General features: G+C 70.7%; 48 protein-coding genes and 1 pseudogene. 24 read left to right on the top strand and 25 right to left on the bottom strand.

The features are described from left to right. Positions 1-124: 124 nt before the first annotated feature. Complete coding sequence (locus I3F58_RS20185) at positions 125-358, bottom strand: hypothetical protein (protein ID WP_240110055.1); 234 nt, start codon at positions 356-358, stop codon at positions 125-127. Continuing rightward, positions 351-1232 carry a mycothiol conjugate amidase Mca gene (gene mca / locus I3F58_RS20180; RefSeq protein ID WP_240110054.1) on the bottom strand — a complete coding sequence of 294 codons (882 nt, stop codon included), beginning with the start codon at positions 1230-1232 and terminating at the stop codon, positions 351-353. The genes I3F58_RS20185 and mca overlap by 8 nt, the downstream gene beginning before the upstream one ends. A gap of 94 nt (positions 1233-1326) precedes the next feature. Here mca and I3F58_RS20175 point away from each other — a divergent pair, with 94 nt between their 5' ends. Continuing rightward, positions 1327-1725 (top strand): DUF4307 domain-containing protein, encoded by a 399-nt coding sequence (locus tag I3F58_RS20175; RefSeq protein ID WP_240110053.1) that lies wholly within the window; start codon positions 1327-1329, stop codon positions 1723-1725. A 236-nt stretch (positions 1726-1961) separates the two neighbouring features. Then, positions 1962-2459: a transcription elongation factor GreA gene (gene greA / locus I3F58_RS20170; RefSeq protein WP_240110052.1), complete on the top strand. Its 498-nt coding sequence runs from the start codon at positions 1962-1964 to the stop codon at positions 2457-2459. 125 nt (positions 2460-2584) lie between these two features. Here the strand turns inward: greA and I3F58_RS20165 are convergent, their stop codons facing one another. From I3F58_RS20165 to ilvA, 3 genes are all read right to left on the bottom strand, one after another. Beyond that, positions 2585-3436: an ABC transporter permease gene (locus tag I3F58_RS20165; protein ID WP_240110051.1), complete on the bottom strand. Its 852-nt coding sequence runs from the start codon at positions 3434-3436 to the stop codon at positions 2585-2587. Then, on the bottom strand, positions 3433-4467 hold the full coding sequence (locus I3F58_RS20160) for an ATP-binding cassette domain-containing protein (protein ID WP_240110050.1): 1035 nt from the start codon (positions 4465-4467) through the stop codon (positions 3433-3435). Before I3F58_RS20160 ends, I3F58_RS20165 begins: the two co-directional genes overlap by 4 nt. Positions 4468-4611: 144 nt before the next feature. Then, positions 4612-5853, bottom strand: a complete 1242-nt coding sequence (gene ilvA / locus I3F58_RS20155; protein ID WP_240110049.1) for a threonine ammonia-lyase — start codon at positions 5851-5853, stop codon at positions 4612-4614. A 324-nt stretch (positions 5854-6177) separates the two neighbouring features. Between ilvA and I3F58_RS20150 the strand changes: the two genes are divergently transcribed. Next, positions 6178-6699 carry a MarR family winged helix-turn-helix transcriptional regulator gene (locus tag I3F58_RS20150; RefSeq protein WP_240110048.1) on the top strand — a complete coding sequence of 174 codons (522 nt, stop codon included), beginning with the start codon at positions 6178-6180 and terminating at the stop codon, positions 6697-6699. Between the two features lie 87 nt (positions 6700-6786). On the opposite strand, the gene I3F58_RS20145 is transcribed toward I3F58_RS20150, so the two are convergent. Beyond that, positions 6787-7941 carry a cystathionine gamma-synthase gene (locus I3F58_RS20145; protein WP_240110047.1) on the bottom strand — a complete coding sequence of 385 codons (1155 nt, stop codon included), beginning with the start codon at positions 7939-7941 and terminating at the stop codon, positions 6787-6789. A 58-nt stretch (positions 7942-7999) separates the two neighbouring features. Here I3F58_RS20145 and I3F58_RS20140 point away from each other — a divergent pair, with 58 nt between their 5' ends. The 5 genes from I3F58_RS20140 to msrA all read left to right on the top strand — a co-directional run bounded on the left by I3F58_RS20140 (position 8000) and on the right by msrA (position 14002). Beyond that, entirely contained in the window at positions 8000-9112 is a 1113-nt protein-coding gene (locus I3F58_RS20140; protein ID WP_240110057.1) for a hypothetical protein, read from the top strand. A 267-nt stretch (positions 9113-9379) separates the two neighbouring features. Then, positions 9380-10969, top strand: coding sequence for a M48 family metalloprotease (locus I3F58_RS20135; protein WP_240110046.1), 1590 nt, complete (start codon positions 9380-9382; stop codon positions 10967-10969). A gap of 33 nt (positions 10970-11002) precedes the next feature. Beyond that, positions 11003-12160: a hypothetical protein gene (locus I3F58_RS20130; protein WP_240110045.1), complete on the top strand. Its 1158-nt coding sequence runs from the start codon at positions 11003-11005 to the stop codon at positions 12158-12160. Between the two features lie 2 nt (positions 12161-12162). Next, on the top strand, positions 12163-13263 hold the full coding sequence (locus I3F58_RS20125; RefSeq protein WP_240110044.1) for a hypothetical protein: 1101 nt from the start codon (positions 12163-12165) through the stop codon (positions 13261-13263). Between the two features lie 73 nt (positions 13264-13336). Continuing rightward, complete coding sequence (gene msrA / locus I3F58_RS20120; RefSeq protein ID WP_240110043.1) at positions 13337-14002, top strand: peptide-methionine (S)-S-oxide reductase MsrA; 666 nt, start codon at positions 13337-13339, stop codon at positions 14000-14002. Positions 14003-14015: 13 nt separating this feature from the next. On the opposite strand, the gene I3F58_RS20115 is transcribed toward msrA, so the two are convergent. After that, the gene (locus tag I3F58_RS20115; protein ID WP_240110042.1) at positions 14016-14543 is read right to left on the bottom strand and encodes a hypothetical protein; all 528 of its coding nucleotides are present in this window, start codon (positions 14541-14543) and stop codon (positions 14016-14018) included. A 227-nt stretch (positions 14544-14770) separates the two neighbouring features. On the opposite strand from I3F58_RS20115, the gene I3F58_RS20110 reads away from it, so the two are divergent. Next, positions 14771-15559, top strand: coding sequence for a DUF4328 domain-containing protein (locus I3F58_RS20110; RefSeq protein ID WP_240110041.1), 789 nt, complete (start codon positions 14771-14773; stop codon positions 15557-15559). A 9-nt stretch (positions 15560-15568) separates the two neighbouring features. Here the strand turns inward: I3F58_RS20110 and I3F58_RS20105 are convergent, their stop codons facing one another. From I3F58_RS20105 to I3F58_RS20095, 3 genes are all read right to left on the bottom strand, one after another. Further along, positions 15569-16360 carry a DUF2785 domain-containing protein gene (locus I3F58_RS20105; RefSeq protein WP_240110040.1) on the bottom strand — a complete coding sequence of 264 codons (792 nt, stop codon included), beginning with the start codon at positions 16358-16360 and terminating at the stop codon, positions 15569-15571. A 117-nt stretch (positions 16361-16477) separates the two neighbouring features. Then, a complete protein-coding gene (locus I3F58_RS20100; RefSeq protein ID WP_240110039.1) occupies positions 16478-16687 on the bottom strand; it encodes a DUF397 domain-containing protein in 210 nt (69 codons plus the stop codon). A 10-nt stretch (positions 16688-16697) separates the two neighbouring features. Beyond that, positions 16698-17549 carry a helix-turn-helix transcriptional regulator gene (locus I3F58_RS20095; RefSeq protein ID WP_240110038.1) on the bottom strand — a complete coding sequence of 284 codons (852 nt, stop codon included), beginning with the start codon at positions 17547-17549 and terminating at the stop codon, positions 16698-16700. 238 nt (positions 17550-17787) lie between these two features. Here I3F58_RS20095 and I3F58_RS20090 point away from each other — a divergent pair, with 238 nt between their 5' ends. Continuing rightward, positions 17788-18297 carry an ATP-binding protein gene (locus I3F58_RS20090; protein ID WP_240110037.1) on the top strand — a complete coding sequence of 170 codons (510 nt, stop codon included), beginning with the start codon at positions 17788-17790 and terminating at the stop codon, positions 18295-18297. Between the two features lie 5 nt (positions 18298-18302). Continuing rightward, positions 18303-18514 (top strand): annotated as a pseudogene (locus I3F58_RS20085) (tyrosine-type recombinase/integrase); the annotation flags it as partial. A gap of 112 nt (positions 18515-18626) precedes the next feature. Here the strand turns inward: I3F58_RS20085 and I3F58_RS20080 are convergent. From I3F58_RS20080 to I3F58_RS20065, 4 genes are all read right to left on the bottom strand, one after another. Next, entirely contained in the window at positions 18627-19112 is a 486-nt protein-coding gene (locus tag I3F58_RS20080; protein WP_240110036.1) for a hypothetical protein, read from the bottom strand. A 610-nt stretch (positions 19113-19722) separates the two neighbouring features. Beyond that, positions 19723-20010, bottom strand: coding sequence for a hypothetical protein (locus I3F58_RS20075; RefSeq protein ID WP_240110035.1), 288 nt, complete (start codon positions 20008-20010; stop codon positions 19723-19725). Further along, on the bottom strand, positions 20003-20341 hold the full coding sequence (locus I3F58_RS20070; protein WP_240110034.1) for a hypothetical protein: 339 nt from the start codon (positions 20339-20341) through the stop codon (positions 20003-20005). The genes I3F58_RS20075 and I3F58_RS20070 overlap by 8 nt, the downstream gene beginning before the upstream one ends. Positions 20342-20498: 157 nt before the next feature. Continuing rightward, positions 20499-21191, bottom strand: a complete 693-nt coding sequence (locus I3F58_RS20065) for a hypothetical protein (protein WP_240110033.1) — start codon at positions 21189-21191, stop codon at positions 20499-20501. A gap of 90 nt (positions 21192-21281) precedes the next feature. Between I3F58_RS20065 and I3F58_RS20060 the strand changes: the two genes are divergently transcribed. Further along, positions 21282-22589 carry a site-specific integrase gene (locus I3F58_RS20060; RefSeq protein ID WP_240110032.1) on the top strand — a complete coding sequence of 436 codons (1308 nt, stop codon included), beginning with the start codon at positions 21282-21284 and terminating at the stop codon, positions 22587-22589. Between the two features lie 358 nt (positions 22590-22947). Here the strand turns inward: I3F58_RS20060 and I3F58_RS20055 are convergent, their stop codons facing one another. Then, positions 22948-30780, bottom strand: a complete 7833-nt coding sequence (locus tag I3F58_RS20055; RefSeq protein ID WP_240110031.1) for a ricin-type beta-trefoil lectin domain protein — start codon at positions 30778-30780, stop codon at positions 22948-22950. Positions 30781-31285: 505 nt separating this feature from the next. Between I3F58_RS20055 and I3F58_RS20050 the strand changes: the two genes are divergently transcribed. Further along, entirely contained in the window at positions 31286-34459 is a 3174-nt protein-coding gene (locus tag I3F58_RS20050) for an FG-GAP-like repeat-containing protein (RefSeq protein ID WP_240110030.1), read from the top strand. A gap of 74 nt (positions 34460-34533) precedes the next feature. Here I3F58_RS20050 and I3F58_RS20045 read toward each other — a convergent pair whose 3' ends face one another. After that, positions 34534-35589, bottom strand: a complete 1056-nt coding sequence (locus I3F58_RS20045) for an NAD(P)-dependent alcohol dehydrogenase (RefSeq protein WP_240110029.1) — start codon at positions 35587-35589, stop codon at positions 34534-34536. 127 nt (positions 35590-35716) lie between these two features. Between I3F58_RS20045 and I3F58_RS20040 the strand changes: the two genes are divergently transcribed. The 5 genes from I3F58_RS20040 (at position 35717) to I3F58_RS20020 (ending at position 39937) form a co-directional block, all read left to right on the top strand. Then, positions 35717-36622, top strand: coding sequence for a helix-turn-helix domain-containing protein (locus tag I3F58_RS20040; protein ID WP_240110028.1), 906 nt, complete (start codon positions 35717-35719; stop codon positions 36620-36622). 380 nt (positions 36623-37002) lie between these two features. Further along, positions 37003-37782, top strand: coding sequence for a response regulator transcription factor (locus tag I3F58_RS20035; protein WP_240110027.1), 780 nt, complete (start codon positions 37003-37005; stop codon positions 37780-37782). A 278-nt stretch (positions 37783-38060) separates the two neighbouring features. Then, complete coding sequence (locus tag I3F58_RS20030) at positions 38061-38648, top strand: nucleotide disphospho-sugar-binding domain-containing protein (protein ID WP_240110026.1); 588 nt, start codon at positions 38061-38063, stop codon at positions 38646-38648. 102 nt (positions 38649-38750) lie between these two features. Further along, the gene (locus I3F58_RS20025; RefSeq protein ID WP_240110025.1) at positions 38751-39428 is read left to right on the top strand and encodes a monooxygenase; all 678 of its coding nucleotides are present in this window, start codon (positions 38751-38753) and stop codon (positions 39426-39428) included. 113 nt (positions 39429-39541) lie between these two features. Then, positions 39542-39937, top strand: a complete 396-nt coding sequence (locus I3F58_RS20020) for a hypothetical protein (protein WP_240110024.1) — start codon at positions 39542-39544, stop codon at positions 39935-39937. A gap of 67 nt (positions 39938-40004) precedes the next feature. On the opposite strand, the gene I3F58_RS20015 is transcribed toward I3F58_RS20020, so the two are convergent. Both I3F58_RS20015 and I3F58_RS20010 read right to left on the bottom strand, forming a co-directional pair. Then, on the bottom strand, positions 40005-41291 hold the full coding sequence (locus I3F58_RS20015) for an Ig-like domain-containing protein (RefSeq protein ID WP_240110023.1): 1287 nt from the start codon (positions 41289-41291) through the stop codon (positions 40005-40007). Positions 41292-41540: 249 nt separating this feature from the next. Next, the gene (locus I3F58_RS20010) at positions 41541-41906 is read right to left on the bottom strand and encodes a hypothetical protein (protein ID WP_240110022.1); all 366 of its coding nucleotides are present in this window, start codon (positions 41904-41906) and stop codon (positions 41541-41543) included. A gap of 106 nt (positions 41907-42012) precedes the next feature. Between I3F58_RS20010 and I3F58_RS20005 the strand changes: the two genes are divergently transcribed. Next, positions 42013-42312 carry a hypothetical protein gene (locus tag I3F58_RS20005; protein WP_240110021.1) on the top strand — a complete coding sequence of 100 codons (300 nt, stop codon included), beginning with the start codon at positions 42013-42015 and terminating at the stop codon, positions 42310-42312. A 68-nt stretch (positions 42313-42380) separates the two neighbouring features. On the opposite strand, the gene hutH is transcribed toward I3F58_RS20005, so the two are convergent. The 5 genes from hutH to I3F58_RS19980 all read right to left on the bottom strand — a co-directional run bounded on the left by hutH (position 42381) and on the right by I3F58_RS19980 (position 48421). Next, on the bottom strand, positions 42381-43922 hold the full coding sequence (gene hutH / locus I3F58_RS20000) for a histidine ammonia-lyase (RefSeq protein WP_240110056.1): 1542 nt from the start codon (positions 43920-43922) through the stop codon (positions 42381-42383). A gap of 96 nt (positions 43923-44018) precedes the next feature. Beyond that, positions 44019-45170: a GGDEF domain-containing protein gene (locus I3F58_RS19995; RefSeq protein WP_240110020.1), complete on the bottom strand. Its 1152-nt coding sequence runs from the start codon at positions 45168-45170 to the stop codon at positions 44019-44021. A gap of 102 nt (positions 45171-45272) precedes the next feature. Further along, positions 45273-46082, bottom strand: a complete 810-nt coding sequence (locus I3F58_RS19990) for an enoyl-CoA hydratase/isomerase family protein (RefSeq protein ID WP_240110019.1) — start codon at positions 46080-46082, stop codon at positions 45273-45275. Between the two features lie 136 nt (positions 46083-46218). Next, the gene (locus I3F58_RS19985; RefSeq protein WP_240110018.1) at positions 46219-47364 is read right to left on the bottom strand and encodes an adenylate/guanylate cyclase domain-containing protein; all 1146 of its coding nucleotides are present in this window, start codon (positions 47362-47364) and stop codon (positions 46219-46221) included. 145 nt (positions 47365-47509) lie between these two features. Then, positions 47510-48421, bottom strand: coding sequence for a biotin--[acetyl-CoA-carboxylase] ligase (locus I3F58_RS19980; RefSeq protein ID WP_240110017.1), 912 nt, complete (start codon positions 48419-48421; stop codon positions 47510-47512). A gap of 120 nt (positions 48422-48541) precedes the next feature. Between I3F58_RS19980 and I3F58_RS19975 the strand changes: the two genes are divergently transcribed. Further along, positions 48542-50131, top strand: coding sequence for an acyl-CoA carboxylase subunit beta (locus tag I3F58_RS19975; RefSeq protein WP_240110016.1), 1590 nt, complete (start codon positions 48542-48544; stop codon positions 50129-50131). 19 nt (positions 50132-50150) lie between these two features. Continuing rightward, positions 50151-50357 carry an acyl-CoA carboxylase epsilon subunit gene (locus tag I3F58_RS19970; protein WP_240110015.1) on the top strand — a complete coding sequence of 69 codons (207 nt, stop codon included), beginning with the start codon at positions 50151-50153 and terminating at the stop codon, positions 50355-50357. 56 nt (positions 50358-50413) lie between these two features. Here the strand turns inward: I3F58_RS19970 and I3F58_RS19965 are convergent, their stop codons facing one another. Then, on the bottom strand, positions 50414-50812 hold the full coding sequence (locus I3F58_RS19965) for a hypothetical protein (protein WP_240110014.1): 399 nt from the start codon (positions 50810-50812) through the stop codon (positions 50414-50416). A gap of 96 nt (positions 50813-50908) precedes the next feature. On the opposite strand from I3F58_RS19965, the gene mmpB reads away from it, so the two are divergent. Together mmpB and I3F58_RS19960 are read left to right on the top strand one after the other, a co-directional pair. Beyond that, the gene (gene mmpB / locus I3F58_RS29440) at positions 50909-51043 is read left to right on the top strand and encodes a morphogenic membrane protein MmpB (RefSeq protein WP_275678726.1); all 135 of its coding nucleotides are present in this window, start codon (positions 50909-50911) and stop codon (positions 51041-51043) included. Between the two features lie 64 nt (positions 51044-51107). Further along, positions 51108-51710, top strand: a complete 603-nt coding sequence (locus I3F58_RS19960; RefSeq protein ID WP_240110013.1) for a nucleoside triphosphate pyrophosphatase — start codon at positions 51108-51110, stop codon at positions 51708-51710. A gap of 27 nt (positions 51711-51737) precedes the next feature. Here the strand turns inward: I3F58_RS19960 and I3F58_RS19955 are convergent, their stop codons facing one another. Then, positions 51738-52166, bottom strand: a complete 429-nt coding sequence (locus I3F58_RS19955) for a hypothetical protein (RefSeq protein WP_240110012.1) — start codon at positions 52164-52166, stop codon at positions 51738-51740. A 339-nt stretch (positions 52167-52505) separates the two neighbouring features. Between I3F58_RS19955 and I3F58_RS29855 the strand changes: the two genes are divergently transcribed. Continuing rightward, the coding region (locus I3F58_RS29855; protein WP_344069737.1) for a biotin carboxylase N-terminal domain-containing protein at positions 52506-52570 on the top strand (65 nt) is incomplete at its 3' end.

Genomic DNA, 52570 nt, shown 5'->3' with positions numbered 1-52570 from the left:
GGCCGGGGCCGGCGGCGCGAAGCACGTCCTCGCCCTGCACGGCGGGGAACCGCACGCCCCGCACGCCGGGTCGGGCGACGAGGCGGCGGCATGCCCGGTGGGGGCGCGTCGCCGCCCCGTCGGGTCACTTCCGGGCGGCGGGCTCCCCGGCGGCGCCGACGGCGGCCTCGGTCGGGGCCTCCTCGAAGTCGACCTTGTTCATGTGCCGGTTCATCGACTTCATCAGTGCCCACACGGCCAAGGCCATGACGGCGAAGACGACGAAGCCCAGGACGCCGGGCGTCACCTTGTTCTCGTCCAGCTCCTCGGCCAGGGGGACGAGCTGGATCAGTGCCTGGTGTGCGCTCATGTCAGGCATTGTCGCGGATGCCCGCGAAGAGGTCGTCCTCGGGGAGGGCGGTGTCGACGAGGGACTTCGCCAGCTCGTACTCCTCCGTCGGCCAGACCTCCCTCTGGATCTCCATCGGCACCCGGAACCACCCGCCGTCCGGGTCGATCTGGGTACGGTGCGCGATCAGGGCCCGGTCCCGGGTCTCGAAGAAGTCGGCGCACGGGACGTGCGTGGTGAGCGTGCGCTCCTTGCGCTCGAACTCGTCCCAGCGCTTGAGCCAGTCCCCGTACGGCGACTCCATGTCCCGGTCCAGGAGAGCCTGGTGCAGGGCCTCGGTGCGGGGCCGGTTGAAGCCCTGGTTGTAGTAGACCTTCAGCGGCTGCCAGACCGGGCCGAACTCGGACTCCGGGTACTTCTCCGGGTCGGTCGCGCCCTCGAAGGCCACCATCGTGATCCTGTGGGTCATGATGTGGTCGGGGTGGGGGTACCCGCCGTTCTCGTCGTACGTGGTGATCACCTGGGGCCGGAACGCGCGGATGGACTTCACGAGGCGGCCGGCCGCCTTGTCCACGTCCTCCAGGGCGAAGCACCCCTGGGGCAGCGGCGGCAGCGGGTCGCCCTCCGGAAGCCCGGAGTCCACGAAGCCCAGCCACTCCTGCCGGACCCCCAGGATCTCCCGCGCCTCGTCCATCTCCTTGCGGCGCACCTCGTGGATGTTCTCCTCGATGTACGCGTCGCCCTGGAGCTTCGGGTTGAGGATGGAGCCCCGCTCGCCGCCCGTGCACGTCACGACGAGCACGTCCACCCCCTCCGACACGTACTTGGCCATCGTGGCCGCACCCTTGCTCGACTCGTCGTCGGGGTGGGCGTGGACTGCCATCAGTCGCAGCTGCTCAGTCAAAGCTGGATCCTCAGTGATTGGTCGCATGGCTCGGCTTCTATAGTGACGGAATCGGCGGGTTGACTATTCCGAATAAGGGCCGAGAGGAACGATCATGAGCGTCGCGGGCGAGAAGCTCCCCGAGGGCCGGTACGGCCGTGCGGCAGGTGAGCGCTCGGACCGCGGCCTGAAGACCGTCGGTGCTGTGCTGGGCGTGGGGCTGGTCGCCATGGTCGGCTGGTTCGGTTACGACTACGTCGGCGGGCAGCGGATCAGTGCCGAGGTGATCAAGTTCGATCTGGCCGCGGACCGGGTGGACGTCCATCTGGAGGTGCGCAAGCACGACGGCGCACGCGGGTACTGCACCGTCCGTGCGCTGGCCGAGAGCGGCGCGGAGGTGGGCCGCAAGGAGTTCCGCTTCGACGAGCCGGAGACCCGGGTGGACCGGGTCGTCAGCGTCCGTACCACGGAGCGGGCCACCGCCGCCGAACTGCTCGGGTGCGAGGCCGACTGAGCCCGGGGCCGGACGCGGGCCCGCGGACCTGTGGTCCAGTGGCCGCCGACGCCTGTCGAGCCGCCCGTTCGGGGGGCTTGACACCCGTGCTGACCTGCGGAGTATCAGATTCCGTGAGATTCCTCCTCCCTCTTTGAGCCCGCAATTGTTAGGCTCGTGGTTTCGCCCTCCCGGGAAGGCTGCATCCTTACTGGTAGGGCGTTTGCTTGTATTCCCAGCACCGACGAGGAGCACCTGTGACCCAGACCAGCGAGAACGTCACCTGGCTCACCCAGGAGGCGTACAACCAGCTCAAGGCCGAGCTGGAGTACCTGTCTGGTCCCGCGCGAACCGAGATCTCTGCCAAGATCGCGGCGGCGCGCGAGGAGGGCGACCTGCGCGAGAACGGCGGGTACCACGCGGCCAAGGAAGAACAGGGCAAGATGGAGCTCCGCGTGCGCCAGCTGACTCAGCTCCTGGAGCACGCGAAGGTGGGCGAGGCTCCGTCGACGGAGGGTGTGGTCGCCCCCGGCATGGTCGTGACGATCGCCTTCGACGGCGACGAGGACGACACACTGACCTTCCTCCTGGCCTCCCGCGAGTACGCCAGCTCGGACATCGACACGTACTCGCCGCAGTCCCCGCTCGGCGGAGGCGTGAACGGCAAGAAGGTGGGCGAGGACGCCGGGTACGAGCTGCCGAACGGCAAGATGGCGTCCGTGAAGATCCTGGACGTGAAGCCGTACCAGGGCTGACACCGTGCCCGGCCTGAGGCCGTGGCAGCGCTGACGCCCCGCCGCGCACGACACGGAGGGCCGGCTCCCGGAAACGGGGGCCGGCCCTTCGGCGTGCAGGCCCTCGGGCCCGCGAAGGGGCGTGCCTACGACGCGGCCGAACGGTACTTCCGCACCGCCAGTGTGCGGAACACCGTGACGATCACCAGCGACCACAGGATCGAGGCCCATACCGGGTGCTGCATCGGCCAGGCGTCGGACTGGGTGACACCGGGGTTGCCGAACAGCTCGCGGGAGGCCTGGACCGTCGTGCTGAACGGGTTCCACTCCGCGACGTGCCGCAGCCAGGGGGTCATCTGGCCGGGGTCCACGAAGGCGTTCGAGACGAAGGTGACCGGGAACAGCCAGATCAGCCCGCCGGAGGTGGCCGCCTCCGGGGTCCGTACGGTCAGGCCGATCAGCGCGCCGATCCACGAGAAGGCATAGCCCAGGAGCAGCAGCAGCGCGTAGGCGCCGAGCGCCTTCAGGACGCCGTTCTCGATCCGCCAGCCGACCAGCAGCGCGACACCGGTGAGCACGACCAGGGTCAGCGTGGTCTGGACGAGGTCCGCGATGGTCCGGCCGGTGAGCACCGCGCCCCGGGCCATGGGCAGCGACCGGAACCGGTCGATGAGCCCCTTGTGCATGTCGTCCGCGATGCCCGCGCCGGCTCCGGCGGTGGCGAAGGTGACCGTCTGGGCGAAGATGCCGGCCATGAGGAAGTTGCGGTAGACGTCTGGGTCGGTGGTCCCGCCGATGTTCATGGAGCCGCCGAACACATAGCTGAACAGCACCACGAACATGATCGGCTGGACCAGGCCGAAGATCACGATCTCCGGGATCCGGAGCATCCGGATCAGGTTCCGGCGGGCCACCACCAGGGAGTCGTTGACCGACTGGACGATCCCGCCGCGCGGCCGGGGCGCCGCGATCCGTTCGGTGTCGGTGACGGCGGTCACTGGACGGTCTCCTTGCTGCTCGAAGCGCTGGTACGGGACGGGGCGGCGGCGGTGCCCCCGCCCTCACCGTTCTCGGGCGGGGACTCGGCGGCGTGGCCGGTGAGGGAGATGAACACGTCGTCGAGGGTGGGGCGGCGCAGCCCGATGTCGTCGATCTCGACGCCCCGGGCGTCGAGTTCCCGGATCACCTCCGCGAGCAGCTTGGCACCGCCGGCGACCGGGACGGTCAGCTTGCGGGTGTGCTCCTCGACGGCGACGGAGCCGCTTCCCTCCTGCCGGAAGCGGGTGAGGACCTCGCGGCCGGTGGCGATCTGGCCGGGGGTGTGGACGACGACCTCGACGCGCTCGCCGCCGGTGCGGGCCTTCAGCTGGTCGGCGGTGCCGCGGGCGATGACCCGGCCGTGGTCGACGACGCAGATCTCGTGCGCGAGGTGGTCGGCCTCCTCCAGGTACTGGGTGGTCAGGAGCAGGGTCGTACCGCCCGCGACCAGTTCCTGGATGACGTCCCACAGCTCCTGGCGGTTGCGGGGGTCGAGGCCGGTGGTGGGCTCGTCCATGAACATCACGGGCGGCGACACGACCAGTGCGGCGGCCAGGTCGAGGCGGCGGCGCATTCCGCCGGAGTAGGTCTTGGCGGGGCGGTCGGCTGCGTCGGAGAGGTGGAAACGCTCCAGCAGCTCGACGGCCCGGGCCTTCGCGGCCTTGCCGGACATCTGATACAGCTGCCCGACCATCTGGAGGTTCTCGCGGCCGGTGAGGTACTCGTCGACGGCGGCGAACTGGCCGGACAGACCGATGGCACGGCGGACCTCGTTGGGCTGCTTGAGCACGTCGAGACCGGCGACGACGGCACGGCCGCTGTCCGGCTTGAGCAGCGTGGTGAGGACGCGCACGGTCGTGGTCTTCCCGGCACCGTTCGGTCCGAGAAGCCCCAGGACGGTGCCTTCGGGGACGTCGAGATCCACGCCGTCCAGTGCTCGTACGTCGCCGAAGGTCTTCACCAGACCTTCGGCATGAATGGCGCCTGGCATATCCGCTCCGTTGTGGGTGACTCTGCGGGGGTCGCGTACGACCTTTTCCAATGAGCTGTGCCTATGAGCTAGGCCACAGGCTATCGCGATATATCGCGATCAACAAGGGACGTGTGCCGCTCCGGACGCGGCACCACGGCGGGCTCAGCTCATGACCGTGTAGCCCGCCTCGTGAAGCGCCGACCCGACCTCCCGGCAGTGGTCCGGCCCCTTGGTCTCCAGGTGCAGTTCCACCTCCACCTCCGTCAGGCCGAGCCGCGGGTCCGTACGGACATGGCTCACGTCCAGGACGTTCGCGTCCACCACCGTCAGCACGCCCAGCAGGTTCGCCAGCGCGCCCGGCCGGTCCGGCAGGCGCAGCCGCAGCGTCAGATACCGCCCGGCCGCCGCCATGCCGTGCCGCAGCACCCGCTGGAGCACCAGGGGGTCGATGTTGCCGCCGGACAGCACGGCCACCACCGGCCCCTCGAACGCCTCGGGCTCGCTGAGCAGCGCGGCGACCGGGCTGGCCCCCGCGGGCTCCACCACCAGCTTGGCCCGCTCCAGGCACAGCAGCAGCGCCGAGGACAGCGCGTCCTCCGACACCGTCCGCACCTCGTCCACCAGATCCCGGACGAGGGAGAACGGCACGTCGCCGGGGCGGCCCACCTTGATCCCGTCGGCCATCGTGGGCCCGCAGTCCACGCCGACCGGATGCCCGGCCGCCAGCGACCTCGGGTAGGCGGCCGCCGCCTCGGCCTGGACGCCGACGATCCGCACATCCGGCCGGAGCGCCTTCACCGCGACGCCGATGCCAGCCGCGAGCCCGCCGCCCCCGATGCCGACGACGAGGGTCCGCAGCTCCGGGCACTGCTCCAGGATCTCCAGGCCGACCGTGCCCTGACCGGCGATGATGTCCGGGTGGTCGAAGGGGTGGATGAACACCGCGCCCGTGCTGCGGGCGTAGTCCTGCGCGGCGGCCAGCGTCTCGTCCACGACATGACCGTGCAGCCGCACCTCGGCGCCGTAGTCGCGCGTCGCGGCGACCTTCGGCAGCGGTGCGCCGACCGGCATGAAGACGGTGGACCGCACGCCCAGCAGCGAGGAGGCCAGGGCGACGCCCTGCGCGTGGTTGCCGGCCGACGCGGCGACCACCCCGGCCGCCCGCTCCTCCGGCCGCAGCCCGGAGATCCGTACGTACGCGCCGCGCAGCTTGAACGACCCGGTCCGCTGGAGGTTCTCGCACTTGAGATGCACCGGTCCGCCGACCAGACCGGACAGATACCGGCTGCCCTCCATCGGCGTCGTCCGCGCGACCCCCGCGAGCATCTTCTGGGCCCCCTTGACGTCGTCCAGCATGACGGCGGGCTGAGCGAGGCGGGGGGTGCGGGAGGTGCGGAAGTTCATGCGGCCAGTCTCGCAGTCCGGGCCCGCGTCCGGCGGCTTCTCCCCCGCCCTGCCCCTTGCCCCGACCGGGACCGCGCCCGGTGGACCCGCGCACGGCGCCGCCGCGTGCCGCCACGGTCACGCCCGGGGCAGCGCTCGCTCTCCGGCTCCCCCACGCCGTCCGGGCAGCCGGCCCCCGGGGGGACGGAAGCCCCGGAACTCGCAGCGGCGCCCCGATCGGGGAACCGGTTCATCTCGATTCCGCAGCGCGGGTACGCCGCGGGGGGTCTGCGCGTACTCTGTCCCCCACCGAAACCGACCGCCGCACGAGAGAGCCCTCCAGCCATGCCCACTTCCCAGGACATGACGTCTGATCTCGACACCGGTCTCCTCGATGCCCTCCAGCACCAGGTGGCCGTCTTCGCACGGCGGGCCGAGCAGACCCGCCTCGCGGGGACCGGCCAGCTCCGCAACTCGATGGACCGCGCCGCCTATCTGCTGCTCAACCGGCTCGACCAGGAAGGCCCGATGGGCGTCAAGGCGCTGGCCGCCGGGATGGGCATCGACTCGTCCACGGTGACCCGGCAGGTGGCGCCGCTCGTCGACACCGGCCTGGTGAAGCGGACCTCGCACCCGGAGGACGGCCGCGCGGTCGTTCTCCAGCTGTCCCCGCGCGGCCAGGCCCGCCTGGAGGAGGTACGGCTCTCGCGGCGCGATCTGATGGCGCGGGTGACGGACGGCTGGTCGGAGGCGGAGCGGGAGGCGTTCTGCGCACTGCTGACCCGCTTCAACTCCGCTCTTTCGAACAAACAGTTGGGCCTGCCGTCGCCGCACGCCGAGCCGGACGTGCCGGCGCCGCGCTCCTGACGCACAAGCCACGGACGTACCCGCGGCGGACGCACGCGCGGCGCCGCCCGGCGGTAAGGACGGCGCCGCACAGGGTGGCCTGAGGGATCAGCCGAGGGCCTGGCGCAGGTCCTCCACCAGGTCGTCGGCGTTCTCGATGCCGACCGAGAGCCGTACGAGGTCGGCGGGCACCTCCAGCGCGGACCCGACGACGCTCGCGTGCGTCATCCGCCCCGGGTGCTCGATCAGCGACTCGACACCGCCCAGCGACTCACCGAGCGTGAACAGCTTGGCGCGGTTGCACACCTCGACCGCCGCCTCCTCGCCGCCTGCGACCCGGAACGACACCATGCCGCCGAAGCCGCGCATCTGCTTGGCCGCGATCTCGTGGCCCGGGTGCTCCGGGAGGCCCGGGTAGAGCACCTGCGTGACCTTCGGGTGCTGGGTCAGCATCTCCGCGACCCGCGCCGCGTTCTCGCCGTGCCGGTCCATCCGTACGGCCAGGGTCTTGATGCCGCGCAGCACGATCCACGAGTCGAAGGGCCCGGCGACCGCGCCCATCGCGTTCTGGTGGTAGGCCAGCTCCTCCCCCAGCGCCTCGTCGGCGGCGACGAGGGCACCGCCGACGACGTCGGAGTGGCCGCCCATGTACTTGGTGAGCGAGTGCACGACGACGTCCGCGCCGAGGGCCAGCGGCTGCTGGAGGTACGGCGAGGCGAAGGTGTTGTCGACGACCAGCTTCACCCCGGCGGTGCGGGCGATGTCCGCGAGCGCGGCGATGTCGCTGATGCCGAGCAGCGGGTTGGACGGCGTCTCGACCCAGATGGCCTTCGTACGGTCCGTGAGCGCGGCCCGCACGGCCGCCGGATCGGAGGTGTCCGCGACGGAGAAGTCGACACCCCAGCGCTGGACGACCTTGGCGAAGAGCCGGAACGTGCCGCCGTACGCGTCGTCCGGGATGACCACGTGGTCGCCGGGCACCAGCAGGGTCCGCAGCAGGCAGTCCTCGGCGGCGAGCCCGGACGCGAAGGCGAGACCGCGGCGCCCGCCCTCCAGCGCGGCGAGGTTCTCCTCCAGCGCGGTACGGGTCGGGTTGGCGCTCCGGCTGTACTCGTAACCGCCGCGCAGGCCGCCCACGCCGTCCTGCTTGTAGGTGGACACCTGGTAGATGGGCGGGACGACCGCGCCGGTCAGCGGGTCGGCGGTGTTGCCCGCGTGGATGGCGCGGGTCTCGAAGTTCTGGTGCGTGTGCGCGTCGCTCATGCTGCGAGGGTAGTCCGCCGCCGGGAAGCGCGGCGGGTCCGGGACAATGAACCTCATGGTGGAGTTTCTCTGGTTCCTGTTCGCCCTGGGTCTGATCTTCGCGGCCCTCGGCCCCTGGCTGTGGCGCCGCCGCGGCGGCAGCGGCGGTATCCGGCTGGCCGAGCCCGGAACGCCCGACGCGGCGGACCCGCTCGCGTACGGCTTCGTACGCCAGGAGCTCCTCGACGTCCGGATGCCGGGCCCGGACCAGGACCTGGTCGACGTCCTGGACGTGGTGCAGCGCACCCGGGACTGGCGGGCCGCGTCGCAGCTGCTGGCGGGCACGCCCAAGGAGGGTGAGCTGCGCTGGCAGCGGGTGCAGGCGTTCGCGGGCGCGGCGTCGCTGGAGCTGGCGCAGCAGCCGGGCGTCGGAGGCGCGTGGCTGCGGGCGTGGCGGGCGGAGGCCCCGAAGGACGCGGGCGGCGCGGCCGTGCACGCGGAGTTCCTGGTGCAGCAGGCGTGGCGGTCGGCGGCGGTCGGCACGGACGAGTTCCGCATCATCCTGGAGGAGGCGCGCAAGGTCTGCGGCGAGGCGGCACTGCTGGCCCCCGGCGACCCGGTCCCGTACATCGTGCAGCTGGCGGTGGCGCGCGGCCTGGGCTACGGCCACGAGGAGTTCGACCAGGTCTGGGCGAAGGTCATCGACCGGGACGCCCGGCACATGGGGGCCCATCTCGCGGCGCTGCACTACTGGTGCGAGAAGTGGCACGGGTCGCGGGAGGAGGCGAACCGGTTCGCGACCGCGGCGGCGGCCCGCGCCCCGCAGGGCTCGCTGCTGGCGGCGCTGCCGCTGTTCGCGGTGTGGGAGCACATGGAGGACCTGACGCTGGTCCAGAGCTTCTACGAGACGCAGGTCGTGTCGACGGCCATGGAGGGCGCGCTGTACGCGGTGAACGCGGCGGCCCCGGACGACCCCATGCTCGCCCATGTCCGCCACCTCCTGCTGCACTTCCTGGTCGGCGCCCACCGCTGGGCGGAGGCGATGGACCAGATCGTCCATGTGGACGGCCACGTCGGGGCGCTGCCCTGGACCCTGCAGGAGGACCCGGCCGCGCAGTACGCGGTCTACCGCGCGCTGGCGGTGGCGGGCTACGAGGCCAACGGCGGCAGCCCGGCGACACTGCCGCGCTGAGTCTCAGCCCGTCCGGCGTCCGAGGACGAGCGCCGTTCAGGCGCGACGGGGGCGCCCCGGGGCAGCGCCCCCGGTTGCGGCAGGGAGCCGCCGGCCCTCACCGGCACGGCGCCGCGCCCCAGGTCAGACGCGGGGTGCGGGGCCGGTCCCGCGAGGGAAACCCGGTTGCCACGGAACCTACCGGTGAGTCATACTCCGCTTCCCCCCACAGCTTTGCCATGTCCATTTTCGGACACCCGTTCCGTTTCCCTGGGGGGACTCTGCCCAATGGGCGCCTCGCTCCGCGCCGCCCGCGCGCTCGTGCTGCTCGCCGGCTTCTACCTGCTCGGCCTCGTCCTGCTCGCCGTCCTCGGCGCCATGGGCTGGGCCGCCCACACCTGGGCGCCCGCCAGCCTGGCGCTGAAGCTCTACATCGTCGCCGCCGTCCTGGCCGTCCCCGTCGTCCGCGGCATGCTCATGCTCCGCACGCCGAAGGACGACAGCCCGCAGGGCGTGCCGGTCACCGAGCAGCAGGAACCCCGCCTCTGGCGAACGGTCCGCGACCTCGCGGACCAGGTCGGCACCCGCGCCCCGGACGAGATCCGCCTCACCGCCGACATGAACGCCGCGGTCAGCGAGGACGCCCGCCTCCTAGGCCTGCTCGGCGGCACCCGCCGCCTCTACCTCGGCCTGCCGCTGATGACCGGCCTGACCGAGGCCCAGCTCCGCTCGGTGCTCGCCCACGAGATGGGCCACTACGGCAACTCCGACACCCGCCTGTCCGCGATCACCGTCCGCGGCCGTGTCCAGGTCGCCCGCACCATCGCGGACTTCGAGGAGCGGGCCGGCAAGAAGGCCGACAAGGAGCGGGCCCAGCAGGAGAAGAAGAACGACAAGCGGATGGCCAAGGGCAAGGAGGCCAAGGAGGTCGACACGACCGGCGCGGGCTTCACGTACCGGATGATGGCCAAGGTCTACCGGGCCTACGGCCACTTCTACCTGCGCGCCACCCTGTCCTCCTCCCGCCGCCAGGAGCTGGCCGCCGACCTGGCCGCCGCGCGCATCGCGGGCCGGGACGCCACGGCCTCGGCACTGCGCGAGATCCCGGCGCTGGCCTCGGCTCACGACTTCTACATGCGGTGCTACGCCACGATCGGCGTCGGCGTGGGACTGCTGCCGCTGCCGGGCGAGGTGCTCGGCGGCTTCCGCCACCTGCTGGCCGGGCGGGAGCACGAGCTGCAGGAGATGCGGCAGGACCTGCCGACGGAACCCACGTCGCCGTACGACTCCCACCCGGCGATCGCGGAACGCGTCGCCCGCCTGGAGTCGCTGCCCGACGACGGGCGGCGCGAGGAGGCGACCGGCCCGGCGCTGGCCCTCCTCGCGGACACGCACACGGCCCTGGTGGCCGTCGAGAACGCCTCGCTCACCCCGGAGGCGCTCGGGCTGCGCCGCGTGGACTGGGCGGAGCTGGTCCACGAGTCGATGGCCGCGACGGCAGCGCGGGAGACCGAGCCGCTGCGCCGCGCCATCGCCGAGGTGACAGGCTCCGAGCCCTCGCTCGTGTCCCTGCTCAACGCGCTGGACATGGGCGTCGGCTGGGAGATCGCGGACCGGCTGCCCAAGTCGGAGGAGGCCGCGGCGGCGACCGGCCGCGCGGCCCGCGAGTTCGCCCGGCCCGTTCTGAGCCGGGGCCTGTCCCGGCTGGCCCTCGTCGAACTGGCGGCCAGGGGCCGGGCCCGCTGGGAGCTGTCCTGGTCGGCCCCGGCGCAGCTGCGCCTGGCGCCCGGGTACGACGAGGAGCTGCCGACCGCGCTGGACGCGGCGGTGGACGACCGCCCGGACACGGCGCCGCTGCGCACACTGCTGGCCGCCTAACCCCGCACATCACCCCCACCAAGAGGCATCCCCGTGAAAATCCTCCTCTGGGTCGTTCTGACCCCCATCGTGCTGCTGGTCCTGGCCGTCGGCATCTACTTCCTGAAGGTGATCATCGGCGGCCTGATCGAGGGCTGGCGCGAAGGCTCGGACTACGACCCCGAGGCCGAGGAGGCCGAGCAGGAGGCGCAGCGGCGGGCCGAGCAGTCCGCCGCGCTGGGGCTGCTGCCGCCGGAGCGGCAGCACACGAAGCTGGCGCTGCCGGACGCGCCCGCGGTCACGGTGGCCATCGCCGCCGCGCGGGCGGGCGACTGGAAGCCCGTGGCGGCCCTGTTCGACGAGACGGCGGCGGCCCGCGACTGGGAGCTGCGCACGCGCCACATCGAGCGGCTGGCCGACGTGGCCGCCGAGGAGGACGCCTGGCTGACGGCCTGGGAGACAGCACGTCCGGACGACCCGGGGGCGGCGCTGCTGCGGGCCCGCAGTTCGGTGTTCCTGGGGTGGAAGGTCCGTGGCTCGCAGCGCGCCAAGCACACATCGCGCGAGCAGTTCGAGGGCTTCCACCGCACCCTCGGCCGCACCCGGCACGAGCACGCGCGGGCGGCCGAGCTGGCCGTGCCGGGTGACCCGTCCCCGTACGTGGGCGAGATCTGGACGGCGATCGGCCTCGGCTACCCGCACGAGGAGATGCACCGTATCTGGAAGGAGATCACGGTCCGGGCCCCGCACCACTACGAGGCACACTTCTCGGCGCTCCAGTACTGGTGCGGCAAGTGGTGCGGCTCGGAGGAGCTGGCGAAGGCGTTCACGGTCAAGGCGGCAACGGAGGCCCCTCCGGGCAGCCTCATGAAGATCTTCCCGCTGATCGCACACTTCGAGCACGACGAGTCGGACTCGACGGACGTGGACCGTACGCCGGAGATGTACGCGGCGGTCGACGCGGCCCTCGCGGACGCGGCTGCCGCCGACCCGGATCACCCGCGTCTGCCGGAGGTCCGGCACCTGCTGGGCTACTTCCTGAACCTCCAGGGCCGCTGGGCGGCGTCGGCGGAGCAGTTCCGCCTGGTGGACGGCTATGTGGGCGCGCTGCCGTGGCGTTACCGGGGCGACCCGGCGGGCGAGTTCTGCCGGGTGCGCGACGAGAGCGTGTCGAGGGCGGCGGAGGAGGCAGCGGGGCGGGAGGACGTCTGACCATGGGGTTCGAGCAGCTCGTCGTCCTTGCCGGGTGCCTGGGCGTGAGTGTGATGGTGTACCGCCGCCTCGCGGGCCCGTCGCCGTCCGGGGCCTCGTGGCGCGGCCCGGCGAAGGCGGCGCGTGAGGCGGAGGCGCTGGGCCTCCTCCCGGCGTCGCGCCAGAAGACCCTGTTCGCGGGCCCGGCACCGGAACTGGAGGCCGCGCTGCAGGCCGCGGCCCGGGGTGACTGGGGGCCCGCGGCCCGGCTGATGGCCGCCACGCGCGAGCGGCGGGACTGGCAGCGCCGTCACCGGTACGCCGTCGAGCTGGGCGAGCTGGCCGGCGAGGGCGACGGGGCGTGGCTGGACGCCTGGGAGGCGGCGGGGCCCGACGACCCGGACGTGGCGGTGGTGCGGGTGGAGGCCACGATCACGCTGGCGTGGCTGCTGCGGGGCACGGCCTGGGCGAAGGACACCACGGACGCGCAGATCGAGGGCTTCCTGCGCGTACTGCCGCAGGCGAGGCCGCAGATCGAGCGGGCCGCGGAGCTGAATCCGCAGGACCCGACGCCGTACATCAGCGAGACGAAGGTCGCCCTCGGCCTCAACTACCCCCACGAGGCGATGCACCGCGTCTGGAAGGACATCACGACCCGGGCCCCGCACCACTACGGGGCGCACCTGGCGGCGCTGCTGTACTGGGCCCGGAAGTGGCACGGCTCGGAGGAACGGGCCGCGTCCTTCGCCCGGGACGCGGCGGCGTCGGCTCCCCCGGGCGCCCTGCTGCGGATGCTGCCCCTGGTCACGTGGTGGGAGCACCACGACGGCTCGGGCGAGAAGGGCTCGTACCGCACCCCGGAGCTGGTCGCGCAGGTCGACGCGGCGCTCGCGGACGTGGCGGCGGCCCGGCCGGACGACCCGGACCTGCCCGGGGCGCGGCACCTGCTGGCGTACTTCCTGACCCGGCAGGGCCGGTACGAGGCGGCGCTGGAACAGTTCCGCCTGGTGGACGGCCATGTGGGCGCCGCCCCGTGGGCCTGCTACGGGGACCCGGCGGGGATGTACTGCCGCTGGCGCGACAAGGCGGTGCGGGGGGCGCGCGGGAGGGGCCGCGGGGCCTGAGGAATCCGCGGGGGTCCTCGTACGTTCTTCCGGAGCGAGGACCCCGCACGCCTGAGGCCCGAGGAGAGCCCCCATGTTCCTGTACCGCCGCACACCGGAGATGCCGACCCCCGAGGAGGCCCTGAAGGGCCGCGCGGAGCCGGGCTTCCCGCTGCAGGAGAGGCACACGGTCCTGGGCACGCCGCTCGCGCCCCCGTACCCGTCCGGCCTGGAGGTCGCGGACTTCGGCCTGGGCTGCTTCTGGGGCGCGGAGCGCACGTTCTGGCAGGCGGACGGCGTCTGGACGACCCTGGTCGGCTACCAGGGCGGCCACACCCCGAACCCCACGTACGACGAGGTGTGCGGCGGCCTGACGGGCCACACGGAGGCGGTCCGCGTGGTGTACGACCCGCGGAAGGTCTCGTACGACTCCCTCCTCAGGCTCTTCTGGGAGTCCCACGACCCGACCCAGGGGTTCAAGCAGGGCAACGACTTGGGCACCCAGTACCGCTCGGCGATCTACACCCACACCCCCGCCCAGGCAGCGGAGGCGGACGCCTCCCGCGAGCGGTACCAGCGCGTCCTGGAGTCCTCCGGCTACGGCACGATCACCACGGAGATCCTCCCGTCGGAGGGCCGCCCCTTCTACTACGCGGAGCCCTACCACCAGCAGTACCTGGACAAGAACCCGGGCGGCTACTGCGGCATCGGCGGCACGGGCGTGTCGTGCCCGGTGGGGGTGGCCCGGGCGGACGGCTGAGCGGCCAGGGACTTCACGCTGCGTGGGCCACGATCTGGGAGATGGCCCACACGGCCCAGGCCAACGGAATGAGCGCCACATAGGCGACCGGCCGCCGGAGCACCGGCGCGCCCGCGTCGAGGTGGGCGAGCCCTGGGGCGGGCGCCGAGGCGGGCAGCTTGCCGAGCTTCCGGTGGACGAACAGGTTCCACACGAGCGTGAACGGCGTGAAAATCACCAGGGAGAGCGGCGACCACCAGCCCAGGCACAGCGTTCTGGTGGTCATCTGCCGGACGACGGCTATGCCGCAGTCCCGGCAGAACGGCCCCTTCAGGTGCTCGAACTTCATCACGACGAGAATCCCCATGTGCGCCCGCACCTTGAGATCCGCGGCGGCCTGCCCACCGCACACCCGGCAGCAGACCGGCTGCTGCCCGTACCCCACGGGCGCGGGCGCGGGGTAACCGCCGGGCGCGGGGTGACCGCCGGGTGCGGGCGGGTAGTTGTACGGGGCACCGGTCGCGGGGGCACCGTAGTTGGCCGGGGGCTGGGGTGTTGCCATGATGAACGCGTTCTCCAAGTCTCCGTCTCCAGTCCGGCGCTTACGTCAGTCAGCCGGACGAGTACGCAGACCGAGACGAACCGGCCGGAGCCCACGGTTCCCATTCCCCTGGACGAGCCCTCCGCCCCTACGTATGGTCTTCGGGCGGCTGTGCGGTGGTCCTTGGGGGAGGACGCCGCCCTTCCCATGAGCCGCATCACTCAACGCCCGTGGGGGGCCGCTCAGCCATGCTCTGCTCCAGATGCGCCACACATGCGACGACCGACCGGTCCGGTCACTGCGCGGAATGCGCGGCTGCACCCACCGGTGGTCCGCCGACCGCCTGGGCTCCGCCCCCACCCGTCAGGCCGGTCCGCTCCGTCGTCGGCCTGTCGTACGCCGTGGTGTCACTCCTCGCCGCCGTCGCCGTCATCGACGTCTTCGCCGTCTACGCGGCGCTGGGCGTCCGTGCCGCGACGGGGACCATGAACGTGGAGGCCGTGGAGGACCACGACCGATACGCACAGGCCCTGGACCAGGCCGAGTGGTTGCTGTACCTCTCCAGCTCCCTCGGCATGATGGGCGTGCTCGCGACCGGCATCGTCTTCATCATCTGGTTCCACCGCACCCGCACCAACGCCGAGGTCTTCGCCCCCGGTACACTCCGCCGAGGCCCCGGCTGGGCGATCGCCTCCTGGTTCATCCCCTTCGCGAACCTCTGGATCCCGCGCTGGATCGCGGGCGACATCTGGACGGCGAGCGAACTCGACCGACGAGTACCGCGAACGGTCCTCAACGCCTGGTGGATCCTGTGGGTCCTCATGCTCCCCGTCTCCCAGATCGCCGGCAGGATGTGGGAACGCGCCGAGGAGGCCGAGGCCATCCGCCAGGCGACCCTGGCCCTGGCGGCCAGCAGCGCACTCGACATCGCGGCAGCCGTCCTGGCCATCCTGTTCGTCCACCGCCTGACGGCCATGCAGGAGACCAAGACCCTGGCGGGCCCCCAGCCGGCACCGGTCATGGCGCCGTCCTTCTGAAGGTCGCGCTCACCGCTTGACGATCAGATCGAGGACCGCGGCAAGGCGGAGCTTGACCGCCTTGCGGTGATGAAGAGACTCCGGCGCCGACTCGGCGTCCGGCCGTACGCCCCGGTCCGCGAGAACGTAGAGCATGCGCAGCGTGCGCAGGCAGTTGGTGAGGTGCGCGGGAACGGGAGTCGTGATCCGGTCGGCTCCGAAGCAGGCGGCGACAGGGTCCAGCCACCCGGTCGCCTCACGTTCGCTCATGTCGGACCGGGTGAGGATACGGGCGATGGCTCGCCCCAGCCGGTCGTCCTCCAGCTGGTCGAGCACGTGAGTGGTGGGCGCCGTGAGCCGCGCGGCGGCGAGGTCCAGCATCCGTACCGGCGCCACCTCGGGGTGACGCCCGAACCGGCCCAGCAGATCGGCGCCGTGCGCGACCGCGTGGAGCCAGCCGAGTTCCCCGTCGTGGCCGCGCAGGTCGTCCTCCGCCGGATACCAGCGCTCGAACGCCTCGACCCAGTCGGCCTTGAAGTCCCCTCCCTCCACGAGCATGTCGAGCACGAGGGGCGCGAACGTACGAGCCTGGACCTCCCGGTCGGAGAACCGGGCGGCCATCTCGTCCCCGAGCGCCAGCCGCCGGGGGGTGTCGATCACCCGTCGGGCTATCCAGGTCGACAGGACGGAGTAGGCCGCTCCGTCCCTGATGAGCGGATCCGGATCCGCCAAGGCCCGGGAGAGGCCCCGCACCAGTTCTTCCATGGGCCGGTCGGCGGGCACGGCGCAGCCGACGGCTTCGATCTTGTTCCAGTCGATCACGGCGCGCAGAATAGACGCACACCCTTCTGCCGCACCGCGAATCAAACGCACCCGGCCACCGGGATGCCCCACAGTCGGGGCCAGGACCGGGGTGTTCGGCAGCCTCAGCGCGACAAGTCAGCTCCCCACCCGGTCCACCCCGCACTCGAACTGCCCATCGACAAGGGCCCCCAGAAACCGCCCGAACGCCACGGGGCTGCACGCGGTGACCGTCCCGGGCACCTTGCTGTCCCGCAGGCGGACAGTGCCGTCGGCTGCGACGGCGAGACAGACACAGTTAGATCCGTCTCCGCTGTACGACGACTTGCGCCACTGGTACACAGGCATAGCCCGCTCCTTAGATCTCCCGCATCAGCTTGTCGATGAAGTCACGTGATTCGGCCGGGTCAAGGGAAATGGCCTCCAGCTCATCGAGTGTGTGCCGGAACTTGGCGAGCTGCGCCTCGGCATCATGGAACTGGCACCCGAAATGGGTGTCGACCTGCACGGTGTCGAGCTTCCGTACGGGTCCATAGACGTAGTCGATGGGCTGTCCGGTGCTGGGGAACGCCCCGCAGCCGAAGGGCATGACGCGGACCGTGACGTTGTCCCGCTCGCTCATGTCGATGATGTGCCGAAGCTGCGCTCGGGCCACCTCGCGACCGCCGCAGTCCACTCGTAGCGCAGCCTCATGGATCAGCGCCGAGTACGGGATGGGGTGACTCCCGTACAGGATCTCTTGTCGCTTGATGCGGTGGGAGATGCGGTGCTCGATCTCGTACGGCAGGAGGGCCGGCGCCACCCCTTTGAAGAGAGCCCTGGCATGCTCGGCGGTCTGGAGCAGAGCCGGGATGTGTATGACGAGGGCCACCTGCAGGCGGGTAGCGTGGTGCTCCAGTTCGGCCAGGTCATTGAGCGCTGCGGGAAGGTAATCGCAGTACTCGTCCCACCAGCCCCGCGTCCGGCCCCCGGTCATGGCGCAGAGCGCATCGATCAGCGCCAGATCGGAGCAGTCGTACGAGCGGGCGAAGGCCCGCACCCGCTCGGCGCTCACCGCGTAGCGGCCAGATTCAATGCTGCTGACGCGAGCCTGATTGATACCGAGCCGCTGCGCAGCGCCCGTTGAAGTGAGACCGGCCTGCTCTCTCAACTTTCGCAACTCAACGCCCAGACGCCGCTGACGCAAGGTGGGGATGGGGGTTTGACGCACGGCTCTCCGTTCTCCGTACAGGTGCACTGCGGGGCGTCACTCACACGAGGGGACTTGCGATAGCTATCCAGCAAAAGCTGATAGCTATATCAACACGCCCGCTACGGTGTGAGCCAAGCCACTCAACTGGCCGACCCGGTAAACCGGAAGCGCACCGCTGCCCCCAGGCACGGCACTGCCACCGCACGGTTCGGCACACAGCCAGTGATCCAACTCCACCTCCCGTCAGGAGACTTCCGTGGACACCGTATCGCCGGACCCGGCCTGGTCGTACCTGCTTCAGCTCCCCCACAACCCCCTCGCCCCACGCGTCGCACGCGTGACCCTCCGCGCGGTACTCGCCGGGCACGGCATGAGCGATCGCGTCGAGGTGGCCGAGCTGCTCGCCAGCGAACTGGTCACCAACGCCTACCGCTACTCCGGCGGCCCCGCGACGATGAGGCTGCGCCGCATGGAGGACGACTGGCTGCGCATCAGCGTGTGGGACACCAACCCGTCGATCCCGGCCCCCTTCGACCGCCCGGCCACTCACCTCCACGCGGTACCCACCCCGACCGCGACCGACGACCTCGGCGGCAGGGGCCTCCTCCTCGTACGCGGCTACGCCGACGACTGGGGCGCCCACCCCCTGGGCGACGACCTCTTCGGCCGCGGCGGCAAACTCCTCTGGTGCGAACTGGCCCCCCAAGACCAGCCGCCCACCATCAACACCACCGAACCGACCCCACTCCGAAGTAGGACCGCATAGCGCACGGACTCCGCCGTATCCGGTTTCACGACCTCCGGCACTCGACCGCCACTCTGCTCCTGGAGCAGGGCGTGGACCTCGTCGTCATCAAGGAACTCCTCGGCCACGCCCATATTGGCGTCACCGCTGGCACACACACGTCCGCCTCCGCCTCCAGCGTCAAGCCATCGACACCTTGGGGGAGGCTCTCGGCACCGGGGATGACAACCCTGACGACCCCACCCGCCGCAGTCGTAGTCTGTTGATGTTGCCGTCACCGTTGCCGTCAAGGCGCCCGAAAGCCCCACCGGCGCCACCGCCAGTGGGGCTTTCGAATTCACACTTCCAGGCTATGTCCGTGGCATCAGAAGAACGTTCTGAGCACTGTGTTCAGAGAGCCACTCCTCAGATTCGTGAAACTCCACAAGTTCGCGAATCGAGACCTGGACATCCGGATCAACGGCCTGAATAGCCTCATTGAAGGCACTCACTGCCATAGGGCCAGCCTGTGTCAGGATTAGCAAGATATTCCCACTCCTATCCCGGGGGATGGAAAGAAGTTCCTTGGCCGCACCAGCCACCCCCTGGCCGAAGTCCGAATGAGGGAAACGACCCAAAGCCGCATGCGCTGCCTGGTAGGCCCCGTAATCCTCCTCAGCCTTCAGGGAAGAAACGATCGCAGCGACACCGGCTGGACCTTCGTCGCCAGTCACCGAATCAGCCAGCTCGACATATCGATTCCACCGACGCTCAGCCGCATCGGGAGGAGTGACCTCGTCATCGTCTTGCACGAGGTCACCACACTCGACGATCTCAAATTTCCAGTCCGACGACACCCGAATCTCACCTCTCCCTGTGCAACATCTAGGGATTCTGCCGATCTGAGGCCCATTTTCGAAGGGCCTTATTCTGACTGAGGCTCATCCACATCTCCGTGATCGCCTCATCATATTTGTTGCTAAACCGGGAGCGAATGTCATCTACGTCCATTTGTATGGCACCTCGGAAATCGCCAGCGTCTATCAGTTCCCTCTGCCTCATGCGCCAAGCCTTCGAGGCGAGAGATGACCCAGTACTGTAAACCGCGCGATGATCGGCGTAATCCATCCGAATCGACGGCCCGCTGTACTTGCTGAGGGGGCTGGACGAATTGGCAGGGACATGGTTGATCTCATTTCCCGCCCCAGCGGGTTGCAGATCACCATACTTTCCACCGTTCGCGCCACCACAATTGTGGACGAGAACCGGCGTAGCCCCCGCCACCACATAGTACGTGTGCTACGCGGCACCCCTCTACCTGCTTCTTCGCAGGTCAGCACGTGATTTGCGTTCCGCTGGTGTCCGTGGTCGTGCGGGGAAATCCGTGGGTGTTGCCGTCGCTACTGCCGTCAACGGCTCGGGGCATACGATTGCGCTGCCGCTGCCTGGTGTCGATGCAGCGGGACTCTACTGCCATGCGCCGGGTTCGGCACGGACGAGAGCGCGGACGGTCTGCTCGTACAACTCGTGGCCGCTCTGGGCGCAGTGTCCGGCGATCCAACGGGTCAGCTCGTCCGAGGTGTGCAGTGTGCCTGACGTGGCGCCGCAGTTGTGCTCTTCGCCGGTGACGCAGACCGCCTCGAATGCTGGCAGCGCCAGGGGGTCGGGGACGGTGGTCACGTAGTACTCGCGGAAGCGGTAGCGCCCCCGAGAGGCGTTGCACACTGGTGCGCCGGCGTTCGGAGAGTCAGGCATCCTCGGCCGCCTCTTCCTGATCCGGGATGCGCTGCCCGCGCGATTCCGCGACCCTGAGCGCGTCCGTCAGGGCTTCGGTCAACCGGCGGGCCAGCCAGCGGTACTCGTTCGCCGACAGGGCTTTCGCGCCGGGTGCCGTGGCGGCGCGGGCATACTCCAACAGTTCCTGGCCCATGCTGAGCTGTACCGTCTCGATGCTGTCGGCGAGGGTGGAGAGGTAGCCCCGGCCGTCGCTGCTCAGGTAGCAGGGCTTCCCCTCCGGGCTGGTCCACGGCAGCAAGCGGGGACCTCCCCCGCCCGACGCGGCGTCGTACAGCTCTCTGCGACGCATACGGTCGGCATCGCTCCTGGGCTGGCTCACTGGGCACCCCCGGCCTGGATCACTGACGGTGGACACACTGACCGTAGGCACTGACTGTCCGTCACCCCAGGTGGTGACCATGGCAGTTCGCGACTCCAGGTTCACGAACTGCCACGCTGCGTGGCAGCTACCCAACGACGCCCAGGTAATCGGCCATTTCGCGCATCTCCGCCGTAAGGGTGCGCTTGCGCTTGCCCAGGATCTCCTGCATGGTCTCGGCGGCCCCGTTCTGGTGCCGCAGCCACTGCGGGGCGGCTTCCCTGGCACGGGTCAACTCGTCCATGGCAGCGGACAGGTCGCCGGTCCGGGTGTAGGCGCGCGCCACGTCGAGGGTGAAGCGGTTCCCGTCGTTGGTGCTGGGCCTGCCCAAGCGCTTCCAGGCCTTGGGCGACAACTCCTCCTGCTCGCCTGCCTTGCGCACCACCGTGCGAGCGTCACCGATGACCAGGGAGTCTTCGAGTGCCTTGACCGCGACGGTGACCGGCCCGAAGACGGACCAGTGCCGAGAGACGTTGCGATGCGCCGTCCCGACCGCGGTTGCCGCGACCCGGGCGGCTTGGCGGTACGCCTTCGCCTCGTCGGGACGGTTGTTCCTCGCGGCTGCTGCGGCGGCCTCCATCGCCAGGCCGCCCCACACCGCGTAGTGGTCCGGCTCAGCCCCGGTGATCTTCGGCTCCACCGCGTCCATGCTCTGGGCGGCGACCTGTTCCGCCTCGTCCAGCCTTCCCTGCCTCACCAGCAGCCAGCACATGCAGCCGACACCGGAGCCTGCCGCAAGCATGTCTCCGGCCTGACGGGCGTCCATGATGGCGCCGCGCACGGCGGCATACGCGATGTCGTACTGCCGTACCTGGGTGAGGTAGGTGCCTGCCAGACGCAGCGCCTCGGCGCGGGCCAGTAGGGCCGCCTGATGACCACGCCCGGCGACACCCCCGCCTCCCGCCGCGTCCGCGCCAACGGCGACGGGACTGTCTACCAGCGCAAGGACAGCCGATGGGAGGCTGCCGGATACGTCCTCGCTCCCGGCAACACCCGCAAGCGCATCCGCGTCTACGGCACCACCCGCAAGGAGGCACTGGCCAAGCTCACCGAGAAGATCGCCGCCAGCAACCGCGGCCTCCCCATCCCCTCCGCACAGGGCAGCCTGGCCGCGTACCTGACCTATTGGCTGGAGAACGTCGCCGTCCACCACCTCCGCGAGAACACCCACACCCGCTACACCGCCTGCGTGAATCGGTACCTCGTCCCCGGCCTGGGCAAGAAGAAGCTCACCAAGCTCACCGCCAAGGACATCCGCACCTGGCTCAACCAGCTCCGCACCACCTGCCAGTGCTGCACCCGCCGCATCGACGCCCGGCGCGACCAGCCCCGCTGCTGCGCAATCGGCCAGTGCTGCTCCAAGCTGCTCTCCCCTCTGACGCTCACCTACATCCACTCCGTGCTCAAGTCCGCCCTGGAGCACGCCGTCCGCGAGGAGGAGATCCCGCGCAACGTCGCCCGCAACGTCCGCACCGGCACCCCACGGCCCCGCCGCTTCGAACCCCTCACCACCGACGAAGCCCGCCAACTCCTCACCGCGGCGTATGGTCACCGGCTGCACGCCCTGTTCGAACTCGCGCTCCACAGCGGACTCCGCAAAGGCGAACTCCTCGGCCTCCGCTGGGATGACCTCGACCTCAACGCGGGCACCGCCGCCATCCGCCGCACACTCCAGCGCACCAGCACGGGCGGACTCATCACGTTGCCAACCAAGACCCGGGCCTCCGAACGCCGCATCGCCCTCCCCACCCGCTGCGTCCACTCACTGAAGCACCATCACGAACAACAGCAGCGCGACCGTCACACGGCAGGCACCGAATGGCAGCACAACGGGCACGTGTTCACCACGCCGCAGGGCAGGCCGATCGACCCAACCAACCTCACCCGCACCTTCACCGCCCTCCTCCACAAGGCCGGCCTCCGCCGCATCCGCTTCCACGACCTCCGCCACTCGACCGCCACCCTGCTCCTGGAACAGGGCGTCGAACTCGTCGTGATCAAGGAACTACTCGGCCACGCCCACATCGGCGTTACCGCCACCGTCTATGCCCACGTCCGACTCCGCCTCCAGCGCGATGCCATCGACACCCTCAGCAATGCGCTCGGCAGCCTGGAGAACGACAAGACGACACACTCCGGCGGCGACGAACCACCGCCCTGCCCGGCCCTCGTCCGCTGACGTTGCCGTCAACTACTGCCGTCACAGCGACCTGAACCCCCGTCGGGACCCATCCGACGGGGGTTCAGGTTTGCGCTAGGAACTTGCAACCGAAGTCACTTACGTTCGCCTGCGCGCGTTGCGAGCGAGTTCAATGTCCTCATCGAGCAAGCTGCCTCTAAACGGGCTGCGGACATCGTCAAGAACCACAACGAGTAGAGATGTGCCGCTCACTGGCAGTTCCTCCCGAGCTAGCCATGACGGAATTTTGAGGTTGTCGATAAAGCCCTCCACTCCATCCCGAGTGGTCACCTTGACCCCCCATGCCGTAGTCGCAGACACGACCACTTCCAGCTCTTCGTCAACCCGCACCATGCCGTCACCCATTCCCGGGCTCCCACACTCTACGTAGCGTGAGCTCGTTGAATCGATCAAGTCGCCCAACTGGGATCACGAACTCGATTCTTGCGGAACCTCCAGGCCCCTTACGGTCATACCGGAATGCGGTGTCCGAGAATTCCTTGAGGAAGTCCTCGTGCATGTCGTAACGAATTGACCCATTCGCATAGGAGCCGCGATTCTGGTATTCCTTCGCCACGCTTTTCTCCCCGAGGTAGACCGAAGCATCGCCATCTTGATGCGATGCCGGGTTGGGGCCACGCTCCAACTCATGCGCCATGTCATCAACCTTCGGCGTCCTATAAATAGAGACACCATTACAGTTGTGAACCAGGACCGGCGTAGCCCCCGCCAGCACATAGTACGTGTGCAGGTCGCTGACGGTCAGGTTGTGGACGGTGGCGTTCTGGGTGGTCCAGCGCTCGACTGCGGTGATCTGGACGTACGTGCCAGCACTGGTCTGGAGCCACTGGCCGCTCTTCAGGTTGGTGGCGTCGATCCATTCGCCTAGTTCAGGCACCCAGAAGGGGTGGCCATCGGTCGCGGTGACTTCGGCGGTCTTTGAGCCGTTCTTGCCGTCGGTGTCGATGGTGACCTTGACCAGGTGCTTGAGGCCTTGGCCCTTGATCTCGGCGGTGACCGTCTCTACCCGGGTTTCGCCGGTCCTCGGGTCGGTGGCGAGGACCTTGTCGCCGGTCTTCACGTTCTCGATCGGCTTGGTGGTGCCGTCGGCCATGAGGACCTTGGTGCTGGGGGTGAAGCTGTTGTCACGGTTGATCGGGCAGGCACCGCCGCCGCTGGGCTCGTCGGCCTTGCCCGCGCCGCTGCCCCCGCTGCTGCCGCCGTTGCTGCGGGAGGAGCCGCCGGAGGAGCCGCCGGGCTTGTCGCCGCCCCTGGAGCCGCCGCCTCTTCCGACGCCACTGCTGGCTGCGGAGGAGGACCTTGGGGCGGCTTTGGCCTGGGCCTGCTTTTGGACGCGGTTGCCGGTCTTCTTTATGGCATTGACCGCTTTGTTGCTTGTCGTCTTGACTTTGTCGGCGGCCTTCTTCTTGGCTGCTTGTGCGGCCTTCTTGGCCTTCTCGATCGCTGCCTTCTTGGCGTCGAGTGCCTTCTGCAGAGCGGCCTTGGCGCGGGAGAGGGTCTCTCTTGCCTTCGCTTGAGCCGCGTACAGGGCCTTGATGGCCTTGGCCGTGCGAAGGGCTGCCATGCCCACGTCGATTAGCTTGAAGAGCTTCAGCGGCGGAATCAAGCTGGTGATGGTGTCAGCGCAGCCCCACAAGCTACCGCCGAAGCAGGCGATGGCGGAGTCGATGGGGATGAACTCGTTCAGGACGTCCCATGCCGTGGCCAGGATCACCGACTTCACCGTGCGGCCCAGGTCCGCTTCGGCGTTGGCCATTTCGGATGCGCTGAGGCCCACACCCGCCAGGGCAGCCGCCCGCTCCGACCCAGTCAGCTTGACCGCCAGCCCCGTCGGGTCCGACAGGGTCACCGGGTTGTTGTGGGCGTACGCGTAGCCGTTCGACTGGAGCGGGTCCGCCAGGTCCAGGATCGGGTCCGCGGAGATGAAGCGGCCGACGACCGGGTCGTACAGGCGGGCGCCCAGGGGCTGGTAGCCGGAGGCGTCGTCTCGGGTCTGGCCCAGGAAGCCCGCGTGGGACTGGGGGTTCATTCCCGAGGTCGCGCCGCTGCGCTCGTTGCCGAACGGGTCCTGCTTGCGGACGCGGACCTGCATCTGGCTGTTGAGCGAGACCTCCGCGTACGGGCTGCCCTGGTGGTCGCCCGCCATGGCGACCAGTTGGGAGGAGCCCGTGTTGTTCGCGTAGCGCAGGACCGCGCCGCCGGGCGCGGCGTACGTCCGCTGGGTGTTGACCAGGACGCCGTTCTTCTGCGTCGTGACCTCGGCCTCGCCCAGGTGGAGCGTCGCCTGCCTGCCCTGGATGGTCAGGAGGCGGGCGCCGTCAGGGCCGTAGATGTGGCGGGTCTGGTTCTGGGCCTCCCACAGCTGGGAGGTGTCGACCATGTTGCAGGAGACCAGGACGATCGGGGTCGAGTTGTTCGACGACGCGTCCTTGCTCGCCAGGCACAGGCCCGACGCGTTGTGCTTCAGCTGGCCCGCCGCCGTGCGCGTCAGCTGCTGCGCGGACGAGCCGTCGCACTTCTGGAGCTGGATCGCCGCGCCCGCCGCACCAGAGACAGGCTGGACGCACCAGTCGTCGTTCGTGCTGGTCAGGGTGCCGACGTTCGCGTCCGTACCGCCCGGCGTGGGCTTGAAGGACCACTTCTGGGCCAGCGTCGAGTTACACGAATACAGCTGGATCGGCTGGCCCTCGGCCACCGTGCCGGCCTTCAGGTCCAGGCACTTGCCCGCGAGACCTACATACGGCGTGCGGCCGTTGCTGCCCTGGCCGGTGATGGTCTCGATCTGGCCGTCGTACGTCCAGGTCAGCTCCTGCTTGTCGCCGTTCTGGACCGACGTGACGGACTTCATGTCGCCCGTCAGCTCGTACAGCCGCTCCGCCTCCGTGGTGATCTGTGCGCCCGCCGGGGTGACGTACTCCTTGCGCACCTTCGTCAGCGTGCGCGGCTGGCTGCCGTCCGCCTTGCCGTACGTGTACGTGGTGGTGGCGTCCTTGGCGGTGTCGCCGGTCAGGTCCTTCTGGACCAGCGACTTGCGGTTACCGAGCAGGTCGTACTCGTACTGCTGCCAGTAGCCCGAATGGTCCGGTCCCGCCGTGACGTTGGCGCTGCCGTCCGCCTTGATCGGGCCCGCGGCGCAGGACGCCTGGTCCCCCGAGGTCCAGGCCTCCGTCAGCTGGCCCAGCGGGTCATGGCGGAAGCACTGGCGCTCCTCGATGCCGGTCGCCCGCTCACGGATCGAGGTGACGTTGCCCGCGTTGTCGTACCAGTACGAGCGGTGCGAGACCAGGTTGTTCGCGACGACCGACTGGTGACCGGTCTGCTCGCGGTAGACCATCTGGTCCTGGAGCGCGCCGCTGGCCTCGTCGTAATTGGCCTGTGTCCACACCCGGTTGGGCTGTGCGCCGAGCGTGGCGCGCTGGATCTGCCCGTACGGGGAGTAGACGACCTCGGAGCCGTACCAGTCCTTGCCGGACAGCGACAGCGGCATGCCCTCGCTGTTGTAGCGGGCCACGAGCTTCTCGGAGCCGAGGCCGCCGACGGCGGGGAGCTGCGCCGACTGGAGCAGGCCCGTGTCGGTGTACTCGTACGAGTAGGTGTACGAGGTCTTCAGGTCCCAGGTGTCCGCGAGGCTCTGCGGCAGGGACAGGGTCGTGGAGACCGGCTGATAGCTGTCGGTGTAGCCGCCGACCGTCATCCGGTACGGCTCGCCGTCCGTGTAGCGGGTGGACGCGGCCGGGAGACCCTTGCCGCCGGGAGCGGTGTCGTACGTGTAGTCGCTCAGCAGCGTGCCGGAGGCGCCGCCGAGGCGCTGCTGCTTCGGGCGGGACAGCTCGTCGTAGCCGGTCCAGACGGTGACGCCGCGCGCGTTGGTGACCGTGACCGGGCGGTCGCGGTGGTCGTACGTGGTGCGGGTCGTGCCGGAGTCGGGGTCGGTGGCCGTCTCCATCCGGCCGCGGCCGTCGTACGTCCACGTCCAGGGGCGGGTCGGGTCGGCGGAGTGGGTGACCTTCTCCAGCTGGCCCTTGCTGTCGTACGTGTACCGCATCGTGATCGGCGCGACGGTGCGGGTCGGGTCGGTGAAGGTGTCGACCCGCATGGTGCGGCCGAGGGCGTCGGTGAACACGCGGTAGGAGGACGCGCCTGCCGGGTTGACGACGGTGGAGTGGTCGGGGCCGTATTCGTAACGGGTGGCCCGGCCGGGGGTCTCCGTGCCGTTCAGGACCGGCATCTCTTCGAGTACGCGGCCGAGGCCGTCGTACGTGTAGCGCGTCGCGTTGGGGACGGCCGTGTCCGCGAGCGGGGTGAACAGCTCGCCACTGGGCTTGCCCTCCGCGAAGTACGCGTTGTTCGTCTGCCAGACCTCGCCGGAGCTGTTGTACAGCGTGTCCGTGATCAGTCGGCCGCCGCCGGTGGCGGTCTCCTGGGACTGCCGCTCGCGGCCGAGTCCGTCGTACAGGGTGACGGCGGTCTCGACACGGTTCTCGTGACCGCGCATGTACGTCGTGACGTACGGAGGCTTGCGGTCCTGGCCCGGATCGTTCTCGGGGATCGTGTACGCGGCCCGGAAGTCGGGCACGGCGGACGACGACGGTGTACGGCCGGGCCCCCATGCCTCGACGAGGCGGCCGAGGGGGTCGAACACGGCCTGGCTGGTGTGGCCGTTGGTGTCCGTCGTCCGGTGGGCGGTGCCGCGACCCGGGTCGAGTTCGCTGCTCTGCTCGTGGCCGAGCGAGTTCCGCTGGACGACCTTGTACGCCTGCCCGGTGGGCGGGTCGTAGGCGATCGTGGAGGACTTCAGGTCCGGGTCGGTGGCCTTGACGACACGGCCTATGGCGTCGAACTCGGTGGTGCCCTCGTTCTGGAAACCGGACTTGTCGGCCTTCAGCGACCAGGACTGGGAGGCCAGGCCACGGGAGGTGCTGGTGAGGGCGGCGCCGTACGCCTGGCCGTCGTAGGCCGTGCGGGTGGCCGAGGTCAGCTTCGTCAGATCGCTGAAGTCGGCGGCGGCGCAGCTGGTGGCGGAAGTCAGGGTCTGTTTGGTCAGACCGATGATGTTCCGGACGTGTTCGTGGAGGTACTCCAGCTTGGTGCAGGACTCGTCGCCGGACTTGCCGGTGTCGCCGCGGAACTCGATCTGGGTGGGCAGGCCGTACGACGCCCCGAAGGCCGTCCGGGTCTCGACGACGCGCTCGGTGCGCTTGTCGTCCCCGAGGGTCGAGGACTTGGTGTACGAGACCTGCCGGGGCTCGGTGACCCGCCAGGCCCTGAGGTCGCTGAGGCCGTCGCCGCGGACGCGCTTGGCCAGCTCCTTGGCCTCGGGGAAGGTGACGGAGCGGGTGATCCAGGCGGTGTCGGCGTCGCTCGCGTTCGCGTAGGTGAGTTCCTCGGCTATCCGGCCGGCGAAGGGATCATTGTCCTTGGCGATCTCGGCGCCGGTGATGTCGTGCACAGGCACGGTGTCGCCCATGCCGCGGAAGTAGCGGGTGACCGCCTTGGTCTTCTTGCTGCCGATGAGCGGGTCGTCGGCGCCGGTGATGACGGTGACCTGCTCGAAGCCCGCGAACCGGGAGTACGTGCGGGTCGACTTCTTGGTGAACTCCTGCTCGGCCAGCTTCCAGGCCGCGTTCTTGTACGTGTACGCGGTCTGGGTGGCGTAGGCACCGTCGACGTTGGGGAGTTCCTCGACGTTCTCGACCACGTACTTGTGGAACCAGTCGATGTCCTCCTTCGACGGGTCCGGGTGCCAGTACGACGGGTAGCAGAGACGCGCGTTGGACTTCAGCGCCGCCGTGTCGCTCTTGCCGGGCAGACCGGTGCCGGTGGCGCACTCGCCGGTGGGCTGCTTGTACGTGACGACGGTCTCGCCGCCGTACTCGCTGATGACGCGGGCGATGCGCAGCCGGGAGAAGCCGGGGCGCGGGTCGCTGCTGCCGCGCATCACGCGGTTGGGCATGTCCTCGGTGTTGGACTCGAACCGCACCGGGTTGAGGGTGACGGTCCTGCCGTCGGTGCCGTGGCCGGTGCGGGTGATCGACTCCAGCCAGAGGGCGGTGTTGGGGCCGGTCTTGAGGACGGGGAAGCTCTGTGTGAGCTGGTAGGTGTCGACAGGGTGGAGCGTGCTGGAGCCCCGGACGCGCTGCGTCAGCGTCGTGATCTTGTCGAGGCGCTTGCGGGTCCAGAAGGAGGGAGCGGCGTTCCAGCACTTCTTGCCGGACTCACACCGCAGGTCGGCCGGGGTGTCGTACCAGATGCGGTACTTGCCCGGGTCCTTGTCGGTGAAGTTGGCCTCGGAGCAGGTGAGGCTTCCTTCGGTGAAGCAACGTTCCTTCACGTCGAAGGCGATACGGGCGAGGGGCGCGGCGGAGAAGAGGGTGTCCTCACGCTGCCCGTAGTCGATGTGGGTGAGGTAGCCGCCGCGGTGGTACGAGACGGGGGCCTTGAAGTTGAAGTTGCGGGCGTAGTAGTTGGTCTCGCGGGCCCACCACAGGGACATGGCGTTGCCCTGGATGTCCTCGACGTAGTCGAGGCCCCAGCGCCAGGCCTGGGTGCAGTGCGAGCCGGGCCAGTCGCCCGCCTTGTAGCAGGGCTCGCCCGCGTGGTTGCCGTACACCGGGACGGTGAGGACCGAGTTGGTGACCGGGTCGCCGGTGGTCCATCCGGGGAGCTTGTGGCGGCCGAAGTAGTACTTGGTGCCGTCGCGGGTGGTGACGACCCAGTACTCGCCGTCGGCGTCGCCGTTGCCGAGGCCGGTGTTCTTGAGGAGCTGGACCTTGGAGCCGTCGCCGTTGGCTGTGGTCCAGGTGTTCTTGGTGTCGTCCCGGACCAGCTCGGTGGTCATGCCGCCGAGCGACAGGGTGGCGTTGTCCGAGCCCCAGCACATGTCTCCGGTGCGGTGGGTGGCGTTGTTGGCGCCCGGCTTCTTGGAGTCCTGGGTGCAGCCCGCGTACGTACGGGTGATCACGCCCGCGTTGTAGTCCCAGCCGTCACCGATCCAGGAGGCCTGGTTGTTGGAGGCGGAGGTGCGGCCGTCCACGGACTGCGAGGAGTACGAGAGGTTCACCTTCGGCATCACGCCGCCGGCGGTCTCCGGGGTCTGCACCTGGTAGCCGTAGGTGAACGCACCGGAGGAGGAGCCCGCGGCCCAGGAGCCGGAGGACAGCAGAGGCGTGGCGGTGTAGTCGCCGGAGGCCGAGGCACCTGTGTCGAGGGCGCCGACGACGCCGGAGCCGGTGGAGGTGGATCCGGCGGTGGCGAGGGCGGTGCGGACGGAGCCGGTCTGGGCGGAGTGGCCTTCGCTGCCGGTGTCGGCCTTGACCTCTGTGCCTGCCTTGGCTTCAGCGTCGGTGTCCGCCTCCACTTCGGCCTTCGCCCCGGCAGCGGCCCGGTCCTTGAGCAGCCAGCCGACGGACACGGTGCCGGAGACGACTCGGCGCTTCTCGGCGCCCTTGGCGGCCGTGGTGCGGGTCGGCGCCTCGGCGGCGGGGACGACCTCCACCTGGCTGGGCACCTTGTCGAAGCCGTCGCCGTCCGGAGCCGCCGCCATGGTCTGCGTGCCGCCTTCGGTGGCGCAGTCGCCACTGTCAGGGGCGTCGTAGACGCAGTCCGGCAGCAGCATGAGGCCGAACCGGTCGGCGGCCTGCGGGCCGTACAGGTCGGCGAAGGCCGTGTAGTCGACGCTCAGGGCGACTTCGGCGCCCGGGTCCACCGTGGCGGGCGGGGTGACCTTCATGACCAGGCCGGGCACGCCCGCGGTCTGGGAGGTCTCGGGGGCGGCGAGGTCGACGGCCCACGTACCGGCGACGGCCTCGGGGTCCCCGCCCTCGGGGACGCCGAGCGCGATGGGCAGGTCGTCGACCGGCTTCGAGGTGCCGGGCTCGGCGCCGGTCAGGTCGACGGCGCCGCTGTCCTGCTGCCAGGGCGTCACGGCCACAGGCTGGTACGGGGTGACCGGCACCTCGTCGGCGGTGGTCAGGCTCGTCTCGGCCGTGTCGTCCGGGGTGATGGGGTCGCTCTGCGGGATGTCCGGCAGTTCGAGCTGCTCACGCGTCATGCCGGGGGCGGGCACCGCCCACGCCTCGGCTGACAGGGTCGTCACCGCCAGGGTCGTGGACAGCAACAGGACGATCCCCGTACGGGCACGACGCCGCCGCAGACGGCCTGACTCAGTCATGGTCAGTCGGCCACGGCCGACCCATGACAGCGGACCTCTAGCAGGCATACGCGTCGACTCCCACCCAGGCGCGAAGCAAAGAGAACGTGATCGAGGTGCGGAAACACCACAAGGCACACGCCTGCTGAGGCGTGTGCGCGGGGTGACTCTGCTTCAGGCGGAGGGAACTCACAAGATCACGGAGAGCGATCAGGGCAGGTGAGGCGTGATCCCTGCCACCTTCCACGTCCACCCAAAGGGAGATGAATGACCGCTGTTCGGATGCCCCTTCAGAACCGGTGCAGATCCATCACTTTCTCCCACCAGAAGGCCACAAACAGTGCTATGCCCGACGTAACTCTTCGCACTTTCTGCACAGATGTAACGAAGCCATAAAACCCTCAGGTCTAGACATCCCTCCCCCACCTCGTGCCATCGTGTGCGCGCTCTCTCTGCCCCCACGGCGTGCCGGACGGGGCTGTTTGTGCTGTCCCATTCCGCCTGGTCCCCACGGGAGTAGACCGCCGTGACCGCGCCGCCTCGCTGGCTCAGCCCCTTTGTGCGCACGCGCACCAGGCTGACCTGCACTCTCGGCCTGCTGCTGGCCGCACTCACCGCCGCCCTGCTGCCGTGGTGGCAGCCCGGCGGCCACGACGCGCAGGCGCGAGGAGGTGATGAGGGAACAGGCAAGGCGACACAGGCCTCGGCCGGCCCCCGTGACGAGGCGACAGCACTGGCCGAAGCCCGCCGCAGCCGCAAGCAGGTCCCCGTCGACACCGCGACCACCGCCACGACCCGCACCTGGGCGCTGCCGAACGGCGGGCTTCGTACGGAGATCAGCGCGCTCCCCCGGCGGGCGAAGAGCGCCAACGGCGAGTGGGCCGACCTCGACACCGAGCTGACGCGGGACGAGAAGGCCCCGCGCGGCCTGGGCATACGCCCGGTCAACGCCCCGGTGCCCGTGCGATTCTCAAGCGGTACCGCCGGTTCCGAGGAGCGGGCCGACCGCTCGTACGCCCGGACCCCGCTCACCAGGTCACCCGTGCCCGCGCCCGGCGACACCGCGCTGGCCGAGCTGGAACTCGACGGGCACACCGTCACGTACACCTGGCCCGGCCCCTTGCCGCAGCCGGTGCTCGACGGGCCCCGCGCCCTGTACCCCGAGGTCATGCCGGGCGTGGACCTGCTGCTCGTCGCCCGTGAGGAGGGCGGCTTCGGGCAGCTGCTGATCGTGAAGACCCGGGAGGCCGCTACGCAGCCGGGCCTCAGGACCCTCACGTACGGGCTGCGTTCGGGCACGGCCGTGTTCCGGCACGACAAGACCACCGGCGGTGTGCGGGTTCTCGACGGTGAGGGCGAGGAGATCGGGTCGATCCCGACCCCGTACGCCTGGGACTCGTCCGGCCGGGACCCCGAGGCCCCGAAGAGCGCGCCCCGGACGTCCGTGGCCCACACGGCCGACGTGCTGAAGCTGTCCGGACTGGGCGGCATCGAGCCGGGCGCGCACCACGCCCCCATGCGGACCAGCGTCGACGGCGACGGCACCGGCAGTGCGCGGCTGCACTTGGACGCCGCCACGACCGGCCTGTTCACCGATGCCGAGACCCGCTTCCCGGTCTTCCTCGACCCGACACTGAACAGCGGGTGGAAGGCCTGGACGGTGGCCTACAAGAAACATGCCAACACCAGCTTCTACAACGGGACCAACTTCAACGACGGCACGTCCGACGCCCGTGTGGGCTACGAGAACGAGACCGGCGGCCTCGCCCGCTCCTTCTGGCGCATGGGCTTCGACTCCGGCATCAAGGGCGCGACGATCACCTCCGCCACGTTCAAGGTGCTCAACAACCACACCTGGTCCTGTGAGCCCCGCTCGTTCAAACTGGCGCTCACCGGCTCCATCTCCTCCGGCACCACCTGGAACAAGCAGCCGGCCTGGAAGACGGAGCAGCAGACGAAGTCCTTCGCCCACGGCCGGTCCGGCTGCGCCGACGAGTACGTCTCGTACAACGTGAAGAACGCCGCGCAGCAGGCCGCCGACGGCGGCTGGTCCAACATCACTCTCGGCATGAGGGCCATCACCGAGACCGACACCTATACCTGGCGCAAGTTCCGCGCAACCTCCGCGACACTGTCGGTCACCTACAACCGGCCTCCGGCCACGCCCAGCAAGCTGACCACGTCGCCCGGCGGCGCCTGCGTCACCGGCCCCGGCGGGGGGCGTGCGATCGCCAAGACCGACATCGTCCTCTCCGCGAACGCCACCGACGCCGACGGCAACCTGAAGGGTCTGCGCTTCCGCTACTGGAAGACGGGTACGTCGAAGCCCGCCGGGACGCTCATCACCAGCGACAGCAGCGGCAAGGCCACGATGAGGATCCCGACCACGGCCCTGGTGGACCAGACCACCTACTCGTGGGAGGTCCAGGCCGAGGACACTTCGGGCAGCAAGTCCTCCTGGACCCCGACAGGCGACCAGCCCTGCCGCTTCACCATCGACGCCTCCGGCCCCCCGGCACCGGACGTCACCAGCGACGTGTTCAGGGAAGCCACGGACGACGGCGCGACCTGGGCGACCGTGAAGTTCGGTGAGACCGGGGCGATCACGTTCGCCGCGACCGACGCCGTCAAGTTCACCTACGCCTTCGGCAGCCTCAACACCAAGGAGATGGCGGCCAGTTCCGGCAAAGCCACGGTGTCCGCGCTGCAGCCGCCGCACTCCGGGCCGCTGACGCTGCACGTGTACGCCTACGACGCCGTCGGCAACAAGAGCCAGCGGACCGACTACACCTTCTACCTCCCGCCGCGCGACACAGCCGACGCCCCCGGTGACACGGGCGGCGACGGGCGCCCCGACCTGGTCCACATCAACGGCTGGGGCAACCTGCGCAGTTACCCCGGCGACGTGGACGGCGAGCTGTACGGCTCTCTCGCCGCCGGGTACACCTCGGACGGCGCGATCAACCCGGCTGGCCACTGGTACAACCCGGACACCGGCAAGGCCGCGCTGATCACCAAGTACGCGGACACCTACCCGGGCGACGGCTCGACCGACCTGTTCGCCCGCACCCCCGACGGCGGGTTCTGGCTCTACCCCGGGGACGGCTACGGCAGCTTCAACGTGGACAAGCGGCTGCGCGTGCTGCTGCCGTCCAACGCGCCGGACCCGGCGACGTGGACGCAGATCAAGGCTGTCGGTGACGTAACCGGCGACAAGCTCCCGGACCTGTTCCTGCGTGCCGGGGGCGGCTACTGGGCGCTGACCGGCTACACAGGCGGCAGCTTCCAGGAGGCGACCCTGATGTGGGGCTCCTCCTGGCAGCGCCGCGACATCGTCAACGTCGCGGACATCGACAAGGACGGCACGGCCGACCTGCTGTGGCGCAACCTGGACAACGGCAACATGTACGTCCGCCACGGCCTGCCCGGCACGGCTGCCGGCAGCGTGGAGCTGGACTCGCTGAAGCTGGCCTCCAACTCCCGTGACGGCGACGTCTCGTACGGGACGGGCTGGACCGAGGCGGCCATCGACGTGGCCCTCGGCGTCCCGGACCTGAACGGGGACGGGGTGCCGGACATCTGGACCCGCTCCGGCACGGACGGCAGGATCAGTGTCTACCACCCGTCCACCACGGACACGAAGGCCGCGGTGAAGGTCGTCATCGGCTCGGACTGGTCGGACGTCAAGGGCTTCGGCTGACGGACGCACGTGGGTGAGGGGCCCGAGCGATCCATCGCTCGGGCCCCTCACCCGTATGCGCGTGCGACGTGCTGTCAGATCGTCGAGGCGTCGATGACGAACCGGTAGCGGACGTCGCTGGCGAGCACCCGTTCGTAGGCCTCGTTGATCTGGTCCGCGCGGATCAGTTCGATCTCCGCGCCCAGGCCGTGCTCCGCGCAGAAGTCGAGCATCTCCTGGGTCTCGGCGATGCCGCCGATCATCGAGCCGGCCAGGGTGCGGCGGCCTGTGATGAGGGAGAAGAGGTTCAGGGAGACCGGCTCCTCCGGGGCGCCCACGTTCACCAGCGCGCCGTCCGTCTTCAGCAGGCTCAGGTAGGCGTCGAAGTCCAGGGGCGCCGAGACCGTCGAGACGATCAGGTCGAAGGTGCCGGCCAGCTTCTCGAAGGTCGCCGGGTCGCTCGTCGCGTGGAACGCTTCGGCACCCAGCGCGCGGCCGTCGGCCTCCTTGCGCAGGGTCTGGCTCAGGACCGTCACCTCCGCGCCCATCGCGTGCGCGATCTTCACGCCCATGTGACCGAGCCCGCCCAGGCCCACGATCGCGACCTTCCTCCCCGGACCCGCGCCCCACCGGGAGAGCGGGGAGTAGAGGGTGATGCCCGCGCACAGGAGCGGGGCCGCCACGTCCAGCGGCAGGGCGTCGGGGACGCGTACCGCGTAGTCCTCGTCGACCACGATGTGCGTCGAGTAGCCGCCGTAGGTGGGATCGCCGTTCCTGTCGAGGGCGTTGTACGTGCCGGTCATGCCGCGTTCGCAGTGCTGCTCCCGGCCCGCCCGGCACTGGTCGCACTCCCGGCAGGAGTCCACGAAGCAGCCGACGCCCACCCGGTCCCCGGGGCGGTACCGCGTCACGGAGGAGCCGGCCTCCGTCACCACGCCGGCGATCTCGTGGCCCGGCACCATCGGATAGATGCCCTCCCCCCAGCCGTCGCGCGCCTGGTGGATGTCCGAGTGGCAGATGCCCGCGTACTTGATCTCGATCAGGATGTCGCGGGCCCCGACCGGGCGGCGCGGGATGGTCGTGCGCTCCAGCGGGGCCTTCGCCGCCGGGGCCGCGTACGCGTGTGCGGAGAGCGTGTTCGTCGTCGTCATGGCCGCAATCCTGGTGCGGACCGGACCACTCACCCAGATCCCTGTCGGGGGTACGCCTGCTGTTCCTATCACTGGCGGGGTCAGGGACAGCGGCCGCGTCGTACGTTTCCGCCGGGATACTGGAGGTATGGATCAGCGTGCCGAACTCACCGAGTTCCTGCGCTCCCGTCGTGCCCGGCTGAAGCCGGGGGACGTGGGGCTGCCCGACCTCGGGCGCTACCGGCGCGTGCCGGGGCTCCGGCGGGAGGAGCTGGCGCTGCTGGCCGGGGTGTCCGTCGCGTACTACACCCGGCTCGAACAGGGCAACGGCCGCAACGTCTCCGTGGAGGTCCTCGACGCCATCGCCCGCGCCCTGCGGCTCACCGACGCCGAGCGCGACCACCTGGTGCACCTGGCCCGCCCGTCCGCGAAGAAGCGGAAGCGCGCCCCGGGGCTCCGCCCCCAGACCGTGCGGCCCGCGGTGCGCCATCTGCTGGACGCCATGGACGGCGTGCCCGCCCTCGTGCTCGGGCAGCGGCTGGACATCCTGGCCTGGAACCGGCTGGCCCGCGCGCTCCTCGGGGACTTCGAGGCGATGGAGCCACAGGAGCGGAACATGGCGCGGCTCGTGTTCCTGGCGCCGGAGTCACGAGGGCTGTACGCGGACTGGGAGGCGAAGGCCACCGAGGTGGTGAGCGTGCTGCGGATGTACGCCGGGTGCTCACCGGACGACCCCCGGCTGGCATCGCTGGTGGGCGACCTGTCGGTGCGCAGCGACGAGTTCCGGCGCATGTGGGCGGCGCACACCGTGCAGGAGAAGGGGCACGGGACGAAGGTGCTGCGGCACCCGGTGGCGGGCGAGATGACGCTCGCGTACGAGACCCTGCGGCTGCCCGACGACCACGACCAGGCGGTCGTCACCTACGCCGCCGAGCCGGGCAGCCCGTCCGCGGAGGCGCTGCGGCTGCTGGCCCACTGGGGGGTCGGTGCGGTGGACGCCGCCGACACCGCTGAGCCCTCGGTCTCCGGCGGAGACTCCCGGCACCGGCGGTGACCTCCGGGGCCCGGCCGTCCTGATCCCGGCCGTCCGGGTCGTGGCCGCACGCACGGACGTCGTGACACACGGCAGCTTCCGGCAGCGAGAACCCGCCATAATCAAACCACACAGTCGGTTTCTTTTGGTCGCACACTGTCGGCATTCCGTGGAGAGTCGGTGCAGACGAAACGGGCTGCTGGGGCAAATATGGGCACCTGCGCGTTCATCATGGCCGACAATCACGCCATTAAGTATCCAAGGGGACGCGTCGACTATCCCTTCCCAGGCTGGCCGACGAGTGGTGGAACGTTCGACAAACCGTCGGTTCGGTCGGTAAATTTTCCGGCATCCAGCCCATCCTGACTGCCCCGTCGCCAGTCTCAGCAGGGGAGCCACAGATGAAACGGCATGCCACCCATCTCCTCGGACCGCACCTGCCCCGCGCCCGGCGCACCGACAGCCCTCCCCTGCGCCCCCCACCGCCGGTCCGGGGCCGCTCCGAGGCGCTGAAGGTGCTGGTCGTGGAGAGCCACGCCCCCTCCGCCGACACCCTGGTGCACAGGCTCCGCCGGCACGGCTACCTGGCGGGCAGTGTGGCCACCGGGGCCGAGGCGCTGCGCTCGTACCGCAGCGCCGACATGCTGCTCCTCGACCTGGACCTCCCGGATCTGGACGGCCTGGAAGTCTGCCGCAGCATCCGCGCGGCGGGCGAGACCCCGCTCATCGCCGTCACGGCCCGGGGCAGCGAACTGGACCGGGTGCTCGGCCTCCAGGCGGGAGCCGACGACTACCTGGTCAAGCCCTACGGCTTCCGGGAGCTGATGGCCCGCATCGAGGCGGTGATGCGCCGGGTGCGGCGCCGTCGGCCGCAGCAGGGCGTGCTCTCGCGAGGCCCCCTCCGGCTCGACCCGGAGAGCTGCGCGGCCAGCCTGGACGGCGTGCCCGTGGAAGTCACGTGCAAGGAGTTCGACCTGCTGCACCTGCTGGCCTCGCACCCCGGTTCCGTGGTGTCCCGCCGACAGCTGATGGCCCAGGTGTGGGACGACCCCAGGTCGCGTCCCGGGCGGACCCTCGACACCCATGTCAGCAGCCTGCGCGGCAAGCTCGGTTCGAGCGGCTGGATCATCACCGTGCGCGGAGTCGGGTTCCGGCTGGGTGATCCGCGGGACCCGCGGTGACGACCACCCCGGCCGCGCCGCCACCGGCCGGGCACCGGCGGGCCCGCCGTCCCCCGCGACGCGCGCTCCACGCGGCCGGTGCGCCCGTCCGCTCCGATCTCCCGACCGCCGTCCTGCCGTCCCGACCATCGTCCAGGAGCCCCGATGAACTCGCCCGACCGTGCCGCCCGGCGCTGCCAGAACGCCCTCAACACCCTCCACTCCCTTGAGTACTTCAGCCCGGACCTCGGCGAGGAACTGGCCGGACGGGGAGCCTGGAGTACGTCCCCGTACGCCCGGTGCCCTACAACGGCGCCACGGTCGTGCCGGAATGGCTGCACGGCACACCCGAGGTCCCGCGGGTCTGCCTGACCCTCGGCACCAGCGGCCGGGAGCTGTTCGCGGAGAACGGCATCTCCATCTCCGACGTGTTCCGGATGGTGGAGGACCTGCCGATCGAACTGGTCGCCACCCTCAACGAGTCCCAGCTGGCCGGCGTCGAAACCGTCCCGGACAACGTCCGCGTCATCGACTACATCCCGCTGAACCTGCTGCTGCCGAGCTGCTCCGGAATCATCCACCTGGGGGGCTCGGGCACCTGGGCGGCCGCTGTCGTCCACGGAGCGCCGCAGCTGATGGTGCCGAAGAACGGCTCCGAGTACGTCGACTTCGCCCACTACACCGAGTCGCGCGGCGCCGGGCTGGTCATCGAGGACGAGAAGCCCACCATCGGGGCTCTCCGCGAGGGCCTCCTGCGCATCCTGCGGGAGCCGTCCTTCCAGGAGGCCACCACCATCCTGCGCCAGGAGATGGCCGAGGTCCCCAGCCCGGCGGAGATCGTCCCGGAGCTGAAGCGGCTGACCCTGCTGCACCGGCCGGGCCGCTGACCCCCGCACCGGGCGGCCGGCCTGCCTGTCCGCACCGGGCGGGGCCGACCCGTCGCGGCCCCGCCCCGTACCACCGCACCACGTCACCGGAGGAGTCACGTCATGACCACCACCCCCCTTCCCGACATCGACCGTGAGGACGCCGGGCTGGCGCTGGTCAGCCCGTTGTACGTGGGGTCGCCGGCCGTACAGCGCCGGGTGGCGGGGGCCCTGCTGGCCGAGTGGGGCGCCGCGCCCCGGCCGGATGGGCTGCTCTCGCAGAACTGCTACCTCAGCACCGACGGGGAGAACGTCTGGACCTACGAGCAGTGGACGGACCCGGCCGCGTACCGGAAGGCCGGGCCCCAGGAGCCGCCGGAGCCGCTGCGGGGGCTCGGTGCGAACGGGGCGGACCTCGAACGCTGCTCCCCCGTCGCGTACCTGCGCTACCGCAGCACCGTCTACGAGCCCGCGTCCGTCCCCACGGCCTTCGTGGCACCGGCCTTCGACACCGACGGCCGGTCACCCCAGCGGGCGATCATCGACGCGCTGCTCGACGGGCCGCTGGCCGAGGCGTCCCCGGGGCTGGTCGCCGCGCACTTCCATTACAGCCTGGACGGCGGCCGGGTCCTCAACTTCGCGGAGTTCACGGACGGGGCGGCGCACGACCTGTTCCTGGACAGCGCGCGGGCCCAGGTCACCACCCGGATCACCAACGACATGCCGGGCGTGCGCGGGATCGGCGGCCGGCGGTACGTGCTGTACGGCAGCGTCGTGACCGTCAACGCGGCCGGATCCTGAGGCCCCGCGTCGGGGGCCCGGGGGCTCCCAGGGTCCGGGGGCTCCCGGGGCGGGCGTTCCGCCCCTGGCGTGACGAACCACAGCCATCCGTCGTGATGAGGGGGGAACCGGTCATGTCCATCCGCTGCACACCCCGCGGGCTCGCGCTCGCCGGGGTCACGTCCCTGCTGTGCGCCGGAGCCCTGTACGGCGCCTCGCCCGCCGCCGCCGTCGACGGGTGCTCGGCCGTCGACGGCGGGTACGCCTGCTGGGACGCTTCCCGGGACACCTTCACCGTGCGGGACACGTCCGCCCGGGACGGAGCCACCGTCCGCGTGGACTACGAGGTGGACCTGGGCGTACCCGACGTCGTGGGCCGGTGCGCGACCACCGGCACGAAGCCGTTCGCGCGGTGCCGCCTGAGCGGGCTGCCGGAGGGCAAGGCCGTCATCTGGCACGTCTCCACCTGGAAGGATGGACGGCTCGTCGAGCAGGGGCCGACGCAGTTCCACACGACGCACACGGGCTGACCCGGATGTGCGAGAGGGGCGGCGGTGCCTTCAAGGCACCGCCGCCCCTCTCGTACCGCGCGGGGAACTACAGGGCCGATCCGGCCTTCCAGTCCGCCCAGTTCATGTTCCAGCCGTTGAGCCCGTTGTCCGGGGCGATCGTCTTGTCCTTGGAGTTCTTGACGACGACCACGTCACCGATCAGCGAGTTGTCGTAGAACCACGCGCCGGGCTGGTTCTTGTCGCCCGCGCCCTTCACATCGGCCAGGCCCACGCAGCCGTGGCTGGTGTTGACGTTGCCGAAGACGGACCGGGCGCCCCAGTAGTTGCCGTGGATGAACGTGCCGGAGGTGGACAGCCTCATGGCGTGCGGCACGTCCTTGATGTCGTACTCGCCCTTGCCGTCGTCGTCGGTGAAGCCGACCGTCGCGCCGTTCATCCGGGTCTCCGTGAACTTCTCGGAGATCACCATCTGGCCGTTGTAGGTCGGCGTGGCCGGGGAGCCCGCGGAGATCGGGATCGTCTTGACCGTCTTGCCGCCCCGCTGGACGGTCATCGTCTTCGCGGCGACGTCGACGGTCGAGACCTGGTTGCGGCCGACCGTGAAGGTGACGGTCTTCTCCTGGACGCCGTAGACGCCGTCGGCGCCCTCGACCCCGTCCAGCTTCAGCTTCAGGGTGACCGTGGAGTTCTCCGCCCAGTACTGGTCGGGGCGGAAGTCCAGCCGCTGGGCGTTGAACCAGTGACCGACGACCTCCTGGCCGCTGGTGGATGACACCTCGATGGCGCTCTGGACGGCCTTCTTGTCGGTGATCGGCTTGTTGAAGTTGATCGACACCGGCATGCCGACGCCGACCGTGGAGCCGTCCTCGGGAGTGAAGTAGCCGATGAAGCTGTTGGTCTCGGAGACCGTCGTGAAGGACGTGTTCTCGTGGGCGGTGCGGCCCTCGCCGTCCTGCGCGGTCACGGCGATCTTGTACGTGGTGGAGCGCTTAAGCCGGCCGGACGGTGTCCAGCTGGTCTTGTCGGCGTTCATCTCACCGGCGACGGCGGTGCCCTCCGCGTCGGTCATGGCGACCTCGGTGAGGGTGCCTTCGCCGACGGTGACCTTGGTGCCGTTGTTGATGCTGACGTTGCTCGCGCCGTCCTTGGGCGAGACCTCTATTCGGGCCTGCGACGTCTTCTGAGCCGCGGCCTCGTCGACCTGTTTCTGGGAGGTGCCCGGACCCTGGCTGCTGCCCGCGTCGCCACCGGCGGCGTCCGCCGCGGTGCCGCCGTCGTTGCAGGCGGTGAGCACCAGCACACCGCCGAGCAGGGCGGACGCGGCCACCAGGCCTCTGCGCCGCTTGCTGTCCGTCTTCACACGCTTCTCCAAGGTCGCGGCTTCCCTGCCAACTCTTCCCCTAACACCTGGAACGCCCGCGCCGGTTCCGGCGGAGGACAGGATGTGGGGAACACCACTGACCGACGCGCCGGCCGGGGCGGTCGGTTCCGGCGGAGCGGAGTGACTCCGGACACGCGCCGCGCGAGGTGCGGCCCGGAGTCGGTCCAGAGTACGGGCAGGGGTGCGGGGAGGGATACGGCGCACGTCACCCCGGCCGGCCGCCGCCTCCCCCGCCTGCCGCTACCTGCCGCCGGGGCCGTCGTCCTCCCGGTCCTCGTCCTCGTCGTCCCCGTCCTCGTCGTCCTCGTCCAGGTCCCACGCCTCCACGTCCGGGTCGTAGTCCGCCTGCTCGCTGCTCCACGATGCCTGGACGAGTTCGACGCCCGGCATGTCACCTAGCAGCTGGAAGGGCTCCACGAGGTACGCGAGGGCTTCCGCTTCGTCGCTCCGGACTGCCGTCCGGGCATGCACGCGCTCCTCCTCGGGCATGAACTCGTCGTCGTCGATCCGTCGCAGTGCGGCGTCGGTCAGCGCGCTGCGGCCGGTCACCTCCAGCACCAGGTCCACCCGAAGCCGCACATACTGTGATGTCTCAGAAGGGCTCATATGACGGAGCGTAGGCTCCCGGCATTCATGACTTTCCCGCGACCCGCTGTGTTCACTAGCATCGGCGCACCCACCAATTCTCGGTTCCGCAAGGGGATCTGAACCTGTGTCCGCCGCGCCTGCCGCCCGCCGCCCTCTGCTGACCGCCACCGCCGCCGGGACCCTGCTCGGCGCCCTGTGGTTCGTCCCCTCCGCCAATGCCACCGGCGACCATCCGGCCGCCGCCGAGCAGGCCCCCGCGCAGGCCGCGCCGGGCGGCCCCGAGCCGGGCGGGGAGGAGCTGCGGCTGGCCGACACCGGCAGCGCGGACACGACCCCGTACCTGATCGGCGGCACGGGTTTCCTGACGGTGGGCGCGGGGCTGGTCGCGTACGCGATACGGCGCGGGGCGCCCGCCACGTACTGACACGCGCCCCGCGTGGGCGTCCCCCTGTTCGGGCGAGGCCGAGAACCCCGGGGGAGCCCGCCGGGCGGCTACCGCAGCGGCCCCGTCACCCGCTCCACCGCCGCCAGCAGCCCGCCCTCCCGGACGAACGTGTCCGCGCCGTCCAGGTCGGGCGCGAGGAACCGGTCCGGACCCGGGCCCTCGACGCCCGCGGCGCGCAGGGCCTCGATGACCGCGCGGGAGGCGGGCGCCGGGGTGAGCCCGTCACGCAGCTCGATGGCCCGGGTGGCGGCGTACAGCTCGACCGCCAGGACGCGGCTGAGGTTGCCGACGGCGGTGCGCAGCTTGCGTGCGGCCGACCAGCCCATCGAGACGTGGTCCTCCTGCATCGCCGAGGACGGGATCGAGTCGGCCGAGGCCGGGACGGCCAGCCGCTTCAGCTCGCTGACCAGCGCGGCCTGCGTGTACTGGGCGATCATGAGGCCCGAGTCCACGCCGGCGTCGTCGGCCAGGAAGGGCGTCAGGCCGTGGCTGCGGTTCTTGTCGAGGAGCCGGTCCGTGCGGCGCTCCGCGATGGAGCCGAGGTCCGCGACGGCGACGGCGAGGAAGTCCAGCGCGTACGCCACGGGGGCGCCGTGGAAGTTGCCGTTGGACTCCACGCGGCCGTCGGGCAGCACGACCGGGTTGTCGACGGCCGCGGCCAGCTCGCGCTCGGCCACGAGCCGGGCGTGCGCGAGGGTGTCCCGCCCGGCGCCCGCGACCTGCGGGGCGCAGCGGACCGAGTAGGCGTCCTGGACCCGGGGCGCCTCGTCCGCCTGGAAGTGGCCGACGAGTCCGGAGCCGTCCAGCACGGCGAGCATGTTCGCTGCGGCGGCGGCCTGGCCGGGGTGCGGGCGGATGGCGTGCAGTTCGGGGCGCAGCACCTTGTCGGTGCCGAGCAGGGCCTCCAGGGTGAGCGCGGCGGTGATGTCGGCCGACTTGTAGAGCCGCTCCAGGTCCGCGAGGGCCATGACCAGCATGCCGAGCATGCCGTCGGTGCCGTTGAGGAGGGCCAGGCCCTCCTTCTCGCGCAGTTCGACGGGGACGATGCCGTACGCGGCGAGCAGTTCGCCGGCCGGGCGGACCGTCCCGTCGGGGCCCTCGGCGTCGCCTTCGCCCATGAGGGTGAGCGCGCAGTGGGCGAGCGGCGCGAGGTCGCCGGAGCAGCCGAGGGAGCCGTACTCGTGGACGACCGGGGTGATGCCCGCGTTCAGGATGTCGGCCATGGTCTGGGCGACCTCGGGGCGGACCCCGGTGTAGCCGGACGCGACGGTCTTCAGCCGGAGGAACATCAGGGCGCGGACGACCTCGCGCTCGACCCGCGGGCCCATCCCCGCGGCGTGCGAGCGGACGAGGTTGCGCTGGAGCTGGGCGCGCAGCTCCTGGCCGATGTGCCGGGTGGCGAGCGCCCCGAAACCGGTCGACACGCCGTACACCGGCTCCGGTTTGGCGGCGAGCGTGTCCACGATCTCCCGGGCACGGGCGAGCGCCTCACGGGCCTCCTGGGCCAGTTCGACGCGGGCGTTGCCACGGGCGACGGCGATGACGTCGGCGGTGGTGGTCCCGGACGTCCCCACCACGACAGTGTGCATATCCATATTCAGCAGCCTACGGACTGAATCCCAACATGTCACTAGTCGGCGGCAGCCCTGCTCCTTACCGGCCCCGCCCCCGCGGGCGCGGCGGCCCTACGAGGGCGGTGCCGCGTCCCGGAACCGGCGGCGGTCCCGCGCCGCGGCGGGCGGCGCGTCGGCCAGCCGCAGCACCGCCCCGTCCCGTCCCGCGACCACGGGCTCGGCCGACCGCGCCGCCTTGGCCCGGTACTGGGCGGCGTCCGCGAGCCGGAACAGCCGCCGGGCCGACCGCACCGGGCCGATCGGATCCCCGGTGGACGCCACCCCGCAGGCCACCCCCTCGCCCAGATCCAGCCCACCGGCCCGTACGCACAGTTCCTCGGCCACCGCGACCACCTCGTCCGCGCCGGGCCCCACCGACACGAGGCAGAACTCGTCACCCCCGAGCCGTGCCGCCAGCGCGCCCGGCAGCCGGGCCCCGCAGTAGGACAGCAGCGAGCCGAAACGTTCCAGCAGGCGATCCCCGACCGCGTGCCCCTGCGTGTCGTTGACCCGCTTCAGCCCGTTCAGATCGCAGACGACGAGGCTGACGACGGCCCCGTCCCTGAGGAACCGGTCCAGCGCCTCCTCCAGCCGGGCGTCGACGGCCCGGCGGTTGGCGAGCCCGGTCAGCGGGTCCGTGAAGGCCAGCTTCCTGACCTCCTCCAGCCGCTCGGTCTGGGCGATCCCGGCCGCGACGACCGCCGCGAGGACGGTCGCGAAGTCCGCCTCCTCCCGCCCGAAGACGGGCGCGCCGACCGGCCGGGCCACATACAGCTCGCCCCACGCCCGCCCGTGCAGCACGATCGGGGCGACCACGCAGCAGCCGCGGCCCCGCCGCCGCAGTGCGGCCACCCGCTCGTGGCAGTAGCCGCGCCGGGGGCCGCCGGGCCCGGAGGGCTCCCCGTCCGCCGTCTCCACCCAGGCGTGCGGACCCCCGCCGCCCGCCCACCGCTCGTGCAGGAACTCGGTGATCTCGGAGAACTGGTAGACGGGGTAGGTCTCGGAGTCCGGGAACTCCTCCTCCCCCGGCGCCCGCTGCCCGGCGTTCACCAGGACCTTGAGCCTGCCGAGGTCCCGCTGCCAGGTCGAGAGCGCCGCGAACGTCCCCCCGAGCGCCTCGCAGGCTGCCAGCGCGGCGGCCCGCCAGCACTCACGCGCCGTATGCGCCGCCGCCATGGCCTGCGCGAGCGCCACCACGGCCCGCAGTCGGAGATCCTCACCCATTCCTCAAGCTTAGGGAGGTTTTCAACCTTTTCGCCCTAGATCACACGCCGCTTACTCCAGGTGACGCCCCCCGGATTTCGGGCGGGCGTCACCGGCGGAGCGTCACTCCCCCGGCCACCGGGGCGCGCGCTTCTCGTTGAAGGCCGCGACACCCTCCCGGCGGTCGCCGGAGAAGGCCACCGTCCGCCACGCCGCGTCCTCGACCTCGAGCCCGGCCCGTACGTCCATGCCCTGCCCGAGCCGCATCGCCCGCTTGGCCGCACGCAGACCGACCGGCGAGTTGGCGGCGATGCGCGCGGCCAGCTCCAGCGCGGCACCGCGGGCGTCGGCGTCCACCAGCTCGTCCACCAGGCCGAGCCCGGACGCCTCCACGGCGGGCACCCGGCGGGCGGTGAACACCAGCTCGGCGGCGCGCGCGGCGCCGACCCGGCGGGGCAGCAGCTGTGTGCCGCCACCGCCCGGGATGACACCGACGGACACCTCGGGCAGCCCGACCACGGCGGTCGCGTCCGCCACGATCAGGTCGCAGGCCAGCGCCAGCTCGAACCCGCCGCCCAGTGCGAACCCGTGCACGGCGGCGATGCTCGGCATGGGCAGGTCCAGCACGCCCGTGTAGCAGGCCCGCGCGGTCGGCCGCTGGCGGCGCAGCTCGTCGTCCGTGAAGGAGTTGCGCTCCTTCAGGTCGGCGCCGACACAGAACGCCCGGTCGCTGGACGAGGTCAGGACGGTGACCCGGACGGACGGGTCGGCGCCGAGCGCGTCGCAGGCGGCGGCGACGGAGCGGGCCATCTCGGACGACACGGCGTTCATGGCCTTGGGCCGGTCGAGCACCAGCTCGGCCACGTACTCGTGCCGCCGGACGGCGACGAACTCCCCAAAGCGCGCTTCGTTGGTCTCGGATACGTCGGACACGACGGCGGGCCCTCCCGGTTAACGACCGTTATCTGGTGAGGGGCATCCTAGGCCGTGCCGGTCCGGCAGGGCCCTTCGGGCGGCGGGCGGCACGTGAGCAGCAGGAGTGGGGCAGCCCCCGCGCTCGGCTCCCCGGTCAGCCCCCGGCCGGCTCGCGCCTCGTGAGCAGCCACGGCTCGATGTTGCCGAGGCCCCGTACCGGCCGCTGCCACGTCGGGCGCAGCCCGAAGCGGTACTTCGCCGGGGCCGCCGGTGCCTCGCCGCCCTTCTCCGCGCGCGCCGCCTCCTCCGCGAACCGCGCCTCCGACTCCGGCGCCTCCCGTGTCCGGTGCAGTTCCTTCGCGAACGCCCCGTCCACCAGGACCGCGTCCTTCGGCGCTATCGACGTCAGGCGGCTCGCGAGGTTCACCGTCGTGCCGAACACATCGCCCATCCGCGTGGTGACCGTGCCGAAGGCGATGCCGACCCGCAGCGCGGGCATGATCTCGTCGTGCCTCAGGGTCTCGATCAGCCGCAGCGCGATCTCGGCCGCCGTCCCGGCGTCGTCCGCGGCGAACAGCACCTCGTCCCCGAGTGTCTTGATCAGCCGCCCCCCGTGCGCGGCGACGAGATCCGCGCAGGTCGTCTCGAAGGCCTCGACCAGCTCGCCCAGCTCCTCCTCCTCCAGCCGCCGGGTGAGCCGGGTGAAGCCGACCAGGTCCGCGAAGCCGACCGCGAGCCGCCGGTCCACCATCTCGTCGTCGTCCGCCGCCTGCACGACCCGCCCGGTCGCCGCCGCGAGCTGCCGCCGCCACACGTACACCAGGAACTCCTGGAGTTCCGGCAGCAACAGCTCCACCAGCGGATATGTGACCTCGGTGCGGGTCATGCCCGGCTCGGGCGGCTCGGTCAGACCTTCCAGGAACGAATCGATCTGCCACTCCGCGAGCCGCGCCGTGGTCTGTCCGGTGGACCGCGCGACCTGGACGGCCATGGGCTCGCTCAGCAGCCCCGCCTCGACGAGACCGGCGAGGCGCCGCAGGGCCAGGACGTCCGCCTCCGTCAGCGCCTTGGCCTGGCCGATGTCCGCGAAGCCCATGGCCCGCCAGAAACGCGAGGCGAGGTCCATGGAGACTCCGGCGGTGCGGGCCGCCTGGAACGGCGTGTAGCGCCGCTCGGCGCCGAGGATCAGCTGCTCCAGGCGGATGGCGAGCGGGTTGTCGCTCGGCTCGGCCGTGTGGTCGACCTGGTGGTGGGGTGTGGGGTGTGCCGCTCCGTCAGCGTTCGCGTCGTCGACGGTCACCGGCCGCCTCCTGCCCGTTCCGTACGCACTGCTCCGCCGTTCTGTCACCGCCCCGCCGGTGACGTACGTGACGTACCACCCCGGGCGGACCGCCTCAACGATACGTCAGGTGTGCCGTACCTCACGTCCGCGTGTCCCAGCGCGTTCAGCCCGCCGCGCGCAGATGGACGACATCGCCCGCCCCCACGGCCTCCCGGCCGCCGTCGGGCGTGGCCACCACCAGCCGCCCGTCACCGTCGACGGCGACGGCCTCGCCGGTGAGGACGCGGCCGCCGGGCAGCTCGGCCCGTACCGCACGGCCGAGGGTGGCGCACCCGGCGGCGTACGCGTCCTGGAGCCCGGAGGCGGCCGGGTCGCCGTCGGCGGCGGTCCAGCGGCCGTACCACTCCTCCAGGCCGCGCAGGACGGCGCGCAGGAGCGGGTCGCGGTCGGTGCAGACGGCGTCCGCGAGGGCGAGGGACCCGGCGGTGGGGACGGGCAGCTCGTCCTCCCGCAGGGTGACGTTGAGCCCGAGCCCGACGACGACCCCGTTCTCTCCGGCCCGCTCGGCGAGGATGCCCCCGGCCTTGCGCTCTTCCTTGCCCGCCTTGGTCCTGACGTCGACCAGCAGGTCGTTGGGCCACTTCAGGGCGGTGTCGACCCCCGCGGCGCGGGCCAGGGAGGTGGCGGTGGCCACCCCGGTGAGCAGCGGCAGCCAGGCGAGCCGGGTGGCCGGGACGTCCGGCTTGAGCAGGACCGAGACGAAGATGCCCGACCGGGCGGGCGCCGACCAGGCGCGGTCCAGCCGTCCGCGCCCGGCGGTCTGCTCCTCCGCGACGAGGACGGCGCCCTCGGGGAGGCCGGCGGCGCGGGCGGCCAGGTCGGAGTTGGTGGACCCGGTGGCGGCGACCAGGTCGAGGGAGGTCCAGAGCCCGCCGGGGCGCAGGAGGGCGCGGCGCAGGGCGGTGGCGTTGAGCGGGGGCCGGTCCAGGTCGGTCCAGCGGTTGCCCGGGGTGCCGGAGGGTGTGCTTCCGAAACCGTCGGCCGCGCGGTTTCCTGAACCATGTGAGGGCGTCATGCAACCCAGCGTAGGTGTGGCAAACGCCGCACTGCCGACGGCCGGACCCGCCGATACGCTACGGGCCAGTAGCCATCGCACCCCGTGACCACACGTGACCAGGCAGGGAGCCGCATCCCGATGTCCGAGCGTCCAGAGACCGACATCCACACGACCGCGGGCAAGCTCGCGGATCTGCAGCGCCGTATCGACGAGGCGACGCACGCGGGTTCCGCGCGTGCGGTCGAAAAGCAGCATGCCAAGGGCAAGTTGACGGCGCGGGAGCGCATCGATCTGCTTCTCGACGAGGGCTCGTTCGTCGAGCTGGACGAGTTCGCGCGGCACCGCTCCACGAACTTCGGCCTGGAGAACAACCGCCCGTACGGCGACGGCGTGGTGACGGGTTACGGCACGGTCGACGGCCGGCCGGTGGCGGTCTTCTCCCAGGACTTCACGGTCTTCGGCGGCGCCCTGGGCGAGACCTTCGGGCAGAAGATCATCAAGGTGATGGACTTCGCGCTGAAGACCGGCTGCCCGGTCGTCGGCATCAACGACTCGGGCGGCGCACGGATCCAGGAGGGCGTCAGCGCGCTCGGCATGTACGGCGAGATCTTCCGCCGCAACACGCACGCCTCGGGTGTGATCCCGCAGATCTCGCTGGTCGTCGGCCCGTGCGCGGGCGGCGCCGTCTACTCGCCCGCGATCACCGACTTCACGGTGATGGTCGACCAGACCTCGCACATGTTCATCACGGGCCCGGACGTCATCAAGACCGTGACGGGCGAGGACGTCGGCTTCGAGGAGCTGGGCGGCGCGCGCACCCACAACGCCACGTCCGGGGTCGCCCACCACATGTCGGGCGACGAGAAGGACGCGATCGAGTACGTGAAGTCGCTCCTGTCGTACCTGCCGTCCAACAACCTGTCCGAGCCGCCGGCGTATCCGGACGAGGCGGACCTGACGCCGACGGACGAGGACCGGGAGCTGGACACGCTGGTCCCGGACTCCGCGAACCAGCCGTACGACATCCACACCGTCATCGAACACGTCCTGGACGACGGCGAGTTCCTGGAGACGCAGGCGCTGTTCGCGCCGAACATCGTGACGGGCCTGGGCCGGGTGGAGGGCCACCCGGTGGGCATCGTGGCGAACCAGCCGATGCAGTTCGCCGGCTGCCTCGACATCGACGCCTCGGAGAAGGCGGCCCGCTTCGTCCGCACGTGCGACGCCTTCAACATCCCGGTGCTGACGTTCGTCGACGTGCCGGGCTTCCTGCCGGGCGTCGGCCAGGAGCACGAGGGCATCATCCGGCGCGGCGCGAAGCTGATCTACGCGTACGCGGAGGCGACGGTGCCGCTGATCACGGTGATCACGCGCAAGGCCTTCGGCGGCGCGTACGACGTGATGGGCTCCAAGCACCTGGGCGCGGACATCAACCTCGCCTGGCCGACGGCCCAGATCGCGGTCATGGGCGCCCAGGGCGCGGTGAACATCCTGCACCGGCGCACGATCGCGGCGGCGCCGGAGGACGAGCGCGAGGCGCTGCGCGCCCAGCTGATCCAGGAGTACGAGGACACCCTCCTCAACCCCTACACGGCGGCGGAGCGCGGCTACATCGACGGCGTGATCATGCCGTCGGAGACACGGGCGCAGATCGTCAGGGGCCTGCGCCAGCTCCGCACCAAGCGGGAGAACCTTCCCCCCAAGAAGCACGGCAACATCCCCCTGTGACGGCTGTGAGGAGCCCCCGATGATCAAGGTGGTACGGGGCAACCCGACCCCGGAGGAGCTGGCCGCCGCCCTGGCGGTGGTCCGCGCCCGCGCCGCGGCGGCCTCCACGGCGGCGCCCGGCGCGGCGCCCGCGCCCGACTCCTGGTCGGACCCGGCCCGCATCGCCCACGCCCGCGCCCTGCGCCCGGGCCCCCGGGCGTGGACCCGCACGTACTGGCCGACGTGACCCGGGGGGGGCGCGACGCCGCCCCCCCGGTCCGGAACGGCGTGCCGCCGGGCCCGTCACAGCGGGCCCGGCAGCTCCCCGAGCTGCAGCCGCACCCGTTCCCGCAGCAGCAGGTACTCCGCCCAGCGGTACTTCAGCGGGCCCGGGGGCCGCTCCACCACCCGTACCGCGGAAATGTCCTCCCCCCGCCGGAACTGCTCCCGCGTCAGGTCCAGCTCCACCCCGCTCGGCAGCCGGTTCCACCAGTGGTACCCCCGCCGCGCCCCGTCGACGTGTACCTCCCCCACCATCAGCTCGCCGCCGAACACGTCGTGGACGATCAGCGCGGTGATGTCGCAGTGCCCCCACGCGGGATTGTCGGGCCGCCACGTGTCCCGGTCGTCCGGCGACGCGGTGTCCGCGGCCCAGCCGACCCGCAGGGCCCGGTCGAGGTCGAGCAGGTTCCAGGGAGTCATGAGGCCAGCCTCGCACCTGCCACCGACACGGCGTCACACAGCAGTTGAGTACGCGTACTCAGGCGCCACCGCCCCCCGGCCCGCGAGCATCGAGGAATGCTCTGGTCCGACCCCGACGACAAACCCCCCGAGGACATGCGCACCATGCAGGCCATGATCCATCGCGCGGGCCTCATCATGGCCGTGGCAGCGGTGATCTTCATGATCGTGACGGGCCTCGACTTCCGCTGACAGGGGAGCAGAGGCGCGGCGCGACACGGAGCGCCCCCGAGCCCCGCTTTCGTACGATGGCGCCATGAGCCCTCAGCGCCGTCTCGTTCTCGCCTCCGCGTCCCCCGCCCGCCTCGGCCTGCTGCGCCAGGCAGGACTCGACCCCGAGGTCATCGTCAGCGGGTACGACGAGAACAAGATCACCGCCCCCACCCCCGCCGAACTGGCCCTGGCACTCGCGGAGGCCAAGGCCTCCCTGGTGGCCGCCAAGCCGGAGGCCCGGGGTGCGCTGGTCGTGGGCTGTGACTCGGTCCTGGAGCTGGACGGCCAGGCCCTGGGCAAGCCCGCCGACGCGGAGGAGGCCATCGCCCGCTGGAAGTCCATGCGCGGCCGCGTGGGCGTCCTCCAGACGGGCCACTGCGTCCACGACACGGCGGCCAAGCGGTACGCCTCCGGAACCGCGTCCACCCTGGTCCGCTTCGGTGAGCCCACGGACGAGGAGATCGCCGCGTACGTGGCGACCGGCGAGCCCCTGCACGTGGCGGGCGCGTTCACCCTGGACGGCAGGTCGGCACCGTTCATCGAGGGCATCGACGGCGACCCCGGCAACGTCATCGGCCTGTCGCTGCCGCTCTTCCGCCACCTGCTCCGCAAGCTGGGCATCGCGATGACGGACCTGTGGACGTGAGACCCGCGGACGGGTGAGGCGACCGCGTCACACGGTCGCCGCGCCCTCCTCCAGCGGCGCGGACTCCTCCCCGTACGCCATCAGGCTCAGCACCACCAGACCCAGCACCACCATCAGCCACGCGAACGCGAACCAGCCCACCAGACCGACCGCCACCGCGCCCAGCACGCCGTGCGTGATCGCGCAGGAGATCAGCAGAACCCGCGTCCAGCGGCCGGGCCCCCGGCCACGCAGCGCCACCCGCAGCAGCAGCGCCCCGCACACCGCCAGGTACGCGCCGGACAGTGCGCCCATCACCCATGTGCCCGCGACCATCGCGTCCGGGTCCAGCCCCGCGAGGGACATCCGCTGGCTGCCCTGGACCGTCGCCAGCACGGCGTGCAGGAGGACGACGCCTCCCGCCTCCACCAGCAGCAGGGCGGCCGTGGTCAGCACTATCGGTCTGCGGGTCGCCATTCGGTACCCCCTCCAGCACGGAGACGCACCGGAAGGCTACTCATCAGTAAACCTATGGGCAAGGGTCTGGACGCCGCAGCAAAGAATCATTCGCCCATTCGTAGGGACTCCACAAAGAAACGGCACACCCCGCTGACCCTCAGGACAGAGACCTTGGCCACACCTCAGGGTTACTGTGCAGTGGAGAAGCCCTGCGTACCGTGGCAGGACAAGGGGTTTCGGGGCCCGAGTGGGCCCCGTTTCACGCTCTGTGTGGGCAACCTCACGGCTGGGGAACAGTCGAAACGTCGTGTCGGCAGTCCCTAAACTCAGCGTGTTTTGGGAATGGAGGGAGCTCTCGTGCGCAAGGTGCTCATCGCCAACCGTGGCGAAATCGCTGTCCGTGTCGCCCGTGCCTGCCGGGA

Source organism: Streptomyces sp. MUM 203J, from assembly GCF_022414595.1.
GTDB lineage: Bacteria > Actinomycetota > Actinomycetes > Streptomycetales > Streptomycetaceae > Streptomyces.
The sequence above is the reverse complement of the archived record's forward strand: the minus strand, read 5'-3'. Positions and strand labels throughout refer to the sequence as shown.

Excerpts from the sequence above, each read along its gene's own strand:
- hutH (WP_240110056.1), bottom strand. The coding sequence starts at position 43,922 with ATGCACACTGTCGTGGTGGGGACGTCCGGGACCACCACCGCCGACGTC.
- I3F58_RS20110 (WP_240110041.1), top strand. The coding sequence starts at position 14,771 with ATGCTCTGCTCCAGATGCGCCACACATGCGACGACCGACCGGTCCGGT.
- I3F58_RS20115 (WP_240110042.1), bottom strand. The coding sequence starts at position 14,543 with ATGGCAACACCCCAGCCCCCGGCCAACTACGGTGCCCCCGCGACCGGT.
- I3F58_RS19955 (WP_240110012.1), bottom strand. The coding sequence starts at position 52,166 with ATGGCGACCCGCAGACCGATAGTGCTGACCACGGCCGCCCTGCTGCTG.
- I3F58_RS20010 (WP_240110022.1), bottom strand. The coding sequence starts at position 41,906 with ATGAGCCCTTCTGAGACATCACAGTATGTGCGGCTTCGGGTGGACCTG.
- mmpB (WP_275678726.1), top strand. The coding sequence starts at position 50,909 with ATGCTCTGGTCCGACCCCGACGACAAACCCCCCGAGGACATGCGCACC.
- I3F58_RS20175 (WP_240110053.1), top strand. The coding sequence starts at position 1,327 with ATGAGCGTCGCGGGCGAGAAGCTCCCCGAGGGCCGGTACGGCCGTGCG.
- I3F58_RS20125 (WP_240110044.1), top strand. The coding sequence starts at position 12,163 with ATGGGGTTCGAGCAGCTCGTCGTCCTTGCCGGGTGCCTGGGCGTGAGT.
- I3F58_RS20150 (WP_240110048.1), top strand. The coding sequence starts at position 6,178 with ATGCCCACTTCCCAGGACATGACGTCTGATCTCGACACCGGTCTCCTC.
- I3F58_RS20075 (WP_240110035.1), bottom strand. The coding sequence starts at position 20,010 with ATGCCTGACTCTCCGAACGCCGGCGCACCAGTGTGCAACGCCTCTCGG.
- I3F58_RS19970 (WP_240110015.1), top strand. The coding sequence starts at position 50,151 with ATGATCAAGGTGGTACGGGGCAACCCGACCCCGGAGGAGCTGGCCGCC.
- I3F58_RS20070 (WP_240110034.1), bottom strand. The coding sequence starts at position 20,341 with ATGCGTCGCAGAGAGCTGTACGACGCCGCGTCGGGCGGGGGAGGTCCC.
- msrA (WP_240110043.1), top strand. The coding sequence starts at position 13,337 with ATGTTCCTGTACCGCCGCACACCGGAGATGCCGACCCCCGAGGAGGCC.
- I3F58_RS20060 (WP_240110032.1), top strand. The coding sequence starts at position 21,282 with ATGACCACGCCCGGCGACACCCCCGCCTCCCGCCGCGTCCGCGCCAAC.
- I3F58_RS20020 (WP_240110024.1), top strand. The coding sequence starts at position 39,542 with ATGTCCATCCGCTGCACACCCCGCGGGCTCGCGCTCGCCGGGGTCACG.
- I3F58_RS19975 (WP_240110016.1), top strand. The coding sequence starts at position 48,542 with ATGTCCGAGCGTCCAGAGACCGACATCCACACGACCGCGGGCAAGCTC.
- I3F58_RS20160 (WP_240110050.1), bottom strand. The coding sequence starts at position 4,467 with ATGCCAGGCGCCATTCATGCCGAAGGTCTGGTGAAGACCTTCGGCGAC.
- I3F58_RS20040 (WP_240110028.1), top strand. The coding sequence starts at position 35,717 with ATGGATCAGCGTGCCGAACTCACCGAGTTCCTGCGCTCCCGTCGTGCC.
- I3F58_RS20025 (WP_240110025.1), top strand. The coding sequence starts at position 38,751 with ATGACCACCACCCCCCTTCCCGACATCGACCGTGAGGACGCCGGGCTG.
- I3F58_RS20185 (WP_240110055.1), bottom strand. The coding sequence starts at position 358 with ATGCCTGACATGAGCGCACACCAGGCACTGATCCAGCTCGTCCCCCTG.
- I3F58_RS19995 (WP_240110020.1), bottom strand. The coding sequence starts at position 45,170 with ATGGGTGAGGATCTCCGACTGCGGGCCGTGGTGGCGCTCGCGCAGGCC.
- I3F58_RS20100 (WP_240110039.1), bottom strand. The coding sequence starts at position 16,687 with ATGCCTGTGTACCAGTGGCGCAAGTCGTCGTACAGCGGAGACGGATCT.
- I3F58_RS20145 (WP_240110047.1), bottom strand. The coding sequence starts at position 7,941 with ATGAGCGACGCGCACACGCACCAGAACTTCGAGACCCGCGCCATCCAC.
- I3F58_RS19965 (WP_240110014.1), bottom strand. The coding sequence starts at position 50,812 with ATGACTCCCTGGAACCTGCTCGACCTCGACCGGGCCCTGCGGGTCGGC.
- ilvA (WP_240110049.1), bottom strand. The coding sequence starts at position 5,853 with ATGAACTTCCGCACCTCCCGCACCCCCCGCCTCGCTCAGCCCGCCGTC.
- I3F58_RS19960 (WP_240110013.1), top strand. The coding sequence starts at position 51,108 with ATGAGCCCTCAGCGCCGTCTCGTTCTCGCCTCCGCGTCCCCCGCCCGC.
- I3F58_RS20055 (WP_240110031.1), bottom strand. The coding sequence starts at position 30,780 with ATGACTGAGTCAGGCCGTCTGCGGCGGCGTCGTGCCCGTACGGGGATC.
- I3F58_RS20135 (WP_240110046.1), top strand. The coding sequence starts at position 9,380 with ATGGGCGCCTCGCTCCGCGCCGCCCGCGCGCTCGTGCTGCTCGCCGGC.
- I3F58_RS19980 (WP_240110017.1), bottom strand. The coding sequence starts at position 48,421 with ATGACGCCCTCACATGGTTCAGGAAACCGCGCGGCCGACGGTTTCGGA.
- I3F58_RS20035 (WP_240110027.1), top strand. The coding sequence starts at position 37,003 with ATGAAACGGCATGCCACCCATCTCCTCGGACCGCACCTGCCCCGCGCC.
- I3F58_RS20045 (WP_240110029.1), bottom strand. The coding sequence starts at position 35,589 with ATGACGACGACGAACACGCTCTCCGCACACGCGTACGCGGCCCCGGCG.